40 protein-coding genes, 4 tRNA genes, 6 rRNA genes, 1 pseudogene and 1 riboswitch (1 of these 52 running past the window's edge) are annotated in these 56,579 nt (G+C 43.4%); of the genes and pseudogenes, 36 read left to right on the top strand and 15 right to left on the bottom strand.

Going from position 1 to position 56,579, the window contains the following annotated elements:
- The 6 genes from LRQ06_RS05645 to LRQ06_RS05620 form a co-directional block, all read left to right on the top strand.
- Positions 1-1,904: ribosomal RNA gene (locus LRQ06_RS05645) — 23S ribosomal RNA — on the top strand; the annotation flags it as partial.
- 86 nt (positions 1,905-1,990) lie between these two features.
- Positions 1,991-2,106, top strand: a 5S ribosomal RNA gene (gene rrf / locus LRQ06_RS05640).
- A gap of 343 nt (positions 2,107-2,449) precedes the next feature.
- Positions 2,450-3,991 (top strand): 16S ribosomal RNA (locus LRQ06_RS05635).
- 67 nt (positions 3,992-4,058) lie between these two features.
- Positions 4,059-4,134 (top strand) — tRNA-Glu (locus LRQ06_RS05630).
- 2 nt (positions 4,135-4,136) lie between these two features.
- A tRNA-Lys gene (locus LRQ06_RS05625) sits at positions 4,137-4,212 on the top strand.
- A 28-nt stretch (positions 4,213-4,240) separates the two neighbouring features.
- A tRNA-Val gene (locus tag LRQ06_RS05620) sits at positions 4,241-4,316 on the top strand.
- A gap of 92 nt (positions 4,317-4,408) precedes the next feature.
- On the opposite strand, the gene LRQ06_RS05615 is transcribed toward LRQ06_RS05620, so the two are convergent.
- Complete coding sequence (locus LRQ06_RS05615) at positions 4,409-4,633, bottom strand: hypothetical protein (RefSeq protein WP_232765440.1); 225 nt, start codon at positions 4,631-4,633, stop codon at positions 4,409-4,411.
- 23 nt (positions 4,634-4,656) lie between these two features.
- Here LRQ06_RS05615 and LRQ06_RS05610 point away from each other — a divergent pair.
- From LRQ06_RS05610 to rrf (LRQ06_RS05595), 4 genes are all read left to right on the top strand, one after another.
- Positions 4,657-7,546: ribosomal RNA gene (locus LRQ06_RS05610) — 23S ribosomal RNA — on the top strand.
- An 86-nt stretch (positions 7,547-7,632) separates the two neighbouring features.
- Positions 7,633-7,748, top strand: a 5S ribosomal RNA gene (gene rrf, locus LRQ06_RS05605).
- Between the two features lie 58 nt (positions 7,749-7,806).
- Positions 7,807-7,882 (top strand) — tRNA-Thr (locus tag LRQ06_RS05600).
- A 6-nt stretch (positions 7,883-7,888) separates the two neighbouring features.
- Positions 7,889-8,004: ribosomal RNA gene (gene rrf / locus LRQ06_RS05595) — 5S ribosomal RNA — on the top strand.
- Positions 8,005-8,585: 581 nt separating this feature from the next.
- Here rrf (LRQ06_RS05595) and LRQ06_RS05590 read toward each other — a convergent pair.
- Positions 8,586-9,878, bottom strand: coding sequence for a cation:proton antiporter (locus tag LRQ06_RS05590; RefSeq protein WP_232765439.1), 1,293 nt, complete (start codon positions 9,876-9,878; stop codon positions 8,586-8,588).
- 196 nt (positions 9,879-10,074) lie between these two features.
- Here LRQ06_RS05590 and metH point away from each other — a divergent pair, with 196 nt between their 5' ends.
- Positions 10,075-13,752, top strand: a complete 3,678-nt coding sequence (gene metH / locus LRQ06_RS05585; RefSeq protein WP_232765438.1) for a methionine synthase — start codon at positions 10,075-10,077, stop codon at positions 13,750-13,752.
- Between the two features lie 77 nt (positions 13,753-13,829).
- On the opposite strand, the gene lysC is transcribed toward metH, so the two are convergent.
- From lysC to LRQ06_RS05560, 5 genes are all read right to left on the bottom strand, one after another.
- A complete protein-coding gene (lysC, locus tag LRQ06_RS05580; protein ID WP_232765437.1) occupies positions 13,830-15,188 on the bottom strand; it encodes a lysine-sensitive aspartokinase 3 in 1,359 nt (452 codons plus the stop codon).
- Positions 15,189-15,296: 108 nt separating this feature from the next.
- Positions 15,297-15,474: riboswitch (Lysine riboswitch) on the bottom strand.
- Positions 15,475-15,614: 140 nt separating this feature from the next.
- Positions 15,615-17,306, bottom strand: a complete 1,692-nt coding sequence (locus LRQ06_RS05575; protein WP_232765436.1) for a PglL family O-oligosaccharyltransferase — start codon at positions 17,304-17,306, stop codon at positions 15,615-15,617.
- A gap of 64 nt (positions 17,307-17,370) precedes the next feature.
- Positions 17,371-20,193: an excinuclease ABC subunit UvrA gene (gene uvrA, locus LRQ06_RS05570; RefSeq protein ID WP_232765435.1), complete on the bottom strand. Its 2,823-nt coding sequence runs from the start codon at positions 20,191-20,193 to the stop codon at positions 17,371-17,373.
- A 135-nt stretch (positions 20,194-20,328) separates the two neighbouring features.
- Positions 20,329-21,201, bottom strand: coding sequence for a UTP--glucose-1-phosphate uridylyltransferase GalU (gene galU / locus LRQ06_RS05565; RefSeq protein ID WP_232765434.1), 873 nt, complete (start codon positions 21,199-21,201; stop codon positions 20,329-20,331).
- 142 nt (positions 21,202-21,343) lie between these two features.
- A complete protein-coding gene (locus tag LRQ06_RS05560) occupies positions 21,344-22,003 on the bottom strand; it encodes a LuxR C-terminal-related transcriptional regulator (protein ID WP_232765433.1) in 660 nt (219 codons plus the stop codon).
- Positions 22,004-22,276: 273 nt separating this feature from the next.
- Here LRQ06_RS05560 and LRQ06_RS05555 point away from each other — a divergent pair, with 273 nt between their 5' ends.
- From LRQ06_RS05555 to LRQ06_RS05505, 11 genes are all read left to right on the top strand, one after another.
- A complete protein-coding gene (locus LRQ06_RS05555; protein WP_232765432.1) occupies positions 22,277-22,807 on the top strand; it encodes a single-stranded DNA-binding protein in 531 nt (176 codons plus the stop codon).
- 132 nt (positions 22,808-22,939) lie between these two features.
- A complete protein-coding gene (gene csrD, locus LRQ06_RS05550; RefSeq protein WP_232765431.1) occupies positions 22,940-24,931 on the top strand; it encodes an RNase E specificity factor CsrD in 1,992 nt (663 codons plus the stop codon).
- Positions 24,932-25,147: 216 nt separating this feature from the next.
- The gene (locus tag LRQ06_RS05545; protein ID WP_232765430.1) at positions 25,148-26,191 is read left to right on the top strand and encodes a rod shape-determining protein; all 1,044 of its coding nucleotides are present in this window, start codon (positions 25,148-25,150) and stop codon (positions 26,189-26,191) included.
- A 62-nt stretch (positions 26,192-26,253) separates the two neighbouring features.
- Positions 26,254-27,138 carry a rod shape-determining protein MreC gene (gene mreC / locus LRQ06_RS05540; RefSeq protein WP_232765429.1) on the top strand — a complete coding sequence of 295 codons (885 nt, stop codon included), beginning with the start codon at positions 26,254-26,256 and terminating at the stop codon, positions 27,136-27,138.
- Positions 27,128-27,619, top strand: a complete 492-nt coding sequence (gene mreD, locus LRQ06_RS05535) for a rod shape-determining protein MreD (RefSeq protein ID WP_232765428.1) — start codon at positions 27,128-27,130, stop codon at positions 27,617-27,619. Before mreC ends, mreD begins: the two co-directional genes overlap by 11 nt.
- On the top strand, positions 27,619-28,182 hold the full coding sequence (locus LRQ06_RS05530; protein WP_232765427.1) for a Maf family protein: 564 nt from the start codon (positions 27,619-27,621) through the stop codon (positions 28,180-28,182). The genes mreD and LRQ06_RS05530 overlap by 1 nt, the downstream gene beginning before the upstream one ends.
- Before the next feature lie 23 nt (positions 28,183-28,205).
- Positions 28,206-29,675 carry a ribonuclease G gene (gene rng, locus LRQ06_RS05525; RefSeq protein ID WP_232765426.1) on the top strand — a complete coding sequence of 490 codons (1,470 nt, stop codon included), beginning with the start codon at positions 28,206-28,208 and terminating at the stop codon, positions 29,673-29,675.
- Between the two features lie 10 nt (positions 29,676-29,685).
- Positions 29,686-33,579 (top strand): YhdP family protein, encoded by a 3,894-nt coding sequence (locus LRQ06_RS05520; RefSeq protein ID WP_232765425.1) that lies wholly within the window; start codon positions 29,686-29,688, stop codon positions 33,577-33,579.
- Between the two features lie 178 nt (positions 33,580-33,757).
- A complete protein-coding gene (tldD, locus tag LRQ06_RS05515; protein ID WP_232765424.1) occupies positions 33,758-35,203 on the top strand; it encodes a metalloprotease TldD in 1,446 nt (481 codons plus the stop codon).
- 101 nt (positions 35,204-35,304) lie between these two features.
- Positions 35,305-35,715 carry a ribonuclease E inhibitor RraB gene (gene rraB, locus LRQ06_RS05510; RefSeq protein WP_232765423.1) on the top strand — a complete coding sequence of 137 codons (411 nt, stop codon included), beginning with the start codon at positions 35,305-35,307 and terminating at the stop codon, positions 35,713-35,715.
- A 131-nt stretch (positions 35,716-35,846) separates the two neighbouring features.
- Positions 35,847-36,656, top strand: a complete 810-nt coding sequence (locus LRQ06_RS05505) for a glycosyl hydrolase 2 galactose-binding domain-containing protein (RefSeq protein WP_232765422.1) — start codon at positions 35,847-35,849, stop codon at positions 36,654-36,656.
- A gap of 60 nt (positions 36,657-36,716) precedes the next feature.
- Here LRQ06_RS05505 and LRQ06_RS05500 read toward each other — a convergent pair whose 3' ends face one another.
- From LRQ06_RS05500 to argR, 4 genes are all read right to left on the bottom strand, one after another.
- On the bottom strand, positions 36,717-37,154 hold the full coding sequence (locus LRQ06_RS05500) for a universal stress protein (protein WP_232765421.1): 438 nt from the start codon (positions 37,152-37,154) through the stop codon (positions 36,717-36,719).
- A gap of 108 nt (positions 37,155-37,262) precedes the next feature.
- Positions 37,263-39,830 carry a TRAP transporter permease gene (locus LRQ06_RS05495; RefSeq protein ID WP_232765420.1) on the bottom strand — a complete coding sequence of 856 codons (2,568 nt, stop codon included), beginning with the start codon at positions 39,828-39,830 and terminating at the stop codon, positions 37,263-37,265.
- A 153-nt stretch (positions 39,831-39,983) separates the two neighbouring features.
- Positions 39,984-40,952 (bottom strand): TAXI family TRAP transporter solute-binding subunit, encoded by a 969-nt coding sequence (locus LRQ06_RS05490; protein WP_232765419.1) that lies wholly within the window; start codon positions 40,950-40,952, stop codon positions 39,984-39,986.
- Positions 40,953-41,284: 332 nt separating this feature from the next.
- Complete coding sequence (gene argR, locus LRQ06_RS05485; RefSeq protein WP_232765418.1) at positions 41,285-41,755, bottom strand: transcriptional regulator ArgR; 471 nt, start codon at positions 41,753-41,755, stop codon at positions 41,285-41,287.
- Between the two features lie 324 nt (positions 41,756-42,079).
- Between argR and mdh the strand changes: the two genes are divergently transcribed.
- A complete protein-coding gene (mdh, locus tag LRQ06_RS05480; RefSeq protein ID WP_232765417.1) occupies positions 42,080-43,015 on the top strand; it encodes a malate dehydrogenase in 936 nt (311 codons plus the stop codon).
- Between the two features lie 137 nt (positions 43,016-43,152).
- Positions 43,153-43,296: pseudogene (locus LRQ06_RS05475) on the top strand (transposase domain-containing protein); the annotation flags it as partial.
- A gap of 163 nt (positions 43,297-43,459) precedes the next feature.
- Here LRQ06_RS05475 and LRQ06_RS05470 read toward each other — a convergent pair.
- The 3 genes from LRQ06_RS05470 to ygfZ all read right to left on the bottom strand — a co-directional run bounded on the left by LRQ06_RS05470 (position 43,460) and on the right by ygfZ (position 45,403).
- Complete coding sequence (locus LRQ06_RS05470) at positions 43,460-43,669, bottom strand: DUF1107 domain-containing protein (protein WP_232765416.1); 210 nt, start codon at positions 43,667-43,669, stop codon at positions 43,460-43,462.
- A gap of 268 nt (positions 43,670-43,937) precedes the next feature.
- Positions 43,938-44,420 (bottom strand): aminoacyl-tRNA deacylase, encoded by a 483-nt coding sequence (locus LRQ06_RS05465; protein ID WP_232765415.1) that lies wholly within the window; start codon positions 44,418-44,420, stop codon positions 43,938-43,940.
- Between the two features lie 17 nt (positions 44,421-44,437).
- Entirely contained in the window at positions 44,438-45,403 is a 966-nt protein-coding gene (gene ygfZ, locus LRQ06_RS05460) for a tRNA-modifying protein YgfZ (RefSeq protein WP_232765414.1), read from the bottom strand.
- A 154-nt stretch (positions 45,404-45,557) separates the two neighbouring features.
- On the opposite strand from ygfZ, the gene LRQ06_RS05455 reads away from it, so the two are divergent.
- Positions 45,558-45,818 (top strand): FAD assembly factor SdhE, encoded by a 261-nt coding sequence (locus LRQ06_RS05455; protein ID WP_232765413.1) that lies wholly within the window; start codon positions 45,558-45,560, stop codon positions 45,816-45,818.
- Positions 45,790-46,206: a protein YgfX gene (locus LRQ06_RS05450; RefSeq protein WP_232765412.1), complete on the top strand. Its 417-nt coding sequence runs from the start codon at positions 45,790-45,792 to the stop codon at positions 46,204-46,206. Before LRQ06_RS05455 ends, LRQ06_RS05450 begins: the two co-directional genes overlap by 29 nt.
- Before the next feature lie 8 nt (positions 46,207-46,214).
- On the opposite strand, the gene nadB is transcribed toward LRQ06_RS05450, so the two are convergent.
- Positions 46,215-47,819 (bottom strand): L-aspartate oxidase, encoded by a 1,605-nt coding sequence (nadB, locus tag LRQ06_RS05445; protein ID WP_232765411.1) that lies wholly within the window; start codon positions 47,817-47,819, stop codon positions 46,215-46,217.
- Between the two features lie 422 nt (positions 47,820-48,241).
- On the opposite strand from nadB, the gene rpoE reads away from it, so the two are divergent.
- The 10 genes from rpoE to pdxJ form a co-directional block, all read left to right on the top strand.
- Positions 48,242-48,814 carry an RNA polymerase sigma factor RpoE gene (gene rpoE, locus LRQ06_RS05440; protein ID WP_232765410.1) on the top strand — a complete coding sequence of 191 codons (573 nt, stop codon included), beginning with the start codon at positions 48,242-48,244 and terminating at the stop codon, positions 48,812-48,814.
- A 31-nt stretch (positions 48,815-48,845) separates the two neighbouring features.
- On the top strand, positions 48,846-49,436 hold the full coding sequence (locus LRQ06_RS05435; RefSeq protein ID WP_232765409.1) for an RseA family anti-sigma factor: 591 nt from the start codon (positions 48,846-48,848) through the stop codon (positions 49,434-49,436).
- Between the two features lie 15 nt (positions 49,437-49,451).
- Positions 49,452-50,417, top strand: coding sequence for a sigma-E factor regulatory protein RseB (gene rseB, locus LRQ06_RS05430; protein ID WP_232765408.1), 966 nt, complete (start codon positions 49,452-49,454; stop codon positions 50,415-50,417).
- Positions 50,414-50,893 (top strand): SoxR reducing system RseC family protein, encoded by a 480-nt coding sequence (locus tag LRQ06_RS05425; RefSeq protein WP_232765407.1) that lies wholly within the window; start codon positions 50,414-50,416, stop codon positions 50,891-50,893. Before rseB ends, LRQ06_RS05425 begins: the two co-directional genes overlap by 4 nt.
- Before the next feature lie 154 nt (positions 50,894-51,047).
- Complete coding sequence (gene lepA / locus LRQ06_RS05420; RefSeq protein ID WP_232765406.1) at positions 51,048-52,841, top strand: translation elongation factor 4; 1,794 nt, start codon at positions 51,048-51,050, stop codon at positions 52,839-52,841.
- Positions 52,842-52,929: 88 nt separating this feature from the next.
- Positions 52,930-53,826, top strand: coding sequence for a signal peptidase I (gene lepB / locus LRQ06_RS05415; RefSeq protein ID WP_232765405.1), 897 nt, complete (start codon positions 52,930-52,932; stop codon positions 53,824-53,826).
- Between the two features lie 35 nt (positions 53,827-53,861).
- On the top strand, positions 53,862-54,539 hold the full coding sequence (gene rnc / locus LRQ06_RS05410) for a ribonuclease III (RefSeq protein ID WP_232765404.1): 678 nt from the start codon (positions 53,862-53,864) through the stop codon (positions 54,537-54,539).
- The gene (gene era / locus LRQ06_RS05405; RefSeq protein ID WP_232765403.1) at positions 54,532-55,503 is read left to right on the top strand and encodes a GTPase Era; all 972 of its coding nucleotides are present in this window, start codon (positions 54,532-54,534) and stop codon (positions 55,501-55,503) included. The genes rnc and era overlap by 8 nt, the downstream gene beginning before the upstream one ends.
- An 83-nt stretch (positions 55,504-55,586) precedes the next feature.
- On the top strand, positions 55,587-56,318 hold the full coding sequence (gene recO, locus LRQ06_RS05400) for a DNA repair protein RecO (protein WP_232765402.1): 732 nt from the start codon (positions 55,587-55,589) through the stop codon (positions 56,316-56,318).
- Positions 56,315-56,579, top strand: partial view of a pyridoxine 5'-phosphate synthase gene (gene pdxJ, locus LRQ06_RS05395; RefSeq protein WP_232765401.1) — the start only. It continues 467 nt past the right edge of the window; 265 of the gene's 732 nt are visible here — the first part of the coding sequence; it begins with the start codon at positions 56,315-56,317; its stop codon lies beyond the right edge, outside the window. The genes recO and pdxJ overlap by 4 nt, the downstream gene beginning before the upstream one ends.

Genomic DNA, 56,579 nt, shown 5'->3' with positions numbered 1-56,579 from the left:
AAGGTCCCAAATTACAGCTAAGTGGGAAACGATGTGGGAAGGCCAGACAGCTAGGATGTTGGCTTAGAAGCAGCCATCATTTAAAGAAAGCGTAATAGCTCACTAGTCGGTCGGCCTGCGCGGAAGATGTAACGGGGCTAAGTTGTAAACCGAAGCTGCGGCAATGCGATTTATCGTATTGGGTAGGGGAGCGTTCTGTAAGCCGCTGAAGGTGTGTGGTAACGCACGCTGGAGGTATCAGAAGTGCGAATGCTGACATGAGTAACGATAATGGGGGTGAAAAACCTCCACGCCGGAAGACCAAGGGTTCCTGTCCAACGTTAATCGGGCAGGGTAAGTCGACCCTAAGGCGAGGCTGAAAAGCGTAGTCGATGGGAAACGGGTTAATATTCCCGTACTTCTTACTGTTGCGATGGGGGGACGGAGAAGGCTAGATGAGCCTGGCGATGGTTTGTCCAGGTTTCAAGTGCGTAGGCTTAAGAGTCAGGTAAATCCGGCTCTTTTTAAGGCTGAGACACGATGTCGAGCACTAAGGTGGTGAAGTCATTGATGCCATGCTTCCAGGAAAAGCCTCTAAGCTTCAGACAGTAAGGAATCGTACCCCAAACCGACACAGGTGGTCGGGTAGAGAATACCAAGGCGCTTGAGAGAACTCGGGTGAAGGAACTAGGCAAAATGGTACCGTAACTTCGGGAGAAGGTACGCTCCTGATGGTGACATGTCCCTTGCGGATGGAGCTGACGGGAGTCGCAGATACCAGGTGGCTGCAACTGTTTATTAAAAACACAGCACTGTGCAAAATCGTAAGATGACGTATAGCGGTGTGACGCCTGCCCGGTGCCGGAAGGTTAATTGATGCTGTTAGGACTTGGTCGAAGCGGTTGATCGAAGCCCGGTAACGGCGGCCGTAACTATAACGGTCCTAAGGTAGCGAAATTCCTTGTCGGGTAAGTTCCGACCTGCACGAATGGCGTAATGATGGCCACGCTGTCTCCACCCGAGACCTCAGTGAATTGAAATCGCTGTGAAGATGCAGTGTACCCGCGGGCTAGACGGAAAGACCCCGTGAACCTTTACTACAGCTTGGCACTGAACATTGAGCTACATGTGTAGAGATAGGTGGAGGCTATGAAACACAGTCGCCAGATTTGTGGTGGAGCCATCCCTTGAAATACCACCCTTGTAGTTTGATGTTCTAACTTGGTCCCCTAATCGGGATGAGGACAGTGCCTGGTGGGTAGTTTGACTGGGGCGGTCTCCTCCCAAAGAGTAACGGAGGAGCACGAAGGTGGGCTAATCACGGTTGGACATCGTGAGGTTAGTGTAATGGCATAAGCCCGCTTGACTGCGAGAGTGACGGCTCGAGCAGGTGCGAACAGCAGGTCATAGTGATCCGGTGGCTCTGAATGGAAGGGCCATCGCTCAACGGATAAAAGGTACTCCGGGGATAACAGGCTGATACCGCCCAAGAGTTCATATCGACGGCGGTGTTTGGCACCTCGATGTCGGCTCATCACATCCTGGGGCTGAAGTCGGTCCCAAGGGTATGGCTGTTCGCCATTTAAAGTGGTACGCGAGCTGGGTTTAGAACGTCGTGAGACAGTTCGGTCCCTATCTGCCGTGGGCGTTGGAAGATTGAAGGGGGCTGCTCCTAGTACGAGAGGACCGGAGTGGACGAACCTCTGGTGTTCGGGTTGTGATGCCAATCGCATTGCCCGGTAGCTAAGTTCGGAATCGATAACCGCTGAAAGCATCTAAGCGGGAAGCGAGCCCTGAGATGAGTCTTCCCTGGCACTTTAAGTGTCCTGAAGGGTTGTTCGAGACCAGAACGTTGATAGGCAGGGTGTGTAAGCGTTGTGAGGCGTTGAGCTAACCTGTACTAATTGCCCGTGAGGCTTAACCATACAACACCGAAAAGGTTTTGGCGGACTCAAGAGAGAATCTTGGTTGTGGGTTGAGAATAAGACAGCTTTCTGAATTAACGAATTTGCCTGGCGGCCATAGCGATTTGGACCCACCTGATCCCATGCCGAACTCAGAAGTGAAACGAATTAGCGCCGATGGTAGTGTGGGGTTTCCCCATGTGAGAGTAGGACATCGCCAGGCTTTTATTTTGCTTGCTTATTGATTTAAGCAAGTCACCATAAGACTTTAAAAAAGATTAGAGTTTTATGTTGACTTTCAAAGTGGGTAGCGTATTATACGCGTCCTGCTTAAGTGCTAACGCACTGAAAGCAAAGCTCTTTAACAATATAAACCTATCAATCTGTGTGGGCACTCGTCGGATAAACATCCAAAAAATTTTATCAATGATACGAGTGACCAAAACGAACAGGATTTCTTTTTAGAATGAATGTTTGGCACAGTCAATTCAACATAACATTACTTTTGATAAAGTAGTGCATGTTATCAGTATTCATTGAGCCGATGCTAAGGCATCAAAAAACTTTAATTGAAGAGTTTGATCATGGCTCAGATTGAACGCTGGCGGCAGGCCTAACACATGCAAGTCGGGCGGTAACAGAAGAAAGCTTGCTTTCTTGCTGACGAGCGGCGGACGGGTGAGTAATGCTTAGGAAGTTGCCCGGTAGAGGGGGATAACCATTGGAAACGATGGCTAATACCGCATAATACCTATGGGTCAAAGCGGGGGCTCTTCGGACCTTGCGCTACCGGATACGCCTAAGTGAGATTAGCTGGTTGGTGAGGTAAGAGCTCACCAAGGCGACGATCTCTAGCTGGTCTGAGAGGATGATCAGCCACACTGGAACTGAGACACGGTCCAGACTCCTACGGGAGGCAGCAGTGGGGAATATTGCACAATGGGGGAAACCCTGATGCAGCCATGCCGCGTGTATGAAGAAGGCCTTCGGGTTGTAAAGTACTTTCAGCAGTGAGGAAGGGTGACAGATTAATACTCTGTTATTTTGACGTTAGCTGCAGAAGAAGCACCGGCTAACTCCGTGCCAGCAGCCGCGGTAATACGGAGGGTGCGAGCGTTAATCGGAATTACTGGGCGTAAAGCGCATGTAGGTGGTTGATTAAGTCAGATGTGAAAGCCCGGGGCTTAACCTCGGAATCGCATTTGAAACTGGTTGGCTAGAGTACTGTAGAGGGGGGTAGAATTTCAGGTGTAGCGGTGAAATGCGTAGAGATCTGAAGGAATACCGGTGGCGAAGGCGGCCCCCTGGACAGATACTGACACTGAGATGCGAAAGCGTGGGGAGCAAACAGGATTAGATACCCTGGTAGTCCACGCCGTAAACGATGTCTACTTGGAGGTTGCGGCCTTGAGCTGTGGCTTTCGGAGCTAACGCGTTAAGTAGACCGCCTGGGGAGTACGGTCGCAAGATTAAAACTCAAATGAATTGACGGGGGCCCGCACAAGCGGTGGAGCATGTGGTTTAATTCGATGCAACGCGAAGAACCTTACCTACTCTTGACATCCAGAAAATCCTTTAGAGATAGAGGAGTGCCTTCGGGAATTCTGAGACAGGTGCTGCATGGCTGTCGTCAGCTCGTGTTGTGAAATGTTGGGTTAAGTCCCGCAACGAGCGCAACCCTTATCCTTGTTTGCCAGCACTTCGGGTGGGAACTCCAGGGAGACTGCCGGTGATAAACCGGAGGAAGGTGGGGACGACGTCAAGTCATCATGGCCCTTACGAGTAGGGCTACACACGTGCTACAATGGCGTATACAGAGGGCGGCCAACTTGCGAAAGTGAGCGAATCCCAAAAAGTACGTCGTAGTCCGGATTGGAGTCTGCAACTCGACTCCATGAAGTCGGAATCGCTAGTAATCGTGGATCAGAATGCCACGGTGAATACGTTCCCGGGCCTTGTACACACCGCCCGTCACACCATGGGAGTGGGCTGCAAAAGAAGCAGGTAGTTTAACCTTCGGGAGGACGCTTGCCACTTTGTGGTTCATGACTGGGGTGAAGTCGTAACAAGGTAGCGCTAGGGGAACCTGGCGCTGGATCACCTCCTTACACGATGATGGTTATTGTCGAGTGTTCACACAGATTGAAGGTTTATGTCGTTTAAGAGTATCTTAGTGTCCCGTTCGTCTAGAGGCCTAGGACACCGCCCTTTCACGGCGGTAACAGGGGTTCGACTCCCCTACGGGATACCATTGGGTCGTTAGCTCAGTTGGTAGAGCAGTTGACTTTTAATCAATTGGTCACAGGTTCGAATCCTGTACGACCCACCATTTCCTGCCACAGGAAAACAAATATTGTGGGCGATTAGCTCAGTTGGGAGAGCACCTGCCTTACAAGCAGGGGGTCACTGGTTCGAACCCGGTATCGCCCACCACTCTCTAACTATTTTTGGACATGGATTCCAAACCACTTCATTGCATGTACGTGGTTGGAATTTTTGACGGCTGAATAGCCATCCGAGAGTCGTTAGAAAGTGCCTTTCTTTTGGTAGAAAGTAGCATTGCTCTTTAACAATTTGGAAAGCTGACAAAGCAGTTTTGTTTTTAAACAAAACTGTTTGTAAAAGTTCTCAATACTTTCTTGTATAAGAAAGACCAACACAATCAAGTGTTCTTGGAAATTGAGTCCGGCAATATCATAGTCTGCCGCATGTATAAAAATGGCAGACAAATCTTGGTGACAAGACCACATTCCGAAACTTTTTCGGGTTGTATGGTTAAGTGACTAAGCGTACATGGTGGATGCCTTGGCAGTCAGAGGCGATGAAGGACGTACTAACTTGCGATAAGCTCAGATGAGGCAGTAAGAGCCACCTGAATCTGAGATTTCCGAATGGGGAAACCCACTTACAGCAGTAAGTATCATTAAGTGAATACATAGCTTAATGAGGCGAACCGGGAGAACTGAAACATCTAAGTACCCCGAGGAAAAGAAATCAACCGAGATTCCGAAAGTAGCGGCGAGCGAAATCGGAGTAGCCCTTAAGCTGATACAGTGTCAGGTGAAGTGTCTGGAAAGGCACGCGATACAGGGTGACAGCCCCGTAACTGACGGCATTGTATAAGTGAAATCGAGTAAGGCGGGACACGTGATATCCTGTTTGAAAATGGGGGGACCATCCTCCAAGGCTAAATACTCCTGACTGACCGATAGTGAACCAGTACCGTGAGGGAAAGGCGAAAAGAACCCCTGTGAGGGGAGTGAAACAGAACCTGAAACCGTGTACGTACAAGCAGTAGGAGCCTACTAGTTAGGTGACTGCGTACCTTTTGTATAATGGGTCAGCGACTTATATTCAGTGGCAAGGTTAACCGATTAGGGGAGCCGTAGCGAAAGCGAGTGTTAACTGCGCGTTTAGTCTCTGGATATAGACCCGAAACCGAGTGATCTAGCCATGGGCAGGTTGAAGGTTGAGTAACATCAACTGGAGGACCGAACCGACTAATGTTGAAAAATTAGCGGATGACCTGTGGCTAGGGGTGAAAGGCCAATCAAACTCGGAGATAGCTGGTTCTCCCCGAAAGCTATTTAGGTAGCGCCTCGGACGAATACTACTGGGGGTAGAGCACTGTTAAGGCTAGGGGGTCATCCCGACTTACCAACCCTTTGCAAACTCCGAATACCAGTAAGTACTATCCGGGAGACACACGGCGGGTGCTAACGTCCGTCGTGGAGAGGGAAACAACCCAGACCGCCAGCTAAGGTCCCAAATTACAGCTAAGTGGGAAACGATGTGGGAAGGCTCAGACAGCTAGGATGTTGGCTTAGAAGCAGCCATCATTTAAAGAAAGCGTAATAGCTCACTAGTCGAGTCGGCCTGCGCGGAAGATGTAACGGGGCTAAGTTGTAAACCGAAGCTGCGGCAATGCGATTTATCGTATTGGGTAGGGGAGCGTTCTGTAAGCCGCTGAAGGTGTGTGGTAACGCACGCTGGAGGTATCAGAAGTGCGAATGCTGACATGAGTAACGATAATGGGGGTGAAAAACCTCCACGCCGGAAGACCAAGGGTTCCTGTCCAACGTTAATCGGGGCAGGGTAAGTCGACCCCTAAGGCGAGGCTGAAAAGCGTAGTCGATGGGAAACGGGTTAATATTCCCGTACTTCTTACTGTTGCGATGGGGGGACGGAGAAGGCTAGATGAGCCTGGCGATGGTTGTCCAGGTTCAAGTGCGTAGGCTTAAGAGTCAGGTAAATCCGGCTCTTTTTAAGGCTGAGACACGATGTCGAGCCACTAAGGTGGTGAAGTCATTGATGCCATGCTTCCAGGAAAAGCCTCTAAGCTTCAGACAGTAAGGAATCGTACCCCAAACCGACACAGGTGGTCGGGTAGAGAATACCAAGGCGCTTGAGAGAACTCGGGTGAAGGAACTAGGCAAAATGGTACCGTAACTTCGGGAGAAGGTACGCTCCTGATGGTGAAGTCCCTTGCGGATGGAGCTGACGGGAGTCGCAGATACCAGGTGGCTGCAACTGTTTATTAAAAACACAGCACTGTGCAAAATCGTAAGATGACGTATACGGTGTGACGCCTGCCCGGTGCCGGAAGGTTAATTGATGCTGTTAGACTTTGGTCGAAGCGGTTGATCGAAGCCCCGGTAAACGGCGGCCGTAACTATAACGGTCCTAAGGTAGCGAAATTCCTTGTCGGGTAAGTTCCGACCTGCACGAATGGCGTAATGATGGCCACGCTGTCTCCACCCGAGACTCAGTGAAATTGAAATCGCTGTGAAGATGCAGTGTACCCGCGGCTAGACGGAAAGACCCCGTGAACCTTTACTACAGCTTGGCACTGAACATTGAGCCTACATGTGTAGGATAGGTGGGAGGCTATGAAACACAGTCGCCAGATTGTGTGGAGCCATCCTTGAAATACCACCCTTGTATGTTTGATGTTCTAACTTGGTCCCCTAATCGGGGATGAGGACAGTGCCTGGTGGGTAGTTTGACTGGGGCGGTCTCCTCCCAAAGAGTAACGGAGGAGCACGAAGGTGGGCTAATCACGGTTGGACATCGTGAGGTTAGTGTAATGGCATAAGCCCGCTTGACTGCGAGAGTGACGGCTCGAGCAGGTGCGAAAGCAGGTCATAGTGATCCGGTGGCTCTGAATGGAAGGGCCATCGCTCAACGGATAAAAGGTACTCCGGGGATAACAGGCTGATACCGCCCAAGAGTTCATATCGACGGCGGTGTTTGGCACCTCGATGTCGGCTCATCACATCCTGGGGCTGAAGTCGGTCCCAAGGGTATGGCTGTTCGCCATTTAAAGTGGTACGCGAGCTGGGTTTAGAACGTCGTGAGACAGTTCGGTCCCTATCTGCCGTGGGCGTTGGAAGATTGAAGGGGGCTGCTCCTAGTACGAGAGGACCGGAGTGGACGAACCTCTGGTGTTCGGGTTGTGATGCCAATCGCATTGCCCGGTAGCTAAGTTCGGAATCGATAACCGCTGAAAGCATCTAAGCGGGAAGCGAGCCCTGAGATGAGTCTTCCCTGGCACTTTAAGTGTCCTGAAGGGTTGTTCGAGACCAGAACGTTGATAGGCAGGGTGTGTAAGCGTTGTGAGGCGTTGAGCTAACCTGTACTAATTGCCCGTGAGGCTTAACCATACAACACCGAAAAGGTTTTGGCGGACTCAAGAGAGAATCTTGGTTGTGGGTTGAGAATAAGACAGCTTTCTGAATTAACGAATTTGCCTGGCGGCCATAGCGATTTGGACCCACCTGATCCCATGCCGAACTCAGAAGTGAAACGAATTAGCGCCGATGGTAGTGTGGGGTTTCCCCATGTGAGAGTAGGACATCGCCAGGCTTTTATTTCCCAAGAGCCCGTTATCTCTATAACGGGCTTTTTTAATAAGGTTATCCATGCTGATATAGCTCAGGTGGTAGAGCGCATCCTTGGTAAGGATGAGGTCCCCAGTTCGAGTCTGGGTATCAGCACCAGTTTTGTTTAGCGACCATAGCAATTTGGATCCACCTGATTCCATGCCGAACTCAGAAGTGAAACGAATTAGCGCCGATGGTAGTGTGGGGCTTCCTCATGTGAGAGTAGGACATCGCTAAACTCTATCCTTTCTTCTTTATCTATTTGTTTCCTTAGACATATTTTCTTTCTCTGTTTATAAATTCTGTAGATCTGATTCAGACTAAGCAGACTTTTGACTTTATACCTTTAAAATAATCCATAAAGACGAAGCTAATCCGATACTGCTCTCATGTGTGTTCCTTTTTTATATTTTTATGCCAAACCTCAATTAATCCCTGAAACCAAGCACTATGGCCCAGAAGCTATATAGTCAGGTGCCTTAACGATCATTTCCCTTGAGAATGTTTAACACGATCTAATTTTATTATATTTCTTGGGTGGTTAGCGAAAGTCCTCATCGAAACCTAGTGTGTTTGAGCAGATGACAGGTGAAATCAGGATAGTAGTGTTGCCAAATTCAGGTATGGATATCAGAATCGGTTAGTCATGAATCTTGTGTCTAAGGGATTTTATATTTGAAGTGAGATTGAAGAGAGAGCCAGCAGTTTCACTTTTATCCGAATAGATATCTGCTGGCTTGTGAGTTTTTGAAGCCGATGAGTTGAAGCTATTCATAGCTAATTGATGCTGATGATGAATAACCTCAATTAGATCGTATTTTTACTGCTTGTCAATCTCAGCGTTTTTTTCGGCATTTTTCGCTTTTTCTATCATTGGCGTTATCGTAGAACCTTGTACCAGAATAGAAAAAACCACCACGGCATAAGTCATTACCAAAATCAGCTCTTTTACATCGATGAGTTTATCCGGGATAACCAATATACCCGATGGAATTGACAGAGCCATTGCCAGAGCCAGTCCTCCCCGCAGACCGCCCCAGGTCAGTATTGTAATTGACCATGGGTTGTACGAGCGATAACGTCTAAAGCCCAGGTACGCCGTAAACACACTTAGATAGCGACCGGCAAGAACAAGGGGAACAGCGATTGCCATGACAATCCAGTCTTCTTCATGGAATTTAAACAACAGCATGGACATACCGATGAGCAGGAAAAGAACGCCATTTAAAAACTCATCAACCAATTCCCAGAATCGATCTAAGTGTTCTTCACTTTCTTTTGAAAACCCGATGAATCGTGTCCAGTTGCCAATCATGATACCAGAGACAACCATGGCTAATGGGCCGGAAACGTGTATCACTTCAGCAAAAGCATAACCGGCTGTTGGAACCCCGATGGTCAGTAATAGCTCCATCGAGTGATCATTGGTTGAGCTGATGAGATAATGAAAGAGAAGTCCCAGAGCAAGGCCGTAGCAAATACCGCCGATGGCTTCTCTCAGAAAAAGCATTGAAACACTACTGATTGTTGGAGTATGAGAACTAAAGGCGATAGTGAATAACGTAACAAATATAACCAGACCGAAGCCGTCATTAAATAAGGATTCTCCCTCTATTTGAGTGGAAATTCGTCTCGGGGCGTTGAGTTTTTTTACAATAGCAAGCACGGCTATTGGGTCGGTTGGAGAAATCAGAGCACCAAATAAAAGGCAATATACCAAATTAAACTGGATTCCAATCATTTGACAAATAAAATACAAAACACCGCCGATAAAAAAGGTGGAGAATAGTGTTGCTCCCAGAGCAAGAACGGCAATTTCCCATTTTTGATCTGTCAGGTTGGGAAGTTTTATGCCTAATCCACCGGCAAATAGCAGGAAACCGAGAATACCTTTGAGTAGAAAGTTCTCAAAGTTAATGCTTGTCATGGTTTCAGTCGCGATTTGAGTCAGGTGAAACCAGTTATTTTGACCTGAGATGAGGATAAACAAAGACAGTATCATAGCTCCGGCGGTAATAGCGATGGTCGTTTGCATTCGACTAATTTTACTGTTTATAAAAGCTATACCCATGGCTGCTGCGGAAAGAAAGCATAAAGTGTAGTAGACCGACATGGTGTTCTCATATTGTTACAATTTGTGTTAGAAATTTTCCTTTGATGTAGGACAAATAGCAAACATTTTTTTCTATATTGTTTGTGATAAAGCTAACAATAAAATAGTTGTATGGTTCTGCGTTTAGACGTCTAGATTTCTAATGAGACTGTGTTAGGATGTGATCCGCGAATATAAAAAGGAGTGAGGTTGTAACGTGGGAAGCGATATAAGGCAACAAATAGAGAGTCAGTTACAGGAAAGAATATTATTGATTGATGGTGGTATGGGCACCATGATTCAAAGTTATAAGCTCGAGGAAAGGGACTATCGCGGAGAGCGGTTTGCTGACTGGCCCTGTGACTTAAAGGGTAATAATGATCTTTTAGTGTTGACTCAACCTGCGTTAATAAAAGGTATTCATTCTGCTTATCTTGAGGCCGGGGCCGATATCCTGGAAACCAATACATTCAATTCAACAACGATTGCTATGGCGGATTATAATATGCAGTCGTTGAGCGCAGAAATTAATTTTGAAGCGGCGAAAATAGCCCGGGAAGTGGCCGATGAATGGACGAAAAAAACGCCTCATAAGCCAAGATATGTTGCCGGTGTGTTAGGACCTACTAACCGTACCTGTTCTATTTCTCCTGATGTCAATGACCCTGGTTTTCGAAATGTTTCGTTTGATGATTTGGTTGAAGCTTACTCTGAATCCGTAAAAGCCTTGGTAAAGGGTGGCGCTGATCTGATCATGCTTGAAACGATCTTTGACACCTTAAATGCAAAAGCCTCAGCCTTTGCGGTGGAAAGTGTGTTTGATGAGATAGGCTATGAATTGCCCGTAATGATATCCGGAACCATAACGGATGCTTCAGGAAGAACCTTATCCGGACAAACCACAGAAGCCTTTTATAATTCGCTACGTCATGTTAACCCGATTTCTTTTGGTTTAAATTGTGCGTTGGGACCGGATGAATTACGCCAGTATGTGCAGGAGTTATCCCGAATTTCTGAGACGTTTGTTTCAACGCACCCAAATGCGGGTTTACCCAATGCTTTTGGGGAATATGACCTGTCTCCCGAAGAGATGGCTGACCATATTAAAGAATGGGCCCAATCCGGGTTTATTAATCTGGTTGGTGGATGCTGCGGAACCACGCCTGAGCACATTTCAGAGATAGCGAAAGCAGTTGATGGGATTAAACCCAGAGCCCTTCCTGAATTGCCTGTCGAATGTCGTTTAGCTGGTCTGGAACCTCTGAACATCTCGAAAGAAACGCTGTTTATCAATGTCGGAGAAAGAACCAATGTGACGGGGTCCGCTCGTTTTAAACGCCTGATCAAAGAAGAGTTGTATGATGAAGCGTTGGATGTTGCTCGTCAGCAGGTAGAAAACGGTGCACAGATTATCGATATCAACATGGATGAAGGCATGCTGGATGCAGAAGCATGCATGGTGCGTTTTCTCAATTTATGTGCATCTGAGCCGGAAATATCCAAAGTCCCTATCATGGTTGACTCTTCTAAATGGGAAGTGATTGAAGCCGGTTTGAAATGCATTCAGGGAAAAGCCATTGTTAACTCTATTTCTCTGAAAGAAGGAAAGGACAAGTTCGTCAGGCAAGCTAAGCTTTTGCGTCTTTACGGTGCAGCTGTTGTTGTGATGGCATTTGATGAGAAAGGTCAGGCCGACACACGGGAAAGAAAAATAGAAATCTGCACCAATGCTTATCGTATTCTGGTCGATGAAGTCGGTTTTCCACCTGAAGACATTATCTTTGACCCCAATATTTTTGCCGTCGCGACCGGAATTGATGAGCATAATAATTATGCGCTTGATTTTATTAATGCGGTGGGCGACATAAAGAAAAACCTTCCTCATGCAATGGTGTCCGGTGGTGTCTCCAATGTGTCTTTTTCTTTTCGGGGTAATAACTATGTCCGGGAGGCCATTCACGCCGTATTTCTGTATCACTGTTTTAAAAATGGTATGGATATGGGCATTGTTAATGCCGGTCAGCTTGAAATCTATGACAATGTGCCTGAAAAACTTCGAAATGCAGTCGAAGACGTTATTTTAAACCGTAGCAATGAGGCGACGGAAACCTTGTTGGATATTGCGGAAGGATACCGCGAAAATGCAGTTGGTAAAGCCGATGATGCATCTGCTCATGAATGGCGGACCTGGGCTGTCGGAAAGAGATTAGAACACGCCTTAGTAAAAGGAATCACTGAGTTTATTGTCGAGGACACAGAAGAAGCCAGAGCCGCGGCCACTAAACCTTTGGAGGTTATCGAAGGACCGTTAATGGACGGAATGAATGTGGTTGGCGACTTATTCGGCGAAGGTAAAATGTTCCTTCCTCAGGTCGTAAAATCGGCACGGGTTATGAAGCAGGCCGTTGCTTATCTGGAGCCTTATATTAATGCTGAGAAGCAGTCCGGGACGTCGAATGGTAAAATTCTACTCGCTACGGTGAAAGGGGATGTTCATGACATCGGTAAGAATATTGTCGGCGTTGTGCTGCAATGTAACAACTATGAAATCATTGATCTTGGAGTGATGGTTCCTTGTGAGCAGATTTTAAAAGTCGCTAAAGAGGAAAATGTGGATATCATCGGCCTGTCCGGGTTAATCACTCCGTCATTGGATGAAATGGTACATGTTGCAAAAGAGATGGAGCGTCAGGGATTTGAGCTCCCACTGATGATTGGTGGTGCAACGACGTCAAAGGCTCATACTGCGGTGAAAATTGAGCAGAATTACACCCATCCCGTTGTGTATGTCAATAACGCTTCACGTGCGGTTGGTGTTTGTACTTCACTGATTTCAGATGAATTACGCCCTGCGTTTGTCGAAAAATTGAATCAGGATTATGAAACGGTTCGTGAACAATTTGCACGAAAGAAACCCAAGACCAAGCCAGTCACATTAGCCGAAGCCAGAGAGAATAAAGTAGCTATCGACTGGCAGTCTTATGTTCCTCCGGTACCAAAGCATCCGGGCATTCATGTCTTTGAGCATGAGGATGTAGCGACGTTACGATCGTATATCGACTGGACACCATTTTTTATGACATGGTCTCTTTCCGGGAAATATCCGACTATTTTTGAGCATGAAGAGGTCGGTGAAGAAGCAAAACGGTTGTATGCAGATGCGAACGATTTTTTAGATCGGATTGAGTCCGAAGGACTGTTAAAAGCGAAAGGGATCTGTGGTGTCTTTCCCGCCTCCAGCGTGGACGATGATATTGAAGTATATTCTGATGCCTCCCGTAGTCAGAGACTTCATACATTATTTCACTTGCGTCAGCAAACGCATAAACCAAAAGGTTTTAACTATTGCTTGTCTGATTTTATCGCGCCTAAACATGCTAAGCGGGATGATTGGATAGGGGCTTTTGCGGTTACTGGGGGGATCGGTGAACGAGAGTTAGCTGATGAATATAAGGCAAAAGGCGATGATTATAATGCGATTATGGTTCAGGCCGTTGCTGATCGTCTGGCGGAAGCTTTTGCTGAATATCTGCATGAAAAAGTACGTAAAGAAATATGGGGATATGCAGAAACAGAAAATTTATCCAATGATGATCTTGTCAGAGAACGGTATCAGGGCATCAGACCTGCACCGGGTTATCCTGCGTGTCCGGAACATACCGAGAAACAGGCGATTTGGGATCTTCTGAAAGTAGAAGAGAACATAGGGATGGTTTTAACATCCAGTTATGCCATGTATCCGGGCGCCTCGGTATCCGGTTGGTACTTCTCACACCCGGACAGTCGCTATTTTGCGGTGGCAGGCATTCAGCAGGATCAGGTACAAAGTTATGCAGAAAGAAAAGGCTGGACGTCAGAAGAGGCGGAAAAATGGTTAGCTCCTAACATTGGCTGATCGTCTTCTTGTTATAAAATAAAAAGGGTTGGCTGGTGCCAACCCTTTTGGATACATATCTCGTTTTTATTTTTCGTTTATTCAGAATCGGTTTCGAACAGATCCTGATGCAGTTTTTGTACAACGGCCTTAGCTTCTTCCGCATCGACAAGGAAGCATAAGTTATGATCGCTTGCTCCATAGCAGATCATTCTGAGATGATAATCTCCAAGAGTACTGAAGACGTCTTTTGCGTAGCCTTTGGTTTCCATTTGGTTACCGATGAGAGCGACCAGACTGAGATTTCTTTCTACATCAACATTAGCCAGTTCTTCCAGTTCAGAGCGCACGGCTGGTGGCAATTCTGGTGCGCCACCCGAGGTGTCTGTTTTATCCAGAGTGAGAGACACACTGATTTCTGATGTCGTAATCAAATCGACCGATACTTTATGCTTGGCGAGAATTTCAAAAACTTTTGCAAGAAAGCCATATGCCTGAAACATTTTCGCACTGCGAATGGTTACCATGGTCTGGTTTGCTCTAAGGGCAACGGCACGATACAAAGGTGAGTTTTCAACTCGTTTTCTAATCCATGTTCCCCCCTGTTCCGGTTCTCTGGACGAACCTACGAATACCGGGATGCCATGACGAAGGGCTGGGAGTAAGGTTGATGGGTGGAGAATTTTTGCACCAAAATTGGCCATTTCAGAAGCTTCACTGAAGCTTATTTCAGTAATGGCTTTGGCTTTTGGCGCGATACGGGGATCCGTGGTATAGATTCCCGGGACGTCTGTCCAGATTTCCAGACCGGCAGCCTGTACTCCCTCTGCAATGAGGGCGGCTGAGTAGTCACTTCCTCCCCGGCCTAATGTTGTGGTATTTCCCTGCTCATCTGAACCAATAAAGCCCTGTGTTACCACAATATATTTGTTACATAATGGCTCCAGTTTTTCTTTTGCCAACGCCGCAATGTCGTCAAGTTGAGGTTCGGCGCGGCCAAAGTTGTCGTCGGTTCTTAATACCTCACGGATGTCAAAACGAATGGCATTCATGCCCCGGTCACGCATTAATTGTGCGAGAATATGAGTGGACATGAGTTCCCCACAGGCAACCAGGTGATCCGTCAGTTGGTTACTTGACTGAAATGAAGCGGCTTCAGCCAGGCTGTTTACGGTGTTTAATATCGCCTGAATTTCTTTTTTGACGCCTTCTTGCTCTTTCAACTCCGAAATAATAGAAAAATGGATATTCGCCAGTTGGTTCAGAATTTCCTGACGGTGGTCAGCATCTTTAATACCATTGGCAAGTTCAACTAAAAAGTTGGTTACGCCGGCACAGGCACTGCTGACAACCAATTTTGTTTCCGGATTACTCTCGACTACAGAGGCACTGCGGCTCATAGCTTCAAAGTTGGCAACGCTTGTTCCGCCAAACTTAGCGACATTGAATGCACTCACGGCATTTCTCCTACGACTTCAAAAATGACAAAATGTTGTTGATTTTTCAACCAATCATATTAGTGAAGAGAGTATTTCTAGAGCAATGGCAGAGGTGAGAAAAATGATTACCTCAGAAGCTCTTCATCAGCGGAGTGCTGATGACAGTTGACAGGATTCAGCCTAATCACCCGACAAGTCAAATCCACAACTGAGACTCATCTCGGCACTGCTCCCCATCAATATTTTGTATTGGAGTTGAGGCTCCACAAAATATCTGCCTGGGCAGTGCTCCTCTTCTGCTTGATAGCCTATGTATTGAACGTTTTCATTGCATCATTGTCAATGGGTAATTTGTCATTTGTGGTAATTTATCTTATCGATTTGTTTTTTATCAAAATGGCTCTGTCTGGTCGTTTGTTTTGATAGCCCATTTCCAGTGAAGTCTTATTTAAAGGTAACGTTCGGGAATAAGTAATTCGCTTCTAACCTTGTTTGAAGCGCTTTATTCTCCTCGTCCAGATGGGTATAGCAATGAATGAGCAAATGATAGTATGACGGGGTTGGCGTGTGAGTGATAATGGTAAGCAGACTGGGGAGCATCTTCTTTACATTCTGATTTGATTCGTCTTGTTCCAGTTCCTGCCTGATCTTTGCAATCAGTACTTTGTCTTTGTAAATAGTCGGCATCAGAATTTCAGACAATTCGTGATAAGAACCCGTCTGGCGATACTGTTCATAAAAGTAGTGATTGTGACCGATCAGCACTAAATACATACCAGCTACCAGGACGAAAGGTATTCCCAGGGTTTGGATACTTTTCATTTTCCAGATTGATAACGGTATTTTTCGGTACCGGGTTACCCGTTGGTCTAACCAATACAGAAGAATAATTAAGGTAATCCAGAGAATGTGTGTTTGCTGCAAAATATCGGAGCTAATACTGCCAAACACAATTGGGAAAAGTAATGAAAAAGTGGCTAAACGAGCCCCTTTTCTTGCAAAGTATCCCCTGAAGAGAACAAAGAGTACGGAAAGTAAAATGGCCAGAAATGGAATCAATCCGCCATCGATAGTCCAGCTTAGTATTTCACTATGAGGCGATGTCAGCCCTTGTATCGCAGGAGGGAAATGAGAATTCAGTGCGTGTTGTCTTGCGGTATACAGCACGTACTCTTCTGTAAACCGACCATAACCGTAGCCGGTAAAAGGGCGCTCGATTAACATGTCCGTTGTTTGGGAAATACTATCGGTCAGTGGGTTATTATCAATAGGTTTATTGTCTGAACCGGTATCCCCCAGAGCACAGCACAGCACGGATATACCAACAATGACGCCGAAAAGCACGGAGAGCGTCCATCCTATTAACCGTTTTATCGTCATTTGTGCGATGAGGTATCGAAATAATGCTCCAAGACTGACAAAGAGAATAAGCCAGATAATGGGGGAGTATATTTTTAGTATCAGAGGTAACGTCGCTGCCGGTGTAATATAGAGTAATATGACCGGACTGAAGCCGGTTAAATATTTTCTCACCCGCCGGGCCAGTAAATAGCCGGATGCCAGCATTCCTGTCATATAAAAAACAGAATAGGACTGATAGTGAAAATAGGTATGCCAGCTCTGCTCAAAATAATGATTCAAAAGAGACGGTTTGAAATAATGGGCAGCGATTATCAAGTAGCTGATGAAAGAACCGACTAAACTTGACATCACAATAAACCACAACAGTCTCTGTTTGTATTTATTATTGAAACCAAATTGTTGTAACGTGAGGAAAAGAAGCCACCCAAGCCAAACCGCACATAAACGGGGGAGGGCTAAAGTCACATTTGCGTCAGATTCTAAGATGGGCAATGTGAGCAGAAGACAGCAAATCGATAATCCGAAGGTGAGCTTGGAGTAGCGAAGAGTCTTATTGCGGGATATTTGGACGACACCTGTCAGTAACAATCCCAACGTCATCAGCCAGGTTATCTGGTTTGAATATCGCTCAATTCCCTGGCCTTGGTCCTGCCATGAAAATAGATGGAATAAGAATAGATACAGACAGCCCACTAATATGAGAAACAGTTTATTCAAAGGTCTTTTGGGTTTATGTGTTTCTAAATTGGTTCCTTTCTGGAGCAGTATGGCCATACAGATATCTTGATAAAGCAGAAACTGTGATGATGTATCACAGTTTCTTCATTCTACTATTTTTTCATTCTAACATAGGTTTAAGGAAATGTGCGGTATGTGAGCGGGTTTCCTGAACGATATCTTCAGGTGCGCCTTCCGCAATAATTTCACCGCCCCCCTGTCCGCCTTCCGGCCCGAGATCGATAACCCAGTCCGCCGTCTTTATGACATCCAGATTGTGTTCAATAACAACAATCGTGTTTCCTTTGTCTCTTAGCTGATGAAGTACTGTTAACAATTGCTGAATATCATGAAAATGTAAGCCAGTCGTCGGTTCATCAAGAATGTACAGGGTTTTTCCTGTATCTCGTTTTGACAGTTCTTTGGCTAATTTCACGCGTTGGGCTTCGCCTCCGGACAGCGTGGTGGCTGCCTGACCTAAACGAATATAGGAAAGACCTACATCGATTAATGTTTGCAACTTCCGGGCGATGACCGGGACCGGTTCAAAAAATTCCCGGGCGTCTTCCACGGTCATCTCCAGAACTTCGTCAATGGTTTTGCCCTTATAACGAACTTCCAGTGTTTCCCTGTTGTAACGTTTCCCTTTACACACATCACAAGGTACATAAACGTCCGGGAGAAAGTGCATTTCGACTTTGATGACCCCATCCCCCTGACATGCTTCGCAGCGGCCTCCCCGGACATTAAAACTGAATCGTCCGGGTTTGTAGCCTCTGGATCTGGCTTCCTGAGTCCCGGCAAACAGCTCCCTGATGGGGGTGAAAATACCCGTGTATGTGGCCGGATTTGATCTGGGGGTTCTACCTATCGGACTTTGGTTTATATCGATGACCTTATCGAGATGCTCAAGCCCTTTGATTTTTTTATATGGAGCCGGAGTGACCGATGTTGCACCGTTGAGTGCCACATGAGCAATGTTGAAAAAAGTGTCATTGATCAGAGTCGATTTTCCTGAACCGGAAACACCAGTTATACAGGTAAACAAACCGACAGGGACAGATAAATGTACATTTTTCAGGTTATTACCGCAGGCACCAATCAGCTCAACCTGCTTTTTGGGATCGCGCTTGGTTCTGGTGGCGGGGACCGCTATTTTTTTCTCACCACTTAGATATTGACCGGTAAGAGACGCAGGCTCTTTCATTATGTCTTTCGGTGTTCCCTGAGCGACTATCTGTCCTCCATGGACCCCGGCTCCCGGACCAATATCGACGACATAGTCTGCCATTCTGATGGCATCTTCATCGTGTTCAACAACAATAACGGTATTTCCCAGATTTCGTAAATGCGTTAATGTGTTCAGTAATCTGGCATTATCCCTCTGATGCAAACCGATTGATGGTTCATCCAAAACGTACATGACGCCAACCAGTCCGGCACCAATTTGACTGGCAAGCCGAATTCTTTGGGCTTCACCGCCGGACAACGTCTCTGCACTCCGGGATAGATTCAGGTAATTCAGCCCAACATTCACCAAAAAATGAAGGCGATCGGTAATCTCTTTCATTACTTTTTCTGCAATCTGAGCCTTTTGGCCAGTAAGGTCTAGATTTTTAAAGAAGTCTAGGCTGTCAGCAATGCTTAATTCAACAATTTGGGGTAACGTTGTATCATTGACGAAAACGTGTCTGGCTTCTTCTCTTAATCGTGTACCGTGGCAACTGGAGCAGGGTTTGTTGGATATGTATTTTGACAGTTCCTCGCGGACAGAATTGGATTCCGTTTCTCTGTAGCGCCTTTCTAAATTCGGTAAAATGCCTTCGAATGGATGGTGTTTGACCCGGATATCGCCCCGGTCATTCACGTATTTAAACTCAATTGAGTCACTTCCTGAACCGTTCAAAATGATATTCTTTATCCGGGAAGATAATTGTTTGAATGGCTTTTCTAAGTCGAAATGGTAGTGCTCGGCTAAGGCATTCAGCATTTGGTAATAGTAGAAATTTCGTTTATCCCATCCTTTTATCGCACCATCGGCAAGGCTTAACGTATCATTCTGGATAATCCGGTCAGCATCAAAGTACTGCTGAACGCCCAGACCATCACAAGTTGGGCAGGCGCCTGCCGGGTTGTTAAATGAAAAGAGTCTGGGTTCTAGCTCTTGCATGCTATAGCCGCAATGCGGGCAGGCAAAATTAGAAGAAAAAACGATTTCTTCGCCATCAGTATCCATTGGCGCGATAGTGACAATGCCTCCGGATAGCTCAAGAGCGGTTTCAAATGATTCAGCCAGCCGTTGCTGAAGGTTATTTCGGATTTTGAAACGATCGACAACGACTTCAATTGTATGTTTTTTATGGAGTTCCAGTGTCGGAGGATCACTAAGATCACAGGTTTCTCCATCGATTCTTGCTCTTATAAAACCCTGAGCAGCCAGATTCGCCAGCGTTTTGACATGTTCGCCCTTTCTTTCTTTAATAATTGGGGCAAGCATGAGCATTTTACTGCCTTCAGGTAGTGCAAGAACTTTGTCTACCATTTGGCTGATTGTTTGTGCTGCCAGCGGTACATTGTGTTCTGGACATCTTGGTTCACCCACCCGGGCATAGAGCAGACGAATGTAATCGTAAATTTCGGTTATCGTTCCAACGGTCGAGCGGGGATTATGAGAGGTGGATTTTTGCTCAATAGAAATCGCCGGCGATAATCCTTCAATGTGATCAACGTCGGGCTTTTCCATTAATGATAAAAACTGTCTGGCATAAGATGAAAGGGATTCGACATATCTTCTTTGGCCTTCTGCATATAAAGTATCAAATGCGAGAGAGGACTTCCCTGAACCGGACAAGCCGGTTATGACAATCAGTTGATCTCTTGGAAGTGTCAGATTGATATTTTTTAAATTATGAGTTCTTGCTCCACGAATTTCTATCTTGTCCATCTCAGTAATCGTTGATTATTAGAAGATAGAATTAGTATTACATAGTGCAGAAGAACTGAAAAGAAAAATACTGGATAAAAAAACAGTGAGCTTAATAACTCACTGTTTAAAATAGGATTTTATAGCTATAAGATATCAGCTGCTTTTTCGGGTTGAATGTTTATCAAGTTCAACCTTTTTGGTATTTGCTTTATACATATGCTCATAGCAGTAGTTGGTTGCTTCAATGTAACCTTCGACACTACCACAATCAAAGCGTTTGCCTTTGAATTTATATGCCAGTACACAACCTGCTTTAGCTTGTTTTAAAAGCGCATCCGTTATTTGAATTTCTCCACCTAAGCCGGGCTCAGTTTGTTCAATAAGATCAAAGATATCCGGTGTTAAGATATAACGACCAATGATAGCCAGATTGCTTGGTTCTGTTCCGGGTTTTGGCTTTTCAACCATATCATCAACCCGATAAAGATCATCTTTGATCATCTCACCAGAAATAACACCGTACTTGTGGATGTCTTCTTTAGGGACTTCCTGAACAGCAACAATAGTACAACGGAATTGCTTAAACAGTTTTACCATTTGTGACAAAACGCCTTCATCAGGATTCACACAAAGGTCATCCGCAAGAACAACGGCAAATGGTTCATCTCCGACCAGTTCTTTTCCGGTTAGAATGGCATGGCCCAGCCCTTTCATTTCCCTCTGACGAATGAAAGTGAAGTTGGTTGATTTCATGATTTCGCGAATATCACCTAACAACGCTTCTTTATTCGAACCCTGAATCTGATGTTCTAATTCATAGTTAATATCAAAGTGATCCATAATTGAATGCTTACCGCGACCGGTCACGATACACATTCCGTCCATGCCTGCCTGAATGGCTTCATCGACACCGTATTCAATGAGTGGCTTATTGACGACTGGCATCATTTCTTTTGGCATTGATTTTGTTGCAGGTAAGAAGCGAGTACCATAGCCTGCAGCAGGAAAGAGACACTTTTTAATCATATTATGAAAGCCTTATTACCTAGTTGTTTAGTAAATAAAAAAATATTATAAATTACTAATCACTCTATCACGTTTTTTTACTGTGATGATTACGTTATTTTTTAGTATTTAGTCAAAAATATATTCTGTTTCAAATATGAGACTAAAAATTACAGTTGTTTCTCATCCAGCCGATGGCTTGAGTTCGGTTCTTAACATTTATCTTTTTGTAAATTTGATACAAATGAGATTTTACCGTTGGTTCACTGATACACAGGCTGTCTGCTATTCTTTGGTTGCTACCTCCGGTCTCTAAGCTCCTTAGTATTTCGACTTCCCGCGATGTCAGATTTAATGCAGCATTGATATTTAAGTTTTCAAAGTGATAGCGATAAAAGTGAAGTAACTGACTGACCACTTTCCTTGGTAGCCATTGCTGTCCGTCCAGTATTTCTTCTAATCCTTTATTGATGTCTTTATATTGGGACGATGTGTAGAAAAGCCCTTTAAGGTTTCCGAATGAAATTAGCGTATCCGTGGTTAATCTTATGGGAACATTGATAACAACGGTTTCTCCTCTGTTTTTGTGAAGCAGGTTCTGCTTTATTATCGGGAGAACCAAATTAATGCTGTTAAAATCGATAACATATATTTTATGCGGATAATTTGTAAATTGTGGCGCAGTCAGGTCATCCAAAGTATCAATTCGTTGAGAAGAAAATTTAAACTGAGAGTGTAAATACTCCAGATGTACTGAACGATAGCCGGTTTCCTTTGATAAAGACAGAAAATATAAGGTACGTTGGTAATTGGTTCTTTGCATTATTTTTATTTCCACAGCCAATTGAGATGTAGGGAATTTATACAACTTCGTATGACGGTCAATATGAAAATGTTCAAAGAGATCATGCTTCAAAAAAATTAAAGAAACCAATTGAATATTGTTTCAATTTTGGGGCTGTTTCTTAGATTTGAGCCGTAAGTTATGAGGTTGCCAGGAGCTTTGCGATGAATGACAAACAGAACATTTGTCGCTTGAAGAAAGCGTGTTATCCTATGCTTATATTTAAAGCGTAATAAACGGACGGAGCAGAGAATGGCAAGCCGTGGAGTAAATAAAGTTATCCTGGTTGGTAACTTAGGTAATGACCCTGAAATTCGTTATATGCCTAGTGGTGGTGCAGTAGCGAATATTACGGTTGCGACGTCAGAATCATGGCGCGATAAAACCACAGGGGAGCAACGTGAAAAAACAGAATGGCACCGGGTTGCTCTTTTCGGAAAGTTAGCGGAAGTTGCTGGTGAATATCTGAGAAAAGGTTCCCAGGTATATATCGAAGGACAACTACAGACCCGTAAATGGCAGGATCAAAGCGGTCAGGATCGGTATACGACTGAAGTTGTTGTTCAGGGGTTTAATGGTGTGATGCAAATGTTAGGAGGCCGTCAGCAAGGTGGTCAGTCCCAAAATGCAGGTTCACAGGCTCAGAGTGGATGGGGACAGCCGCAACAACCGCAATATCAGCAGCCGGCAGCTCAGCCTCAGCAGCAGAGCCAACAGCCATCTCAATCCCAGCCTCAGTATAATGAGCCACCTATGGATTTTGACGACGATATTCCGTTCTAGGCTCTCAATTTAGCATATTGATTGTAACAAGCCGCGAAGATGCGCGGCTTTTTTGTATGTTAATTTTACTAAAAGAGTTAACATTACCGCTTATACATTCCTTATCTATGAATCTAAAAGGATTTGGTATTCATGAGATACACCCCAACCTTAAAATTAAGTACTCGTTTGGTGGCCTTTGTGACCGCCATTGTTACGAGCGCTATGTTTATTTTGTTTATCGGTGGGACATTATCTTTTCAGAAGCTTGGACAAGAATATTTAAATCATTATCTGAATGGTGTCGTTGACGTTGTTGATAAAGAGCTGCAAGAGCCCGGTTCTGAATATTCGATGCAGCGTTGGATGCCGAAATTGCTTCAGGCCAGTAATATTGTGGAAATGACCTTAAACTCACCACAAGGTGTTGTTTATCATTTTAAGGATAACTCTTCTAACGTTGATCCTCATCGTCTGTTCGTTACTGATATTCCATTGAAAAGAAATAAAGGGTATGAGCTACATTTTAAAGCAGTACCTCCTTACATCGGTTATACATATTCAATGGGGGCTATGTGGTCAATTACGTTGGCTGTTGCCTTTATTATTTTTTGTCTGGTCAGAAGTATCAAGTGGTTGAAAGAACAGCTAATGGGGTCTGAGCTGCTCGAAGAGCGGGGCAGAATGATTTTAGCCGGGCGTGTTGAACAATACGCTCGTGGTGATGAAAGAGAGTGGCCATATACGGCTAGTGAAGCGCTTGATAAATTAATCGAAGAGCTACAGGATGCTCGTCAAGAACGAAGTCGTTTTGATACGTTTATCCGTTCTCAAACATTTCTTGATCAATTAACCGGTTCTGCCAACAGAATTTTATTTGATAATAAACTGGAATCGACATTACTGGAAAATGGCTCTCAGGGTGGGGTGATTCTTATCGGCGTCAGTGATGTTGAGTGGATAGAAAATGCTTCCGAGCGCTCTGATGTGATCGATGAGCTTGTTGTATTAATCGGTGAGTGTATCTCTAATATTATTCAACGATATCCGGAAGGGATGTTGTCCCGTTACTACGATACTGTTTTTGCAGTCCTGATACCTCATCAAAGTTCGAGAGAAGTCGCAAATGCGACAGTCCAGTTATTGAAGGCTCTGGAGCGTATTGACCCGCCACGACCATTTGATAAAGAAAATTGGTGCCATATTGGTATCAGCATGTATCAGGAAGGAGAAAGCCGGGCCAGAATTATCGATGAAGCTGAAACGGCGATGAAAAGCGCTCAGTTACAAAATATTAATACCTGGAGTCGGTTTAACAAGGTTCGTCGCTCAAATGATGAAAGAGGAAATGTTCGCTGGAGAACATTATTTGATCAGGTTATTCAAAAGGATAAAGTGTGTCTTTTTGCTCAAAAATGCTATTTGATTCATGAATCAGAACGGCTTGAAACTATTCACCAAGAGCTTTTTGTCCGGTTGACGGAACCGAAAAAAGGGTTACTTAAAGCATCTCACTTTATGTCAGCTATTGAAACGGTAGGCTATCAGGCGGTACTTGATAAATCGGTTATAGAAAGCGTTGTTCAATATCTTCATCAGTCTAATAACGAACAGTCATTTTCAATTAATTTATATGTAACTCCTTTTGGCGAACGGCAGTACCTTAAATGGTTCAGAGACACACTCATTCAGATTCCCCTGAAGTTAAGGAAGAGGCTATCTTTTGAATTTATCGAGGGGCAATTGGTGCAGCATTTAGATTATATGCGGCCTGTGGTCAGGATGATAAAGGCGTTTGGTTGTCAGATGATTGTTGGTCAGGCTGGTAGATCCATTGTAAGTACTCATTATATCAAAGATCTAAATATTGATTACGTTAAATTGCATCGAAGTTTAATTAAGCGGATCAACCAGAGGCAGGAAAACCAGTTGTTTATCCGAAGTATGGTGGGTGCGTGTGGTGGTTCCGCTGTTAAAGTTATTGCTGTTGGGGTTGAGTTCGAACATGAATGGAACGTCCTTAAGTCATTAGGTATTTCTGGAGTTCAGGGGAGGCTTTTTGATAAGGAGAAACAAGTGATACCTGCACCCCAAAAAGTATCGGTTGTTTCATTAGGGAAAAGAAATCGTTGGAAAAAAAGGTAGATTTAGGCAACTATATTGTATCGATAAGGTTGTAATGACTGTTTTTTTGCTGTTTTATTGGCCGCTGTTCAACCTTTCAGTTAGAAATCTGTTAGAAATTGCGGGATTATGTCGATGTTTATGCCTCAATGCCTTGCTGACTTAGCTAGGCATTGGTACATTTAGTGCAATTTTTTATTTTTATAATTTATATCTCTTTCAGGACGAGCGAAGAATATGTTTAAAAAACTTCGTGGCATGTTTTCAAATGATTTATCGATTGATTTAGGCACTGCCAATACTCTTATTTACGTTAAAGGACAAGGTATTGTTCTTGACGAGCCTTCCGTTGTTGCTATTCGCCAGGATAAAGGGCGTGGTGGCAGAAGTGTTGCTGCTGTAGGGCAGGCGGCTAAACAAATGCTGGGTCGAACTCCCGGTAACATTTCGGCAATTCGTCCTATGAAAGATGGCGTGATTGCGGATTTTTATGTTACAGAAAAAATGCTGCAAACATTTATTAAGCAGGTTCATGACAATAGCTTTTTAAAACCGAGTCCAAGGGTTTTAGTCTGTGTGCCATGTGGTTCGACACAAGTCGAGCGACGGGCCATTCGTGAATCCGCTTTGGGTGCGGGTGCTAGGGAAGTTTATTTGATTGACGAGCCTATGGCTGCAGCTATCGGGGCAGGGCTTCGCGTTTCTGAGCCGACTGGGTCTATGGTTGTTGATATCGGTGGTGGTACTACTGAAGTTGCCGTTATCTCATTAAACGGTGTCGTTTATTCTTCATCTGTTCGGATAGGTGGAGATCGATTTGATGAAGCGATTATCAATTATGTAAGACGAAACTATGGCAGTCTTATTGGTGAAGCAACAGCCGAAAAGATAAAACATGAAATTGGCTCCGCTTATCCCGGTGATGACGTCCGGGAAATAGAGGTTCGTGGACGTAATTTGGCTGAAGGTGTACCACGAAGCTTTACACTGAACTCAAATGAGATTCTGGAAGCATTACAGGAACCTCTTACCGGAATCGTTTCAGCTGTCATGATAGCTCTGGAACAATGCCCTCCAGAGTTGGCTTCTGATATCTCAGAAAATGGTATGGTCTTAACCGGAGGTGGAGCTCTGCTAAAAGATTTAGATCGTTTATTAACCGAAGAAACAGGTATTCCAGTTGTTGTTGCTGATGAACCGTTGACCTGTGTTGCTCGAGGCGGTGGTAAGGCGCTTGAAATGATCGATATGCATGGTGGCGATCTATTTAGCGAAGAGTAATTTTCAGCATATACTTGAAAAAAGAGAACTCCGCTTCAAACATAAACTGGGGTTAGTTAATAATGAAGCCAATTTTTGGGCGGGGACCTTCTCTCCCGTTGCGCTTATTTCTTTCTGTTGTTATATCAGCCAGCTTAATGCTGGCTGATAGCCGTTTAAATGCTTTTTCTGAAATCCGCTATTTATTAAATAGTCTTATCGCCCCCATTCAGTATGCTGCCGATTTACCCAGAAGTATGTTTGACGGGCTTTATGAACGATTTCAAAGCCATCAGACATTATTGTTGGCGAACCAGCAACTGAAACATGAAGTATTGATTCTCAAGAGTGATTTGATTTTACTGAAGCAGTATGAAGAAGAAAATGAGCGGTTACGTAAATTGTTGGGGTCATCTTTTATAAGAGATGAGCGAAAAATGGTAACAGAGGTGATGGCTGTAGATACTTCACCATATAGCCATCAGGTTGTTATTGATAAGGGGCATGTCGATGGTGTCTATGAAGGGCAGCCCGTCATCAATGAAAATGGTATTGTCGGTCAGGTTACGTTTGTTGCTGCTCACAATAGTAGAGTGTTACTGCTTATCGATTCTAACAGCGCCATACCGGTTCAAAATCTTAGAAATGATATCCGGGTTATTGCCTCAGGAAATGGACAGATGGATAAAATCCAGTTAGAGCATATTCCCAGCAGTGTCGACGTTCAGGTCGGTGATTTGTTGGTTTCTTCTGGGTTAGGTGGCGTTTATCCAGAAGGGTATCCGGTTGCAAAAGTATCTAAAGTTGATAAAGATACCCGGCGGGAATTTGCGGTAATTTATGCTGATCCTGTCGTAAATTTTGATCGTTTAAGATATCTGTTGCTTGTATGGCCAAATCAGGACCGACAGCATAAAGCATTGCAGTCGACGATGCATTCAGAAGCAGAGGATAATCATGGGCGCTAGAGGTGTTTTAAGGGGGCATTGTATTATCTGGCTTTCCTTTATTTGTGCATTGATTCTGCAAACTATACCCTGGCCGGGGGCACTGGATCTTTTTCGTCCTCCCTGGGTTTTACTTATTACCTGTTATTGGGTTTTGGCATTACCTCATCGCGTCAATGTCGGTACCGCGTTAATCCTGGGGTTATTATGGGATCTGCTTTTAGGTTCGACATTAGGCATACGGGGTATGATGATGTCTATCGTCATTTATCTTGTGGCAATGAATTTTTTAATATTGCGTAATATGGCTCTTTGGCAACAGGCATTAGTCATTGGTCTTTTGACCGTTATGCTTGATATTCTCATTTTTGGCGGAGAATATCTGATACGGGAAATTGACTTTAATCCTCTTTCATTATGGTCTGGTATTATTAGTTGTATTTTGTGGCCCTGGCTGTTTTTTCTTTTACGGCGGGTCAGACGATATTGGAATATTCGATAATGAACAGAAAGTTGGTATTGGCTTCGGGGTCGCCAAGACGAAGAGAGCTGTTGTCACAGCTAGGATACTCATTTTTAGTAGATGTGCCTGGTATTGATGAAACCAGAGGTATTGATGAAATACCTCAACATTATGTAAAAAGGCTGGCTGAAAGTAAGGCTCTTCATATTTTAAATAGCCAGTCTGACGACATTGTCGTTTTAGGCGCTGATACAATCGTGGTTTTTGATACTCAGGTGCTGGAAAAACCGAAAGATTTTACGGATTCTAAACGTATGTTAACGATGCTATCCGGAAAATGCCATCAGGTGATGACCGCCGTGTCTCTGGCTTCCTGTAACAGAGTAAAAACGACAATGGTTGAGACTAATGTATGGTTTAAAAATCTGACGGAACAGGAAATTAAAGCATACTGGAATACAGGGGAACCACAAGACAAGGCTGGCAGCTATGGTATTCAGGGAATCGGTGGGAAATTTGTTACCCGGATAGAGGGTAGCTATTACGCGGTTGTCGGATTACCGCTTTTTGAAACTGATCAGCTCTTGCTCGAATTATTATAGTTTAGGATGTTTAAGGTGTATTCATGAGTGCAGAGTTATTACTAAATGTGACGCCTACAGAAACACGTGTTGCAATGATTGAAGGGGGAATCCTTCAGGAAATACATATCGAGCGAGATGCTAAACGTGGGATTGTTGGTAATATTTACAAAGGAAAAGTCAGCAGAGTTCTGCCTGGTATGCAGGCTGCTTTTGTTGATATCGGGCTTGATAAAGCGGCTTTTCTTCACGCTTCAGATATTGTTCCCCATACTGAATGTGTTGCTGAAAATGAAAAACAACAGTTTCAGGTCAGAGATATTTCAGAGCTGGTAAGACAAGGGCAGGACATCGTTGTTCAGGTTGTTAAGGACCCATTGGGAACAAAAGGGGCAAGGTTAACAACAGACATAACCTTACCTTCACGTTATCTTGTTTTTATGCCGGGAGCCAGTCATGTCGGTGTTTCTCAGCGGATCGAAAGTGAAGAAGAAAGAAACCGCTTAAAAGACAGTGTTGCTGAATATTGTGATGATTTAGGTGGGTTTATTATCCGTACTGCTGCGGAGGGGGCCGATGATCGGGAAATTTCTCAGGATGCGGCTTTTCTGAAGCGTCTGTGGTCAAAAATCATTGAGCGCCGTTCAAAATATAAAACCCGTACACAGTTATATGGTGAATTAGGACTTTCTCAACGAATACTAAGGGATTTTGTTGGTACAGACCTAAATAAAATTTTGGTGGATTCCAGACTGGAGTTTGAGAATTTGGTTGAATTTACTTCGGAGTATGTTCCTGAGTTAACCGATAAGCTGGTTCTGTATGAAGGTGAAAAGCCGATTTTCGACATGTACGATACTGAGAATGAAATACAGCGTTCTCTGGAAAGGAAAGTTGAGCTTAAATCGGGCGGTTATCTGATTATTGATCAGACTGAAGCGATGACAACCATTGATATTAACACCGGGGCATTTGTTGGGCGCCGGAACCTTGAAGAAACCATCTTTAATACAAATGTTGAAGCGACTCAGGCGATAGCCCGGCAACTAAGGCTGCGTAATCTTGGTGGAATCATTATTATTGATTTTATCGATATGATTTCCGATGAACATAGAAAGCGGGTTTTGGTTTCTTTAGAGGCAGCTTTAAGTAAAGACAGGGTGAAAACAAACATTAATGGTTTTACTCATCTTGGGCTTGTGGAGATGACTCGTAAAAGAACCAGAGAAAGTATTGAACATATTCTGTGTACTACTTGTCCAACTTGTGAAGGGCGTGGAAGTGTGAAAACGGTCGAGACGGTTTGTTTCGAAATCCTGAGGGAAATTACCCGGGTAAACCGTGCTTACGATGCCGATCAGTTTGTGGTATACGCTTCACCTGCTGTATCGGATACTTTGCAGGGCGATGAATCTCACGCTCTGGCTGAACTGGAAGTGTTTATCGGTAAACAGGTTAGAATTCAGGCGGAACCACTCTACATCCAAGAGCAATTTGATGTCGTTATGATGTAATGGATAAAGTGTGCAGCTAATTATTTCCCGTTCGGTTCGATGGCTTTTATGGTGTCTGGTAACATTATTGGTGTTATCCGCAATTCTGATCACCTCGTTACGTATAGCGTTGCCTCATCTTAACTATTTTCAGAAAGAAATTACACAGTGGGTCAGTCATCAGACAGGGCTGGAGGTGTCCGTTTTTGATGTCTCCGGGTATTGGGGAAACACTCATCCTTATATTTCTCTGCATCATCTGAGTGTTAAATCACTAAACGGTGAGATAACATCATTTGATGCCGATAACGTAACACTTGAACTTAATTTATTGCGTTCCCTCTTTCAAAGACAACTGGTTGTTTCAAAACTCGAAATAAACAATTTAGATTTGGATATCAGTGCTTATCCTTTTCTTTCACAACTTGAAAAAGAGGAGCAGGCTCATGAGAAAAACGATGATTCTGAAGAGATTGTAAGGGTTTTAGATAATATTTTTCTCAGACAACTTGATGGTTTTAACATATCAGGATCTAAGGTCCATTATCGTTCTTTCCTTGGGAAAAAAAGAACGTTATTGATTAACTCGTTGAGATGGGCCAACTCTGGACGTACTCACCGAGCGGAAGGTAATGTCAGCATTGCCGGGACCAGTTTTAACTCTTTAGAAGTAAAGGCTCAGTTTAAGGATAATGACTCGTTTAAAGACATTAATGGCGAGTTTTATGTGAGTGCCAACAAAGTTGCAGTTGGACCATGGCTAACCCGTTATTTACGAAAAGAAGTAGGTATTTCCAAAGGTGCGGTGAGTTTTGATGGTTGGTTAACGCTTAAGCATAGTCATCCATCAAAAGGACTTGTTTCTCTTAAACCTTCTTATCTGCAATGGGGAAAGAATAATGCACATAAGTTAAGCCTGACTCACGGTTTGATTGAATTATTTCCAACTTCTGACGGCCTGAGAGCGACCGGGCGTGATTTTGTTGTTCATACGGATAACAGGTTATGGCCAGCACTTCAACTGGATTTAGACTGGCACAAGAACAATCAGGTTAATCTGAATATCAATCAGTTAGAAATTGCTGATTTGCTGCCTTTTGCTGAACTGGTTCCGGGTATGAATGATGATAAAGATAACTGGTTGTTATCGTTATCCCCGTCGGGTTCATTGAGTGATTTCCGGATAAGCTATGTTTCGGCTGAACAGTATAAGTATTCAGCAAAGTTAACGGATGGAAGTATAAATCAATGGTCTTTATTACCGGAAACCCATAAATTTGATGCTGATATTTACGGAATTCAGGATAAGGTGGTTATGCAGGCCAGCTTAAACAACGACACCTTGCCTTATGGTGATGTTTTTCAGGCGCCATTGAAGATTAATAAAGGTTACACCAACTTTGTCTGGCAAAAAGAAAACGATGGCTGGTCTTTATGGTCTGATCAGGTGAGTGTTACGACACCTGATTTAAAGGCAACAGGTGCGTTTAAGCTGGATTTTCCATCCGGGCAAAGCCCTTTTCTGTCATTCTATGCCGAAGTGGATGTTTATCATGCCGGAGAAACGTGGCGGTACCTGCCAACCAGAGCTCTCGGACATGAGTTGACGAATTATTTGTCTTCAGCCATACAGGATGGGAAAACAGAAACGGCAAAGCTTATTTGGTATGGACCTGTTGGAGCGTTTCCGTATCAACACCATGACGGGGTTTTTCAGGCTTGGGTGCCTTTGAGAAACAGCCGGTTCAAATATGATGAGCATTGGCCCGCGCTTACTAAACTCGATATTGATCTGTTATTTGAAAATGACGCTCTGTATTTTGATGCCAATTCAGCGAATCTGGGGAAAGTGCGATCTTCTGGTATCAAAGGCGGTATCGCTCATATGGATTCGGATGGTGTTCTGAAGATCAATGCAGAAGTTGCAGCTGATGGGGCTGAAGTTCGACGGTTTATGTTGAACACACCACTGGCTGATAGTGTTGGAGCTGCGTTAACGGCTATTCGGGTTAATGGTAATGTGGACTCTCAGTTTAAACTGTCGATTCCGTTGACATCGGATAAAGAGCCCAGAGCCTGGGGATGGGCTGCGCTTCGTCGTAATAATGTCTCCATGCCGTCTCTTTCCCTGCATATGAAAAATGTGACGGGGAAAATTCATTTTGATAATGATGTAGTAAACGCGAATGGAATGTCGGCACGTTTACTGGACCAAACTATATCGTTAGATTTTCAGGGCAGAAACAATCGTTCCGGCTACGGTGTTCATATCGATTCTGTTGGGGATTGGAAAGTTAAACCAATGGGCAAATATGTTGGCCAGCAATGGACTGAACCATTAAAAGGCAGGGTGCCCTGGCTACTGGGTATCGATGTTCAGCTAAAAGATAAAGGCTTTAGTTATCAGGCAGACTTACAGGCAAAGTTACGTAATATTGTCAGTCAGTATCCATATCCATTAACTAAGCCTGCCGGGCAGAAGATGGGACTGAATTTGCAGGTGTCTGGTAATAATGACTCTGTGAATGCCAGAGTTGAGGTCCCGGATGTTAAATATCAGGCCATGATTGATATTTCGTCTGATTTGCCAGTCATTACTGCCAGTAATCTGGTTGTAGGTAAAGGAAGTTATAAAGTGGCTCCTTTTACGGGGCACTACGCTACGATTCGCCTGGACAAATTTAATTTTGACGACTGGTTTCCATTCTTTAACGAGTCGTCAGACGTTTCGGGGCACACCAAAAAAAGGGTTAAAGCATCATTTCCTGAAATACCGGTTCCTGAAACAATCCATCTTAATGTGAGAAATTTAACTCTGGCATCACTGAAATGGCATGATGTTGTCTTCTCCGGCAAAAAGAAACAGCCCGGATGGTTATTTGAATTAAATAGTCAGGAAGCAAAAGGTGATGCTTCTTATTTATCACCCTATGATTTATCCGTTTCTCTGGAAAGGATGCATTTGTATATTCCGGCTCTTGAGCAGTCGAAAAATGAAAACCCACTGATCGTTAACTCCGATTCAGAGAGAGCAGAGATTACCCCTTTTGAACGAGAGTTTTATCGTTCAATGCCTAATTTAACCTTGGTCATTAAGGACTTTTGGTTGCAGGGGTATAAGGTCGGAAAATTAAATATTGATCTTCAGAGACAAGAAAATCAGTTACTCTGGAAAAAAGTGGATATTGTCAGTGGGACAAATGAAGTTCATGCGAACGGATCATGGGCCCTTAAAGGAGATCATAGCAATACTCACTTTAATATGAAGGTTAAAGGCGAGAATAACAGCGAAATTCTTGAGAGGTTTGGTATTTCTTCCGGAATACAGAAAGCGCCATTTTCGATTACCAGTTCATTGGACTGGCATGGGTCTCCATGGTCGATGCAGATCAAAACGCTGAAAGGAAAGATTAGCACAGAGTTTGGTCATGGAAGTGTGTCTGATGTTAGCGGTGCTGCGAAGTTACTGGGATTATTCAGCCTTGACTCAATTATTCGTAAAATGAAATTAGATTTTAGTGATATATTCGATGATGGTCTGGCATTTGACTCTATAAAAGGTGACGGAGATATTTCACAAGGAACTTTCGTTACCAATAATCTGACAATGGATACCGTTGCCGGGGATATGGATTTGAAGGGATTAGTTGACCTTGATAAACGAACTATTGATGCTGAGGTGAAATTTATTCCGGATGTAACATCCGGGTTACCTGTGCTGAGCGCATTTGCAGTATCACCTCCTACCGCTCTTTATGTTCTGGCCGTTGCTACTGTTATATCGCCCGTAATTGAAGTATTTACAGAAGTAAATTATCAGGTCAAAGGGCCGATAGATTCCCCTGAAGTGAAAGAGATTTCACGAACCAAAGGGGAGTATAAACTTCCCGGTATGTTTTCGGATGAAAAAGAGCAGGAAAAGTAATGTCCTGCGTGCAATAAAATACGCCTTTTAAGTTGATAGTTGCCTCTTCACAAGATATGACAGCTATTATGTATGGTAGAGTGTAGTAACAGATAAAATCATTTGAATCAGGTCAGAACTGCTATGCTGATTTAAGGCATAAGGGGATTTGGCAATATAATTAAGGCAAAAGCAATATATGACCATTGATAGTATAGAACAGGTACTTTTAGCTCCAACAGGATTAACAGCTCAACATGTTCAGGATACGCTTGTCTCTATGACATCCAGACAGATTGATTATGCCGATATTTACTTTCAGTCCAGTTGGCATGAGTCTATTGTTCTTGAAGATAGTATTATTAAAGATGGTTCATTCAATATCGATAAAGGTGTTGGTGTAAGAGCTGTATCCGGAGAAAAAACCGGTTTCGCTTATTCGGATCAATTAGATCTTAATGCTCTTCAGCAGAGCGCGAAAGCAGCCCGGGGTATTGCACATCCTGGAGGGCAGGCAATCGTAAAAACGCCAACTCGTTTTATAGAGCGAGGTCATTATGATTGGGTGGATCCTTTAAAAAGCTGGGAAAAAAAACAAAAAGCGGATTTACTGAAAGAGCTGGATGCATACATCAGAACCAAAGAACCATTAATTAAAGAAGTGAGTATTAGTTTATCCGGGGTTCATGAGCAGGTTTTAGTTGCTGCTATTGATGGAACTTATGCCGGAGATAGCCGCCCATTGGTGAGGCTTTCTATTAGTGTGTTAGCCCAAAAAGCGGAAAGAAGAGAGCGGGGCAGTGCCGGTGGTGGTGGTCGTTTCGATTATTCTTACTTTCTTACGGTAAAAGACGGTAAAAGTATTGCACATCAATATGCGGATGAAGCCATCAGGCAGGCATTAGTTAATTTAGAAGCGGTAGCCGCGCCGGCCGGAACTATGCCTGTGGTTTTAGGTGCCGGATGGCCCGGTGTGTTGTTGCATGAAGCGGTTGGTCATGGGCTGGAAGGTGATTTTAATCGGAAAGGTTCATCAGTTTTTTCAGGTAAGGTCGGCGAGAAAGTGACTTCTGACATCTGTACTATTGTTGATGACGGTACTCTGAAAAGTTTACGTGGTTCTATTAATATTGATGATGAAGGTGTCAAGGGACAATATAATGTACTGGTCGAAAATGGCGTTCTTAAAGGTTACATGCAGGATAAGTTAAACGCCAGATTAATGGACGTTGAGCCGACTGGTAACGGGAGAAGAGAGTCCTACGCACATTTGCCCATGCCCCGGATGACAAATACATATATGTTGCCGGGAGAACATACCCCGGAAGAAATTATCTCTACGGTTAAAAAAGGAATTTACGCCCCCAATTTTGGTGGCGGGCAGGTGGATATTACTTCTGGTAAATTTGTGTTCTCAGCCTCTGAAGCCTATTTGATCGAAAATGGAAAAATTACTCATCCGGTTAAAGGCGCAACTTTGATTGGGTCCGGGATAGAAGCAATGCAGCAGGTTTCTATGGTTGGTAATGATCTGGAAATTGACAAAGGGGTTGGTGTCTGTGGTAAATCCGGTCAGAGTATACCCGTCGGAGTTGGGCAACCAACATTAAAACTGGAAGCATTGACTGTCGGTGGAACTGAATAGGATTCTCGTCACTGATGTCTTGTTTAAGTGGCATTTTTTATTTAAGCATGACATAGTGGCGCCCTTTGATAATTAAGCATAAATGAACTCTGGAGCACATTATGTCTCATGAAGATGATTATCTGTCAGTTGATGAGTTAATTGAGATTCAAAAAGAAGAAACAAGAGATATTATTCAGGCGCTGATTGAAGATGGTAGCGATCCAGATGCCTTGTATGAGATTGAGCATCATCTTTTTGCAGAAGACTTTGTAAGTTTGGAAAAAGCGGTGATCGAAGCATTTAAGATGGGCTTTGATGTCCAGGATGCTGAAGAGGTTGAAGATGATGATGGAAACATGCTGCTTTGTTGTGATGCCATTATGCAGTCTGCACTGAATGCTGAACAGATTGATATACAGGTTGAAAAATTAGTATCACTGGCCGAAAAACATGACATTATTTACGATGGATGGGGTACGTATTACGAGGGTGACGATGCGTTATACCCAGATGAGGATGAAGAAGAGTAGTATTCATTAATCTGTATAATAAAGTAGCGATCCTCTTAATATATTCTCATTATATTAAGAGGATTTTTTGTTGCTGGCTTTCTGAATAATCATTGTTATAATGCCAAAAATTGATCTAGAGCAAAATAATAATGAAGTATTCTTTGTCAGGCCTCTGGCAGTTGTCACCACTTACTGATCTTTCTATACCTCAGGACGATATTTCTTTTCCTGGCTCGTTGAGTCAGTGTTTGCCCGTGGAGCTATCTGAAGAGGTGATTGCCAGTCAGGAATGGCATCTTATGCATGATATTGAGGTCGATGAGGCTTTCCTATCCTATTCAGCGATAGATTTGGTTCTGGAAGGGATTGATTTTTACGCAGAAGTTAGATTGAACGGTTTTGCTCTTTTTGACTGTGATCAGCGGCAGTCTGTTTATCGGAAAGACATTCTTCCTTTTTTAACAGTTGGCCGTAACCGGTTTGAAATCTTATTTTTGCACTCAGAAGATGATGATTTGTTATGTGATGATGCTCCTAGACAGGATGATCAATGTTTATTGGGCCGGTTACCTTATAACCCTTATCGTCCAGAGATTGGTATCTGGAGGGAACCTCATCTGCAGTGTCAGACCCATGTCCGGCTAACAAGCATCACGACTGAACAAGTATGGCATTATGGTGGCGGGTGTGAAGTTCTTGTCAATCTGCATTTCAGCTTATTAAAACCCGGGTTAGTTTCTGCTCGTATAAAGTTTGACGGGCGCATTTACTCAGTACCGATTGATGTCATGAAGAATGAAGCGAGTGCACTTTTTCAGGTAGATGCTCCGGTAACTTCTGAAGGTTGCGAGAATGATACGGATTGTCTGTATACCGTCGAAGTTGATTTGGATGGCCTTCATCATTGCATTCAGGTGCCACTATCCGTTAATAATCAGGTAAGTCATTTCCCTTTATAGCTTTTCAAAGCAGATATAAGGCGTTTTTACGCCTTATATCTTGTTCTGGATTTATATCCTTTATCCTTGTGGTTTGATAACCATAACATTGATTGGTGAGTGTTCCACTACTTTACTGGCGACGGAACCCAGCATCACTTTATCAATTTTAGAACGTTTGTGGCTGGGAATGATAATTAAATCTGTGCCAAGTTTTTCAGCGTAATCCAAAATAGTTGAGTAAGCCTTTCCTTCTGCTACGTACGTCTTGTATACGACGTCCTCATCGATATGTTGTTTCGCAAACGCTTTTAGCTGTACTTTGACATCCTGTTTCATTTTCGCTGCAGCATCTTTAGGAAAATAAGTCGAAACCATCGACATATGTATTCCCGGAAGAACATTGAGCAAGTGTATTTCAGCATTTGAGTGTTTTGCATGCCATACCGCTATTTGCACTGCTCTATCGGCAAATCCTTTTTCATTTAAGTCCACAGGAACCAATATATGTTTATACATACCGTAACCTTTATTTAGGAGTCTCATTGCGTAAGTGAACTTTATTTCTTCGTTCATCTTACACAATTATATGTCTGGTATAAACCAGACATATTGATCGATGCTGTATTATTTGGATTTTTGTCTACGTCTTTGATTCCACGCAAGTAATAATGTTAATAAGATCGCAGGAACAAAAACCCACTCTTTCATCGGACGGGCGTTATTGACCATGATGGAATCGATTTGCCAGTCAAAATCGATGCCTGATTTTTCTGCCGGGCTACCGAATTCAACCATATCGACCATCATTTTGTTTTCCTCTTTCCTTAGCATTAACCCCATTGACTGAATGCGTGCTTCGGGGGTTTTTGCCCGGTCATCGAATGGCAACTGGACGGTTTTGGTTACTGAGTCCCCATCCAGTGTTTCGCCAGAAACAACCAACGTCAGTAATTCATGAGGCTTTAGCTGACGCACCTGTTTGGATATTTGTGTTCCAGGATACAGGTCATGCTCCGGATAAATCATATCCCACCAGAAACCCGGTCGGAAGAAGCTAAACGTTAAAATCAGTAATATGACCGTTTCCCACCATTTATTGCGTACAAACCACCATCCCTGGGTTGCGGCTGAAAATAGTAACATTGCTGTAATAGCAGAGAAAATGGTTAGACCAAGATGCCACCAGGTATCAATACCGATCAGAAGCAACTGAGTATTAAATACAAACATAAAAGGCAATATTGCTGTTCGGATATCGTAGGTAAAGCCTTGAATACCTGTTCGTATTGGATCGGATTTGGCAATGGCTGCTGCTGCGAAAGCAGCCAGACCAACAGGCGGTGTATCATCAGCCAGAATACCAAAATAGAAAACAAAAAGATGCACAGCAATTAATGGAATGATCAGTCCATGCTGAGCTCCCAGCGTAACAATAACCGGAGCCATCAATGTTGAAACAACAATATAGTTTGCTGTGGTTGGCAGCCCCATTCCTAACACCAGACTGATTACCGCAGTGAAGAGCAGCATCATGATGACACTGCCACCAGAGATGAATTCAACAAAATCGGTCATCACCAAACCGATACCTGTGAGTGTTACGACTCCGACTACGGTTCCTGCTGCAGCTGTTGCCACTCCGATACCAATCATATTGCGAGCACCAGCCGCCCAGCTTTCTGCCAGGTCAACAACTCCGGCTTTAAACTGTTTGGAAAGATCACCGGTGTTGTTGAAAAAAGCAATTAACGGACGTTGGGTAATCAGAATAAACATCATAAAAACGGTTGCCCAGAATGCGGACAAACCCGGAGAAAAACGTTCAACGGTCAGACACCATACCAGCACAACAATTGGTAACAGATAATGAATACCTGACTTGACCGTTGGCCCCGGTTCCGGAACCTCATCAATAACATCATCTATTCCTGTATTATGCTCCGAGTATGTTGAGGAGATTTTTACCAGTAAAAGATAAACAATAAGAAGAGCAACGGTTACAACCGGTGTTGCTGCAGTGCCAAAAATGTCTTTTGTCCAGCCGACACCGTAGTATACCACTGCACTTAAAACACATAAGCCTAAGATTGTGCCAACAAATGAAAGCAGACTGTGTAAAAGAGTCGTGGTTTTCTTTCTTCTCGGCAGGCCAGTCATGCCTGCTTTACAGGCTTCCAGATGGACAATATAAAGAAGAGCTATGTACGAAATTAATGCCGGAAGTAATGCGGCTTTTATGACTTCAACGTAGGAAATACCGACATATTCAACCATTAAAAAGGCGGCGGCTCCCATAATCGGTGGGGTTAGCTGACCATTTGTTGAAGCTGCAACTTCGACGGCCCCGGCCTTGGTGCCCGGAAATCCCACCCGTTTCATCAGAGGTATTGTGAATGTTCCGGTTGTGACTACGTTGGCAATCGAGGAGCCGGAAACTAATCCTGAAAGTCCGGATGCGACCACCGCTGCTTTTGCCGGGCCACCTCTCATGTGACCAAGCATTGAAAAGGCGACTTTTATGAAGTATGCCCCGGCTCCAGCTCGTTCCAACATGGCACCAAATAATACAAACAGAAAGACAAAAGAGGTTGAAACACCGAGAGCAACGCCGAAAACACCTTCTGTCGTCAGCCATAAATGAGACATGGCTTTGTTAAGACTCGCCCCTTTATGTGCAATAACATCTGGCATGTATGGGCCGCCAAATGTGTAGAGAAGAAATAAGCCGGCGACAATCATAAGCGGTGGCCCCAGAGCTCTGCGTGTGGCTTCAAGCAACAAGATCATTCCTGATACAGAAATAATGATATCTAACGTTGTCGGAGCGCCAGAACGACCTGCCAGTTCGGCGTAAAAAAGATAGATATAGGCAGCTGAAAAACTACCGGCTAACGCAAGTATCCAGTCTGCTAATGGGATATGTTCGCGTGACGAATTTTTAAATGCCGGATAGGCGGTAAACGCTAAAAATATGGCAAACGCTAAATGAATAGATCTTGCTTCGGTATCGTTAAGAACACCGAAATCAAAAATAAATGGTAATGGAGATGCATACCAAAGTTGGAACAGGGACCAGCAAACAGGAACAACCCAAAGAATACGGCCAGCCAGTCCCTTAGGATTTCTGGCACCGGTATCGGATTGGGCTACCATATCCTGAACATCTTGATCGGAAGTATTGACCTGCGTCATGTACGTTTTCCTCATGTAAATGGTCTATGAGTAATCAGGGAAAAATTTTCACGACTGAAAATTAAATCAGCACAAGGAGAATGTTTGTTTTGTGCTTAAAGAGATAAGGAGGCTTTAGCCTCCTTATCTTTATTTTAAAGTTGGTTATCGGAGTTATTTCAGTAAGCCAACTTCTTTGTAGTATTTTATTGCGCCTGGATGAAGCGGAATTGACAGACCAGCTTTGACCATGTCTTCTTTTTTCAGGTTTGCAAAAGCAGGATGCAGACGTTTGAATGTGTTGAAGTTTTCAAATACTGCTTTTGTTAAGTTGTAAACAACATCATCAGAAACATCTGTTGTTGTCACCAATGTGGCTGCAACACCGAAGCTTTTTACATCAGTGCTTGTTCCCCGGTACATGCCTGCGGGCACATTGGTATAGGTATAATAAGGGTTATCAGCAACGATTTTATCAATTTCAGGCCCGGTTACCGGTATAAGTTTAGCATCACATGATGTTGTTGCTTCTTTGATTGAACCATTTGGATGCCCAACCATGTAAATGAATGCATCGATTTTATTATCGCACAAAGCCTGAGAACGTTCTGAACCTTTCAATTCCGAAGCCAGTTTAAAGCTATCAAGATTCCAGCCTTCAGCGTTCATTACGACCTGCATTGTTGCCCGGTCCCCAGAGCCGGGGTTACCGATATTGACCCGTTTTCCCGCTAAATCTTTGATATTTTTGATTCCGGAGTCTGCCCGGGCAATCACATTGAATGGTTCGGTATGAAGAGAGAAGACTGCTCGTAATTTTTTGTAAGGTCCTTGTTCAGCAAAGGCACTGGTTCCGTTATAACCATGATATTGCCAGTCAGACTGAACGATACCAAAGTCCAGCTCTCCTGAACGAATCGTATTGACGTTATAGATTGAACCGCCGGTTGATTCAACAGAACAGCGTATATTGTGCGTTTTGCGTTCTTTATTGACTAATTTACAAATAGCACCGCCTGTCGGGTAATATACCCCAGTAACAGAGCCTGTACCGATAGTAATAAAATCCTGAGCGTTAGCTGCATTTACTCCACAGAGAGTTGCAGCAATTGCACTTACTTTTAATAACTTACTTAGTGCCATGTCTTTCCCTTCCTTATATTTGTCGTAGACTCGCGAGTAGTTAAAAATACTTTTGAGCATTCCTATTTTAGAAACGGCAAGTTTTCACGAACTGTTGTGAAAACGGCGGCATCATACCAGAAAAAACGTAGAAAATTGCAATATTGTTAAAAATTGTAGCTAAATTCTCTGAATATGAGAAAAAGAAAAATAATAAAATAAAGGAAGAAAATATTTTAGATCAATAGCTTATGTCTATATTTAAGACTACATCAACAAAGTTAATTATGTGATAAATGTCATGTTTTTTAGATAAAAAGCATGAATTAAGCCTGTTGATGTAGTGATTTTTGTTAACCAGCGTACTCGAAAAGCTCACAAACGGAGTGAAATAATTGTTCTGTTGTGACTTCTATGGTTGGGGTGATGAAGATGGTATCGTCTCCGGCAACGACTCCAAGGATACCTTCTGATTTACCTAAAGAATCTAAAAGGCGGGCAATAAGTTGCGCAGCTCCGGGGCCAGTATGGATGACAACCAGTGCGTTGTTATAGTCAATATCAAGAACGAGTTCTCTTAAAGAGCTGGAGACTGTGGGTACTCCCAGTTCTGCCGGAAGGCAGTAAACCATTTCCATTTTGGCATTGCGTGTTCTTACTGCGCCAAATTTCGTTAACATCCTTGATACCTTAGATTGGTTGATGTTTTCGAAACCTTCACTCTTCAGCGCTTCAACAATATCGCTTTGTGAACCAAATCGTTCTTCTTTCAGTAATGCTTTGAACGCTCTTACCAGACTATCTTGTTTGTCAATATTTCTCATCGATGATCCAGGATCATTTATACACAATAAGTGAATATTTTCGCATAGTTATGCATGTATTATCAATGTATAGAAAAAAGTATTTCTCACACTCATATAGTAGCTGTACTAATATTAGAGTTAATGATGATAAGGTATTGTCAAATATAAAAAAACGAAAAGTAAAATTGAAAAACTGACAAAGAATACTGCATTTTTATATTTGATTATGAGATATGTCTCAAAGCCAAAGCGATTTCATTGTAATCAGTATGCAATTTCGATAACTTAATCGGATTAAATTACCCTACGAAAATATCTAAGAAGACTCTCAAGGAGATTAACATGAAAGTTGCTGTTATTGGTGCCGCTGGCGGTATCGGTCAGGCACTGGCTTTGCTTTTGAAAAATAACTTACCAGCAGGAAGCGATCTTGCTCTTTATGATATCGCTCCTGTTACGCCCGGTGTTGCTGCAGACTTAAGTCACATTCCAACGCCTGTTGCTGTAAAAGGTTTTTCTGGAGAAGATCCTACTCCAGCTCTGGAAGGTGCTGATGTTGTCATGATTTCAGCTGGTGTTGCCCGTAAGCCAGGTATGGATCGTGCCGATCTTTTCAATATTAATGCTGGTATCATTAAAGGATTGGCGGAAAAAATCGCTGTATCTTGTCCTAAAGCTTGTGTTGGCATCATTACTAACCCGGTAAATACAACCGTCGCTATTGCGGCTGAAGTTTTGAAAAAAGCGGGTGTTTATGACAAAAATCGTCTGTTTGGTGTAACAACTCTTGACGTTATTCGTTCTGAAACATTCGTTTCTGAATTAAAAGGTCTGGAACCATCTGAAGTCTCTGTTCCTGTTATCGGCGGACACTCAGGTGTAACTATTCTACCTCTTCTTTCTCAGGTGAAAGGCGTATCATTTACTGATGAAGAAATTGCTGCATTAACAGTTCGTATTCAGAATGCGGGTACTGAAGTTGTTGAAGCAAAAGCGGGTGGCGGTAGTGCAACGCTTTCAATGGGACAGGCAGCCGCTCGTTTCGGTCTTGCTCTTGTAAGAGCATTGCAGGGTGAATCTGATATCGTTGAATATGCCTATATTGATGGTGACACTGGTCATGCGCCTCTATTTGCTCAGCCAATCAAACTTGGTAAAAATGGTATTGAACAAACACTGGAAATTGGTCAGTTAAGCAAGTTTGAACAAGATGCTTTAGATAGTATGTTAGATACTCTGAAAGCAGATATTAAAAAAGGTGTTGAATTCGTTAAGTAATTTACGCTTTTGATAGAAATTAAAAAAGGGCAGAGTAATCTGCCTAATGCCGATCAGTTAAGACTTTAATCGGCAGATCAATTGAATGATCCTCCCAGTATGTAAAAATCCGATAGGCACTGTTTATCGGATTTTTTATGCACGTCTCACAAGCTCTGAACATCATTAATCACTGGCAACCGAATCAAGTAGAAACGTTGTCTGATTTATTGCCAATGGAATTGATTGAACAAGCCTACCAACTTACTGACACAGTAACCCTCAGAAAACGTAAGTTAACCTGAACTCGGGATAAAAGTAGAAGGGAACTAAAAGCTGGTTGAGCGATCAGATTTTTCGACCAAAAAAAACAATGCCGCTCACCTTAAGTGAACGGCATTAGGGCGTAATGCCTTTTTTGTTTTATTTCGTTGTTTCACTATTCTTGTTTTTCAGATACTAATTTCAGGCTGCTTCCAGTTGCCGCATCTTCATTATTTCCTGGTTAATTTCTTTTACTGTTTGAAAATGTTTGGCTTCAGCCTTTTCTGGCAGTATTAATTTTCCGTTATCGAATTCAAATTTGCCAATACCATAGATATAAATTCTACCTTTAAATAAACGACTTATATGTTTAGCTATCATTCCTGGAGAGTAATGCTTAAACAGTCTCATTGTTATTGTCCTTTTGTTTCTGACGCATAAAAAATTATAACGAGTTAATGAGTAAAATTTGTGAGCTTGCAGGGGAAAATATAATTAAATTTAACTTGTTTGTTTTTTTGTGCTGTCATATGCGAATTCTACGCATAAATCGCTGATTAGTGTGAGCAGACAGACAAAATTGTGTCATAAAAGCCTGTAATCACGCGGCTTATTAAGCCGCATGAATATGACAGTTTTAAGATGGGGATGTGTCGATTGTATGTAATATGATTAATTTTTAGTCAGATAATTCTGTTTTGCGTACAATGTCATAAATTCTGGGTAATACCAATTTATTTAAGTCTTTGATAGATAATAAAATTCCAGCCATGGTGTGACCGGAACTTATGGTAACTTCCGGTTCTTCGTAGAGCGTTGAATCAAAAATGACAGGAATATGTTCCGGAATGAACAAGGGGGTAATCGTTCCTGCTTGGTAGTTGATGATTTGCTTTATGTCATTTTTGCAAACGCAAGTCATTCTCCGCCAGCCCAACGCCTCGCGGACCTTTTTGGGGTCAACCGATTCATCTCCGGGAACACAGGCTAAAGCATGCTTATTCCCCATGTCTCTTAACAGAATGCATTTCACCATCTGATGTGGTCTGATACCGCGTTGTTGCGCGGCATCGGCAATGCTGACCGCTTCTGTCTGGTGAGGTAACCAGCGAAACCGGATGCGGTTTTTCTCTAAGTACTGACTGATTTTTGTTGGTGTCATAGACCGTACCGGGTCATTTATTCATCTTCATCTAAGCTATACGGTATTGCTACCAATTCCCAGTTTGAGTGGCCGCCTTTTACTCTGAACTGAGTGTTGTCATCCAGATTATTGGGTAATACGATTTGCCCGATAGCCTGATTATTGGCAAGACGACAAAAAGACATCAGTTGTCCGGCAGTCCGCCAGTTTTCTCCCGCGGTTCTTTCTATTTCCACATCGTTATCAGAACTTTCTAAAATTCCCTTTAGTGTAAATAACGCGCGTTTATTGATTCCCCGGTATTTTGCTCTGGCTACGGTTTCCTGTCCGGTGTAACAGCCTTTAGTAAAACTAATGCCATTAAGCCCTTGTAAATTCAGAGCCTGAGGAATATGGGTATTTTGTTCCTGCTGATTCAGTACCGGAATACCATCCTTTATTTCAGCTAAGAGCCAGGTGTTTTCATGAACCAGCTCCCCTTTGAACTGATCAACAATCATTTCAGCATCAGTACTATCAACAATCAGTGCCCACCGGTTTGTTGCAACTTCTACTGCCGTGCCGCCGGAAATCTTTCTGACTTTTCCTTCATCCTTACTTAGCTGGTTTATATAATCGCTGGCGTTACGGCCTGTTACGCTAAATATAATGTCGGCTGATGCTTTCAGTTCGACCTTTGAGAAGACCGCATATTTCTTTAATTCTCTTAATTCAACATCCATGACCACGTTTGGTTGCAACATGGCGTAGCCATCTTTGTGATGAAACAGACGAAAAACAGACCACACTTTCCCTTTTGCATCACAATGAGCTGAAAATGTAAGGTCTTTCTCAGTCAGAGTGCTGACATTACAGGTAATCTGTCCCTGTAAGAAAGATTTGCTGTCAGGGCCTGTCGCCGTGATGAGTCCCCAGGACTCAAGGTAGGCGAGTTGTAAATCAGATTGAGTCTCCTCTTGTGGGTGGAGAGGTAATGACTGAAAACGGTTTTTCCAATCCATAATTGATTTTCCATAATGAAGAGAATAATGCCCTATGGTAAAACGGAATCACTTTTTTGTCAGCTTGATCGAGAACGACAGTTAATTTTGTAGCTGTTCGTTTAGCCCCTTGATACACTGAATAAAAATTGAGTTTAACAACGAGGAACTTGTAATGTATACCGCTGAAGAAAAAGCAAGAATTAGATGGAGATGCCGCAGGGGAATGCTTGAACTTGATGTTGTCATCATGCCGTTTTTTGAAGATTGCTTCGATGATCTGACCGAAGCTGAGCAACAGGAATTCGTCTCTCTGCTTGATTGTGATGATCCGGACCTTTTTAAGTGGATTATGAGTCAGGGGCGCAGTGAAAATTTGGCCCATGCATCTATGGTAGATAAAGTCGTTGCTTACAACCAGAATAGAAACCGTTAAGTTTTACTGTCGGTTTTCATTTCATGCATTTTGTTTAGAGCTGGTACTTATCCAGCTCTATTTGTATGTGGTATTAAGTTCCTCGCTGGATATTGCTCTCAGCTTTGCTTTATTCGGTTATTTCTTTCAATGCCAACACTTCCGGTCACTTCTGAAACAGAAATGTTATGGCGATATTACTTATTCTGTAGCGGGCCGTTGGCAGGATCATGAGAGTACGACTGAAATCAAGGAATTGAATACGACCTGGTCTCATTGGTTTTTAATGCTGTTTTTATCTGATGGCAGAGTAAGAATGTTGTGGCGGGACAGTTGTAATGAGCCGGTTTACCGGTATTTAATCGTCCGGGAAAAGCAGAGGCAGAATGCCTCTGCGTTGGTAAAATAACCAATGAGTTACGGTTCAAGGACAGTTGGTCCACTTGATTCGATCTGATCAGGATAATCCAGAGTATAATGCAACCCACGGCTTTCTTTTCGTTGCATCGCACATCGGACCATCAGTTCTGCTACCTGCAGTAAATTACGCAGTTCAATCAGGTTATTGGATACACGGAAATTACTGTAATACTCATGAGTTTCCTGTTGTAACAGATGAATGCGTCTTAAAGCCCGCTCCAGACGTTTGTCTGTTCTCACGATACCCATGTAGTCCCACATACACAGGCGCAGCTCGTGCCAGTTATGTTGAATGACGACTTCTTCATCGGAACATAACACCTGACTTTCATCCCATGTTGGCAAGCTGGTAGCGATTTCAGCATTTTCGATATTTTCTAAAATATCCGCTGCGGCTGCCCGGGCATAAACCACACATTCAAGGAGAGAATTTGATGCCATGCGGTTAGCGCCATGTAAACCGGTATAACTCACTTCACCAATGGCATACAGGTTTCTGAGATCAGCCTGACCCTTTTTATTCACCATGACACCACCACAAGTGTAGTGCGCCGCCGGTACAATCGGGATCGGCTCTTTGGTCATATCAATATCGATTTTTTTCAGCCGGGCGAAAATGGTTGGGAAGTGTTTTTCGATAAAGTCGGCAGGTTTATGGCTGATGTCAAGAAACATACAGTCGGCTCCCAGCCTTTTCATTTCAAAGTCAATGGCTCTGGCTACGACGTCACGGGGGGCGAGTTCGCCTCGTTCATCAAAGTCTTGCATAAAACGGGAGCCATCGGGCCGTTTCAGATAGGCACCTTCACCCCTTAAAGCTTCTGTTAACAGAAAGTTTCTTGCGGCCGGATGATAGAGGCAGGTTGGGTGAAACTGGTTAAACTCCAGATTAGCTACCCGGCAACCGGCACGCCACGCCATAGCGATTCCATCACCGGAAGAAATATCGGGGTTGGAAGTGTACTGATAGACTTTAGAGGAGCCACCAGTTGCGAGAACAACGAACTTGGCTGAAATGGTTTCAACATGTTCGATGTTACGGTTCCAGACGTAAGCTCCAATGACTTTATTTTTATCACCACCGACTTTATCTTCGGTAATCAGGTCCAAAGCGGTATGCCGTTCCAGTACCGTAATATTCGGGTGATTGATGACATTGTCCTGCAATGAAAGCTGAACCGCTTTACCTGTTGCATCTGCCGCATGAAGAATCCGGCGATGGCTATGACCGCCTTCTCGTGTCAGGTGATATTTGGGATGAGCCTTATCACTATTTTCTTCGTCCAGATCGAATGGTACACCACCATCAATGAGCCACTGAACGCTTTCTTTAGCATTTTCAGCAATAAAGCGGACGGTATCTTCTTCGCAAATTCCGGCACCGGCAATCAGAGTATCCTGCACATGCGATTCAATCGTGTCTGTTTCATCAAATACGGCGGCGATTCCGCCTTGAGCATAGTAAGTAGATCCTTCACTCCAGGGACCTTTACTTAATACAATGACTTTACAATGTTGGGCGACTCTTAATGCTAAGGTCAGGCCGGCAGCACCACTCCCTACAATTAACACATCACATTGATGCTCTACTTTGTTACTCATAAGATTTATCTATCCTAAATTTCTTAAAGAGCGAATAACTCTTTCCATTTATTTATCGTGCTCTTCAGTTCAGATTACCGATTAAATATTATGAATAATGAGTAGGTTAGGCCCATTATGGATGGTATCTGTAGTGTGCAGAGCACCGAGTTGTTCATGCCGCTCTAATTGCAATACGTCATTTAAATGCTATTGTAATTAGTTTATTTTCCGCCAAGATAGGTATATCAGCTTATTTATGAGGCTTATATCTTATCGATTTCCGAAAAAAACAGAAAAAAGTGTTGGCGTCACGGAACTTACTGTTCACATATGGGTCATAGTATAGTGCTCATGTAAGCGGTGGTGTCAATACTACATTTTGCAGTATTAATGCCCATATCTGAGAAGGTAAGGGCGTAAACATAGGAGTATTCGCTCGAATGAACGAGCAGTTAACCGACCAAGTATTGATTGAGCGAGTTCAGAATGGAGATAAGCAAGCATTTAACTTATTGGTTCTAAGGTATCAAAATAAAGTATGTAATCTTATTTCCAGGTATGTGAGCAATTCTGGTGATGTGGCTGATGTCGCTCAAGAAGCATTTATAAAAGCGTATAGAGCTATACCAACATTCAGAGGTGAAAGTGCTTTCTATACTTGGCTTTATAGAATTGCGGTTAACACTGCCAAAAACCACATTGTGGCTCAGAGTCGAAGACCTCCGGTCAATGATGTGGATGCTGAAGACGCTGAATATTATGAAAGTGGTAATGTTTTAAAAGAAATTTCGAACCCTGAGAACATTACGTTGTCAAAGGAACTGAAGCGTGCAGTTTTTGACGCGATTGATGCATTACCTGAAGATTTAAAAACAGCAATGACTCTTCGTGAATTAGACGGACTAAGCTATGAAGAGATCGCGGCAGTAATGGAGTGTCCTGTTGGTACGGTTCGCTCACGTATTTTTAGAGCTCGAGAAGCAGTAGAGCAACGAATCAGTTCACTACTCTAGGCAAATGAGAGTTTAATATATGGTGGAAAGAATGGCTGGGAAAGAAAATATTTCAGCACTTATGGATGGAGAATTAGTCGATAAGGCATTATTGCAGGAGTTGACTGATGATTCGGCAATGCAGGATACATGGCGAAATTACCATTTAATTGGTGATGTTATTCGCGGAGATGTTTCAGACAGCTTATCCTCAGAAGATTGGAATATTGCTGGTAAGGTGGCCGCTGCTTTAGAGTCCGAGCCAACTTATGGTCAGCTTGATAATGTTGTACCACTGGAAGAACAACCTCAACCACAAACCGCGAAACGTCAACTACCTCGCTGGTTATCTCAGTTTGGCCAGATTGCCATTGCGGCCTGTGTTTCTTTTGCTGTGGTTTTGGGTGTTCAGCAGTATACGGGTAGTGATAATACAGCTAATCCGGCAGGGAAACTTCCGGTTTTACAAACCATTCCTCTGGCGGGATCTGCAGAACCGGTTAGTTTAACCCGTGATTCTGTAAATCAGCACTCTCAACGTTCCAGAATTCAGGAACAACGGAAAGAAGTGAATGCGTTGCTACAGGATTATGAGCTTCAGTTGAAACTCAACAGTGAGCAACAACACAAATCTAACCAGTAAGAAGTCGGTAGTTGAATGAAGAAATTTCTGGTCGGTGTGTTGGCACTGCTCAGTTTGAATGTGAATGCAGCCTTTGCTGACGATAAGTCAGCAGAGGCTGTGTTGCTTCAAATGAATCAGGCCAGCCAAAATTTAAACTACGAATTGTCTTATATCCAGGTTCGGAAACATGGTTTTGAGCCTTTACTATATCGTCATGCTATAGAGAACGATAAAGTGTTTGCTCACCTTCTTTATCTCAGCGGTCCGGTAAAAGAAGTCATTCGCAGAGGAAATGAAGTCAGTTATATCGAACCGGGTACGGAGCCGTTTTCTGTTGATTCGGGGAAAATGGTTGCTCCTCTTATTCCGCTGATAAACAGCGATATTAAAGCGCTCAGTCATTACTATGATTTTGTTAAAATTGGCCGTGGACGGGAAGCCGGCGTGCCATGTAAGGTAATCCGGATTGTTCCCAAAGATGGTATGAGGTATTCCTACATCTTGTGGGTTGGTGAACGAAATTTCCTTCCATTGAGGGCTGATTTGGTTGACCGGGATGGCGAAGTTCTGGAGCAATACAGAACAATTTCGTTTTCTATCAGTGATAAACTGGCCAAATTAATGTCGGGGCTGGAGAAAGTTCAGCTCCCTGATGTTTTGTCGATACCGGAAAGCACCATCAGTAAAACCTATTGGTCAGTGAAATGGGTACCGGAAGGGTTTAAGGCTCTGGAACTGAATCGTTACCGTATGGCAGTGACAAAACGTCTGGTTGAGAGTCAGATGTATTCTGACGGATTATTTAATTTTTCAGTGTATGTGTCGACGGGAGAGAACTCGTCGTTAAAAAATCAACTGGTACGGCAGGGAAGACGTACATTACAAACGATGACACAAGGGGATAAAGAGGTTTCGGTGATCGGCGATATACCGCCAGACACGGCGAAAAAGATCCTTGAATCCATTGTCTTCGATAAAAGTAAGGAGATACAACAATGATGACTGCACTCGCGACGGTTGCTTCTGTTTCAGCGACATCAAATGGGTATAATGTTGAGCTTAATTGTCAGCGGCAATCGAGTTGTAGCCATTGTTCTTCTTCCGGAAGTTGTGGAACCGGTGTTGTATCAAAAGCGTTTGGAAATAAAATATTACGCTGGACTCTGAATACCACACAGGTAGTCAGAAAAGGCCAGATTGTTGAAATTGGTTTTCCGGAAAAAAGCCTTCTGCAGTCTGCAGCGTTGGTTTATCTGTTACCGTTAGTCATGCTTATTATCGGAGCGCTATTCGGTCAGTCCGTTTCCCTGCAGTATTTTAGTAACAACGAACTGGTTGTTATCATCTTCTCTATCCTTTGTGCCTGGCTTGGTATCACACTGGCAAAACGTTTTTCAAAAATTCTTGAAGCACGGTCCGGCAAGGAAGTGGTATTAGTGCGGGTTCTGGGAGATCCGGTCATTCAGTCTGAATAACCCACTAACGGTGGGATATTGAATTTATGATGCGAAGCTGGGCGAAATTGGGTAGAATCGCCCAACTTAATAGAAATTCTCCGGTTTCTTTTGATTGAAGAAGGAACTGAGATATTTTTTCATTTTAAATTTAAGAGTTTAGTCATTCCCGATTATGAAGCACATTCGTAACTTTTCTATTATCGCCCACATCGACCATGGCAAGTCGACACTTTCTGACCGCCTTATTCAGGTTTGCGGCGGATTAACTGACCGTGAAATGGCCGATCAGGTTCTGGATTCTATGGATCTGGAACGTGAGCGCGGTATTACCATTAAAGCACAGAGTGTGACGCTTAATTACACGGCAAAAGATGGAGAAACCTATCAGTTAAACTTCATCGATACCCCAGGGCATGTCGATTTCTCTTATGAAGTTTCCCGCTCTTTAGCCGCCTGTGAAGGGGCTTTATTGGTTGTGGATGCCGGGCAAGGCGTTGAAGCTCAGACTCTGGCGAACTGTTATACTGCGATTGATATGGATCTGGAAGTGGTTCCGATTCTTAACAAGATTGATCTACCGGCAGCGGAACCGGAACGGGTCGCTGAGGAAATTGAAGATATTGTCGGTATCGATGCGATTGATGCAATCCGTTGTTCAGCTAAGACCGGTGTGGGCGTTGAAGACGTTCTCGAAAAAATCGTCGAAGCGGTTCCGGCCCCTGAAGGAGATCCTGAAGCGGCGCCTCAGGCACTAATCATTGATTCCTGGTTTGATAACTATTTGGGTGTGGTTTCGCTTGTCCGTATTAAAAATGGGTGCCTGAAGAAAAATGACAAAATTAAGGTCATGAGTACCGGACAAATATGGGGCATTGATCGTATCGGGATCTTTACGCCTAAGCAGGTCGATACGGAGATTTTGGAAACGGGTGAAGTCGGCTGGGTTGTTTGTGGTATCAAAGATATTCTGGGTGCACCGGTTGGTGATACGCTAACACTGGCAAAAAATGGCTGTGAAACAGCCTTACCTGGCTTTAAAAAAGTTAAACCTCAGGTTTATGCCGGGTTGTTCCCGGTGTCGTCGGATGATTATGAAAACTTCCGGGATGCATTAGGTAAATTGAGCCTGAATGATGCTTCTCTGTTTTATGAGCCGGAAACGTCGGCTGCACTTGGTTTTGGTTTCCGTTGTGGCTTCCTTGGTATGCTGCATATGGAGATTATTCAGGAGCGCTTAGAACGCGAATACAATCTGGATCTCATTACTACGGCGCCTACCGTAGTGTATGAAGTTGAAAAAACGAGTGGCGATATAATTTATGTGGACAGTCCGGCTAAATTACCGGCTGTTAATGATATTACTGAAATCAGAGAGCCCATTGCCCGTTGTAATATTCTGGTTCCACAGGACTATCTGGGGAATGTGATTACGTTGTGCGTTGAAAAACGTGGGACACAGGTTGATATGGTTTATCATGGAAATCAGGTTGCTCTGACTTATGATGTACCGATGGCTGAAGTGGTTCTGGATTTCTTTGACCGTTTGAAATCGACCTCTAGAGGTTATGCCTCTCTGGATTATGGATTCCAGCGCTTTGAAGCTTCCAATATGGTACGGGTTGATGTATTGCTGAATGGTGACAGGGTTGATGCTCTGGCGATTATAACGCATACGGAGCAGGCTCAGACCCGTGGCCGCCAGTTGGTTGAGAAGATGAAGGAATTCATTCCTCGTCAGATGTTTGATATTGCAATTCAGGCAGCGATTGGTAACCATATCATTGCCCGTTCTACCGTCAAACAGCTGCGTAAAAACGTATTGGCGAAATGTTACGGTGGTGACGTAAGCCGTAAGAAAAAATTGCTGAAGAAACAGAAAGAAGGTAAGAAACGAATGAAACAGATTGGTAATGTTGAATTGCCTCAGGAAGCGTTTCTTGCGATTTTGCATGTTGGTAAAGATTAATTCACGCCAGAAATTGGTTTGGGAATAATATTATTAAGTGAAAGGGTTTCCGCTCTTTCACTTTCGTGTTTTTAGGTAAGGGAAGTCAATGGCGAATACATTTTCACTGATTCTGGTGATTATTACTTTGGTGACCGGAGTCATTTGGGCATTAGAAAAATGGGTTTGGTCTAAGAAGAAAAAACAAAAATTAGCCGAAATTGAAGCTCAGACAAATGGTCTGGATTCAGCAACGAAAGAGAAAATCATGCGACAATCCTGGATGGTGGAAAACAGTGTGTCTATTTTCCCTGTGATTGCGATTGTTTTGATTGTGCGTTCGTTTATTTATGAACCGTTTCAGATTCCGTCAGGATCAATGATGCCAACCTTACTTGTTGGTGATTTCATTCTGGTGGAAAAATACGCCTATGGATTAAAAGATCCGGTTATGCATAAGCAGATCGTCAATGTGGGTGATCCAAAGCGTGGGGATATTGTTGTATTCCGTTATCCGCCAAATCCAAGTATTGATTATATCAAGCGGGTGGTCGGCTTACCTGGTGATACGATTCGCTACAGCAGTAAAAAGCGGGTATGCATTCAGCCTAAAGGGGAAAGTACCTGTAAGTTGGTTGCTTTATCCGATGTAAAAGAAAGCCGTTTTAACCTCAATGGGATTCCACTGATTCAGTTAGACGAGCAGCTTGGCAAAGTTAAGCATAATATCTTAATTGATCCGGCCCGTCGTGATCGTGTTTCGGCTTATCAGCCGAGACCGGGAGTGAATGAGTGGATCGTTCCGGAAGGCCATTACTTTGTGATGGGGGATAATCGCGATAACAGTGCAGATAGCCGGTACTGGGGATTTGTACCAAAAGAAAATTTAGTGGGTAAGGCTGTGGCCATTTGGATCAGTTTTGAATTTGATCGTGATGAGCATAGTATTCTTCCTTCATGGATTCCGACAGGTGTAAGATTTAACCGCATCGGTAGTATCAAATAATGAGCCCTTAAAGGGCATGAAGACAATAAGAAATAATGAACTCTAACATAAAAAAATTAGAAAAAAGAATTGAGTATGAATTTACTCATTCTGAGCTTCTTGATTTGGCACTGACGCATCGCAGTGCCAACAGTCAGCATAACGAACGTCTTGAGTTTCTGGGCGATTCAATTTTAAGTTTTGTCATTGCTGACGACTTGTATCACCGTTTTCCTAAAGTGAATGAAGGTGATATGAGCCGAATGAGAGCAACGTTAGTAAGAGGAAATACTCTTGCTGAATTAGGCCGGGAATTCGGTCTTGGAGATTACTTAAAATTAGGTCCAGGTGAGCTGAAAAGTGGTGGTTTCAGAAGAGATTCCATATTGGCTGATGCCGTAGAAGCCATCATCGGTGCGATTTATCTCGATAGCGATATTGAATCGGTACGGGGAATCATTCTTGGCTGGTATAAAACCCGTCTGGATTCGATTCAGCCAGGTATTTCGCAAAAAGACCCAAAAACCCGGTTGCAGGAGTTTTTACAGGGAAGAAGAAAACCACTTCCTGTTTATTCTGTTGCTAATATTAAAGGTGAAGCGCATAACCAGGAGTTTACCGTTTCATGTGAAGTTTCAGGCATCGGAAAGCCTGTCATTGGAAAAGGCACTAGCCGCCGCAAGGCAGAACAGGCGGCTGCAGAGCAAGCATTAGAGCAGCTAGCGAATGACTGATACTGATAAAGAATTTGATATCGATGCATTTTTTGCCTCAGAGCAGAAAAAAGAGAGTTCACCGGAAGAGCAACATTGTGGATTTATTGCCATTGTCGGCAGACCAAATGTTGGTAAATCAACGCTGCTGAATAAATTGCTGGGACAAAAAATATCGATTACTTCGCGCAAACCTCAGACGACCCGTCACCGTATAATGGGGGTTGATACTGAGGGGGCTTATCAGGCCATTTATGTTGATACTCCCGGATTGCATATTGAAGAAAAACGGGCGATTAACCGGTTGATGAACCGTGCTGCGAACAGCTCTTTAAGTGATGTGAATCTTGTATTGTTTTTGGTTGACGGGACACACTGGACCAAAGACGATGAAATGGTGTTGAATAAGCTGCAAAAATCCAATTTCCCGGTCGTATTGTGCGTTAATAAAGTGGATAACGTCAAAGATCGAAACGAAGTCATGCTTCACATGCAGGATATGTCAAAGAAAATGGATTTTGTGGATGTGGTGCCGGTTTCAGCTAAGCAGGGCAAGAATATTGATGTTATCCATAAACTGGTCAGAGAACATTTGCCTAAAGCGGTGCACCATTTCCCGGAAGAATACGTGACAGACCGCTCTCAGCGTTTTATGGCATCGGAAATTGTTCGTGAAAAGCTGATGCGTTTTACCGGAGAAGAGCTACCTTATTCAGTGACTGTTGAAATTGAACGGTTTGATTACAACCCGGAAAACGATGGTTTCCATATAAATGCCCTTATTCTGGTGGAACGGGAAGGGCAGAAGAAAATGGTCATTGGCAAGAAGGGTGAGAAGATAAAAACAATTGGCCGTGAAGCTCGTCTGGATATGGAAGAATTGTTTGGCCGGAAAGTGTATCTGGAAACCTGGGTTAAAGTGAAATCAGGATGGGCAGACGATGAAAGAGCCCTGCGTAGTTTGGGTTACATTGATGATCTGTAAAGAGGTTATTCTCTAAAAAGAAAAGGTTTCTACTGAACAAGGAGTATTTTACAATACTCCTTGTTTTGTCTTTAGGAACAAGTATGTCTGAAGCCGGTTTACAGCGCAGTTTTGTTCTACACCGCCGTCCGTACAGCGAATCCAGTTTAATTGTGGATGTGTTCAGTGAAGAATATGGCCGGTTGACCCTGCTTTCAAAGGGGGCAAGGAGTGCGCGTTCTCATCTAAAAAGTGTGCTTCAGCCTTTTACCCCATTGCTGATTAAGTGGTCTGGTAAAGGAGAAATGAAAACGTTACGTCAGGCTGAAGCGATTAGCCTTGGGTTGCCACTCTCTGGTATTAATTTGTATTCGGCGATGTATATGAATGAACTGCTGGCCAGAGTGATTCCGGTGGAAGTCGCTCATCCGGGACTTTTTATTGATTATCTTCAGGCACTGACTGAACTGGCTCAGACACAAAATCCGGAACCGGCATTAAGGCGGTTCGAACTGGCTTTATTATCCAGTCTTGGGTATGGCGTGGATCTGCTTCACTGTGCAGGAACTGGAGAAGGGGTTGTTCCGACAATGACTTATCGCTACCGGGAGCAAAAAGGATTTATTGCCTCGGTAAGAAAAGACAATCTGACGTTTCTCGGTGAAGAACTTATTGCGATTAGCGAGCGCCGGTTTGTTACGAAAACACAATTACAAGCTGCAAAACGTTTTACACGCATGGCGTTAAAACCGTACATTGGCAGTAAACCATTAAAAAGTCGGGAGTTATTCACACCAAAAACCGGCATTTCGAGATCACGGAGTATAGGAAAATGAGCTCAATTTTATTAGGTGTCAATATCGATCATATCGCAACCTTACGTAATGCAAGAGGCACAAAATACCCAGATCCTGTTCATGCAGCTGAAATTGCGGAACGTGCTGGTGCAGATGGTATTACTGTCCATTTACGGGAAGATCGCCGGCACATCAAAGATCGTGATGTGCATATTTTAAGAGAAACAATTCAGACCCGGATGAATCTGGAAATGGCAGTAACAGACGAAATGGTCGATATTGCTGTTGAAATTAAACCGG

This window comes from Vibrio salinus (genome assembly GCF_021272385.1).
GTDB classification, from domain to species: domain Bacteria; phylum Pseudomonadota; class Gammaproteobacteria; order Enterobacterales; family Vibrionaceae; genus Vibrio; species Vibrio salinus.
Note: the sequence above shows the minus strand (reverse complement) of the source record. Positions and strands in the feature narration are given on the sequence as shown.

Excerpts from the sequence above, each read along its gene's own strand:
- LRQ06_RS05615 (WP_232765440.1), bottom strand. The coding sequence starts at position 4,633 with ATGTGGTCTTGTCACCAAGATTTGTCTGCCATTTTTATACATGCGGCA.
- LRQ06_RS05590 (WP_232765439.1), bottom strand. The coding sequence starts at position 9,878 with ATGTCGGTCTACTACACTTTATGCTTTCTTTCCGCAGCAGCCATGGGT.
- LRQ06_RS05575 (WP_232765436.1), bottom strand. The coding sequence starts at position 17,306 with ATGGCCATACTGCTCCAGAAAGGAACCAATTTAGAAACACATAAACCC.
- uvrA (WP_232765435.1), bottom strand. The coding sequence starts at position 20,193 with ATGGACAAGATAGAAATTCGTGGAGCAAGAACTCATAATTTAAAAAAT.
- galU (WP_232765434.1), bottom strand. The coding sequence starts at position 21,201 with ATGATTAAAAAGTGTCTCTTTCCTGCTGCAGGCTATGGTACTCGCTTC.
- LRQ06_RS05560 (WP_232765433.1), bottom strand. The coding sequence starts at position 22,003 with ATGCAAAGAACCAATTACCAACGTACCTTATATTTTCTGTCTTTATCA.
- LRQ06_RS05555 (WP_232765432.1), top strand. The coding sequence starts at position 22,277 with ATGGCAAGCCGTGGAGTAAATAAAGTTATCCTGGTTGGTAACTTAGGT.
- csrD (WP_232765431.1), top strand. The coding sequence starts at position 22,940 with ATGAGATACACCCCAACCTTAAAATTAAGTACTCGTTTGGTGGCCTTT.
- LRQ06_RS05545 (WP_232765430.1), top strand. The coding sequence starts at position 25,148 with ATGTTTAAAAAACTTCGTGGCATGTTTTCAAATGATTTATCGATTGAT.
- mreC (WP_232765429.1), top strand. The coding sequence starts at position 26,254 with ATGAAGCCAATTTTTGGGCGGGGACCTTCTCTCCCGTTGCGCTTATTT.
- mreD (WP_232765428.1), top strand. The coding sequence starts at position 27,128 with ATGGGCGCTAGAGGTGTTTTAAGGGGGCATTGTATTATCTGGCTTTCC.
- LRQ06_RS05530 (WP_232765427.1), top strand. The coding sequence starts at position 27,619 with ATGAACAGAAAGTTGGTATTGGCTTCGGGGTCGCCAAGACGAAGAGAG.
- rng (WP_232765426.1), top strand. The coding sequence starts at position 28,206 with ATGAGTGCAGAGTTATTACTAAATGTGACGCCTACAGAAACACGTGTT.
- tldD (WP_232765424.1), top strand. The coding sequence starts at position 33,758 with ATGACCATTGATAGTATAGAACAGGTACTTTTAGCTCCAACAGGATTA.
- rraB (WP_232765423.1), top strand. The coding sequence starts at position 35,305 with ATGTCTCATGAAGATGATTATCTGTCAGTTGATGAGTTAATTGAGATT.
- LRQ06_RS05505 (WP_232765422.1), top strand. The coding sequence starts at position 35,847 with ATGAAGTATTCTTTGTCAGGCCTCTGGCAGTTGTCACCACTTACTGAT.
- LRQ06_RS05500 (WP_232765421.1), bottom strand. The coding sequence starts at position 37,154 with ATGTATAAACATATATTGGTTCCTGTGGACTTAAATGAAAAAGGATTT.
- LRQ06_RS05495 (WP_232765420.1), bottom strand. The coding sequence starts at position 39,830 with ATGACGCAGGTCAATACTTCCGATCAAGATGTTCAGGATATGGTAGCC.
- LRQ06_RS05490 (WP_232765419.1), bottom strand. The coding sequence starts at position 40,952 with ATGGCACTAAGTAAGTTATTAAAAGTAAGTGCAATTGCTGCAACTCTC.
- argR (WP_232765418.1), bottom strand. The coding sequence starts at position 41,755 with ATGAGAAATATTGACAAACAAGATAGTCTGGTAAGAGCGTTCAAAGCA.
- mdh (WP_232765417.1), top strand. The coding sequence starts at position 42,080 with ATGAAAGTTGCTGTTATTGGTGCCGCTGGCGGTATCGGTCAGGCACTG.
- LRQ06_RS05470 (WP_232765416.1), bottom strand. The coding sequence starts at position 43,669 with ATGAGACTGTTTAAGCATTACTCTCCAGGAATGATAGCTAAACATATA.
- LRQ06_RS05465 (WP_232765415.1), bottom strand. The coding sequence starts at position 44,420 with ATGACACCAACAAAAATCAGTCAGTACTTAGAGAAAAACCGCATCCGG.
- ygfZ (WP_232765414.1), bottom strand. The coding sequence starts at position 45,403 with ATGGATTGGAAAAACCGTTTTCAGTCATTACCTCTCCACCCACAAGAG.
- LRQ06_RS05455 (WP_232765413.1), top strand. The coding sequence starts at position 45,558 with ATGTATACCGCTGAAGAAAAAGCAAGAATTAGATGGAGATGCCGCAGG.
- nadB (WP_232765411.1), bottom strand. The coding sequence starts at position 47,819 with ATGAGTAACAAAGTAGAGCATCAATGTGATGTGTTAATTGTAGGGAGT.
- rpoE (WP_232765410.1), top strand. The coding sequence starts at position 48,242 with ATGAACGAGCAGTTAACCGACCAAGTATTGATTGAGCGAGTTCAGAAT.
- LRQ06_RS05435 (WP_232765409.1), top strand. The coding sequence starts at position 48,846 with ATGGCTGGGAAAGAAAATATTTCAGCACTTATGGATGGAGAATTAGTC.
- rseB (WP_232765408.1), top strand. The coding sequence starts at position 49,452 with ATGAAGAAATTTCTGGTCGGTGTGTTGGCACTGCTCAGTTTGAATGTG.
- LRQ06_RS05425 (WP_232765407.1), top strand. The coding sequence starts at position 50,414 with ATGATGACTGCACTCGCGACGGTTGCTTCTGTTTCAGCGACATCAAAT.
- lepA (WP_232765406.1), top strand. The coding sequence starts at position 51,048 with ATGAAGCACATTCGTAACTTTTCTATTATCGCCCACATCGACCATGGC.
- lepB (WP_232765405.1), top strand. The coding sequence starts at position 52,930 with ATGGCGAATACATTTTCACTGATTCTGGTGATTATTACTTTGGTGACC.
- rnc (WP_232765404.1), top strand. The coding sequence starts at position 53,862 with ATGAACTCTAACATAAAAAAATTAGAAAAAAGAATTGAGTATGAATTT.
- era (WP_232765403.1), top strand. The coding sequence starts at position 54,532 with ATGACTGATACTGATAAAGAATTTGATATCGATGCATTTTTTGCCTCA.
- recO (WP_232765402.1), top strand. The coding sequence starts at position 55,587 with ATGTCTGAAGCCGGTTTACAGCGCAGTTTTGTTCTACACCGCCGTCCG.